Source organism: Kitasatospora sp. NPDC092039 (assembly GCF_044756065.1).
Taxonomy (GTDB): Bacteria; Actinomycetota; Actinomycetes; order Streptomycetales; family Streptomycetaceae; genus Kitasatospora.
Genome location: NZ_JBIVSD010000011.1, coordinates 171,910 through 227,975 on the forward strand (window position 1 = coordinate 171,910; position 56,066 = coordinate 227,975).

The following is a 56,066-nucleotide window of genomic DNA, read 5'->3' on the forward strand; positions in this document are numbered from 1 at the left end:
AGCCCGAACTCACCCGCGCGATCGAGCTCTACGCCGACCTCGACGACCGGCGCGGCGCCGGCCTCGCCGAGGTCCTTCTCGGCTCCGCCGCCGCCCGCCAGGGCAACACCGACCTCGGCATCCCCCTGCTCCGGCAGGCCCTCGCCGACCTCGAATCGCTCACCCCTCCCGACCCGCTGAACGTGGCCCGGGCGAAGGTCTTCCTGGGCGAGGCACAGTCGCTGGCCGGCGAGCACGAACTCGCGGCCACCACCATCAACATCGCCGTACAGGAATTCGTGCACCTCGGTCACCGCCACTGGGCTGCCTACGGCATCGAGTTCCTCGGAGAAGCTGCCGAGCGCGGCAACCTGCTCGCGGTCGCCGCCAGCTGGTACGCCACCAGCCAGGAGCAGTACCGGAACCTGGGCAGCAGCCGCGATGTGGAACGCCTGCAGAGCCGACTGCTCGCGCTGCTGACCGAGTGACCTCCGCTAACCGAGCGGCAGCCCCACCCCGCCGTGCCAGATGGTTCAGTCCAGAGCTCAGGGATGTGAATCCGCCGTGTTCACCCTCGCGTCACCGACAAGCCGGAGATCAGGCCGCTATCTCTGCCCGCAGCCGTGCCAAGGCTTCGCCCGCACGCTCCCGGACCTCGGGCAGGCTGCGGCCGGCCCGCACGACGCGCTGGAGCTGGTGCGGCAGGTGGTGGATGGTTGCTCCGTCGACCGCCGCGCCGAGCTGCCGCGCCGCTCCGGCCGGGTCCCCCTTCCTGAGCAGCACCTCGCCGGCGGTGATCGCCGCGATGATCCGCCACTGGGAGGTCGCTGCGAGTCCGGCGATGGGCGCGTGGTCGAGGTGTCGGACGGCTTCCGTGACCCGGCCGGTGCTCATGAGACCGCGGAGGCGGACCTCGTGGAGGGTGAACTCGGAGAAGAGAGCGGTGGGCGGTGCCTCGTCCAGGAGCCGGTGGCCTTCCTCGACGGCGGTGTCGAAGACGGCGGCGTTTCCCGCGGCGCCGGCAGCGCGGGCGAGCAGGACGACCGCCTCGGTGCGTTCGGTGGCGGTGCGGGCGGTGTCGCGGGCCTGCCCGAGCCGGTCCAGCGCACGCAGGTGCAACCCGGCTTTGCGAAGCTCGTTGCCGTGGTGGCGCAGGGCGTTGGCGTGCAGGCCGGGGTCTGCCAGGCGCCGGGCGACGTTCAGGCCCTTGCCGGTCCAGCGGGCGGCGGTGACCAGGCGCTCCTCCGGCAGGACGTGGCCGAGGGCGACGCCGAGGCCGACGCGGGCTCGGGCGAGCAGACGCAGGGTGTCGAGGTCGGCGTGGCCGTCGGCGGTGCGGGCCTCCAGGCGGGCGACCAGCGGCCACAGCTCGGCGACGGCGGTGGTGGCCTGGCCGGCCTGGCGGGCGATCTCGGCCAGGCGCAGCACGGATTCGGCGAGCTGGATCACGAGTTGGTGGTCTGCGTCGGTGTCGTCGGTGATGCCGAGGCAGTGCGGCGGGAGGCCGAGTCGTTCGGCGATGTGGCGCAGGGCGCCGAGGTCGGTGATGGTGCGCGAGCCGGTTTCGATGCGGGAGACGTAGCTGGTGGAGTAGCCGAGGAGGTCGGCGAGTTCTTGTTGTGGCAGGCCGTGGAGTTCGCGGTAGAGCTGGAGGATCTCGGGCAGGGCTCGGCGGTGCAGGATGTCCTGGGCTCTTGGGGTGGTCCAGTGCCAGCGGATGCCGCCGTGGGGGTCGATCCGGGCCATTGGTCAGGCCTGGGGGTGCAGTTCGTACCAGCGGGCGATGGAGTCCTTGTAGCCCTGCGGCATGGCCAGGCCGGGTACCTCGTCGCGGTGGAAGAGTCCGGCTTCCTTGTGCTCGTGGCTGACGACCGGAGCCCGGTGCGCGTCGGTGGCGGTGCAGCCGTAGGTGACGATGAAGACCTGGCGGCCGGGGATGGGTTCGTACATCCACACGTCCAGAAGGGGACCGGCGGTCGCCGTCCAGCCGCTCTCCTCGTGGATCTCGGTGACGACCCGGTCTTCGGGGGTCTCGGTACCCTCCAGCTTCCCGCCGGGCAGCTCCCACTCCTGGCGCTCGTTCTTCAGCAGCAGCACCCGCTGCTGGGGGTCGAGCACGACGCCCTTGATGGAGATCGGGAAGGCCTTTGGCACATAGGGCTGTTCTGTCTCGGTCATCGCTTCTTCCGGGGCACGCGAACGGGCACGGGCTTGTCGAAGGTAGCAGTCGCGGGCCGGCGCGAGGTCCCGCATCCCGGCGATCGCGCTTTGACAATCTGTCACTTTCCATTGGGCGGATGGGGCGTGGAGAGTGTGTCGTCTCCCACCCACTCGGTCCCACGAGGGAGCTTCACCATGCCGTTATTCGACACCCATGGCCTCAGCGGCGAGGAGTTCACCACGGACGGACTGGACGGAGCGGTGCGCGAGCGGGCCGGTGAGGTGCTGCGCGAGCACGGGCTGCTGAGGCTCGCCAGGCTGGGCGGGCGCGACGATGTACTTCTCGCGGCCGGCCGGTTGATGTCCTCGCTTTGGCAGCACCGGGATGCCGACCCCGACGGGCTGACCGTCATCCGCGACACCGGCCACCACAGCGGACGGCCGGGCTTCGAGGGCCTGGGGCACGGCGCGCTGGCTCTGCACACCGAGTGCGCGCAGCATCCGGATCCGCCCCGCCTGCTTCTGCTGGCGTGCGCTCGGGCGGGCGACAGCGGCGGTGAGAGCCTGTTGGTCGACGGCCTGGCCGTCCTCGCCGAGCTGGCCGCGCACCACCCCGCGGCCATCGAGGCATTCTCCGCGGACCGGGCCGCCTACTTCGGCGGGTCGAGCGGCCACTTCGCCCCGGTGCTCCAACAGCTGCCCGCCGGGCGGTGGCGGCTGCGGCTGCGCCAGGACGGCCTGGCCCGGTTCTCCCCCGACGCCCAGGCGCGTCTGCCCGCCCTGCGCCAGGCGATCGACCGGAACACCCACCGACTACGGCTGGCCCCCGGCCAGGGCGTCGTGCTGGACAACCACCGTCTGCTGCACGGCCGCACCGCCTTCTCGGGCGAGCGGCTGATACTGCGCGCGCTGGGCGAGGCGCACCACGCGCTCGGTCTCGGACCCGGCTTCCCCCAGCCGTGGTCCCTGCCCAGCCTCTCGACCCCGCACGCGGACTCCGAACCCGCGGGGGCCTCCGTCGGACCGCCCTCCCTCGCATGGCAGCCGGCCTTCCACACGCGGCGCTGCCGCCCCACCGACTCCTGGTGACGCGGGGCGCACCCGCGCCCCGGCTCCAGGTCCCGCAAGGGAATCCCTCAAGGAGGAGCCACCATGGCTCAGATCATCCCGGCCGAGACCAAGGCCACCACGGCCGTCGCCACCGGCGACGAGTTCGACCTCGATGTGCGCACCGTCGAGACCACCGACGCGGCCAGCCTGCAGGTCCTCACCGACGACGGCTGCGGCTCCACCTGCGGTGCCTGCACCACCGGCGTGCACTGACCGTCTCGGGTGGTTCCTCGGGACCAACTCCCGGGGAACCACCCGCCCCGCCCGACTCCCAAGCCCGAGGTTCGCAGCTATGCGCCCACCCGCTTCCACGGCCGCCTACCGCGCTGCCGACGCGGCGCTTGTACGTGCCGTCGCCCGCCCCGACGTACCCGTTCCGGCTTGGCCCGACCTCTCGGCCACCGGTCCTGCCGGGACCCTTCAGCAGGCACAGTGGCTGCGAGCCCTGTGGGCCGACGAGCGCCTCGCCCAGGCGCTCGAACTGGCCAGTCCAACCCTCGCCGATCGCGTCGCCCGGTTGCTCGGCAACCTGCAGCCCTCCCCGCGCGAAGTGCGGCGTGCCGCGATCTCCACCGCCCGCTATCTCCTGCGCGCGGCCGGCCGCGCCACCCCATTCGGGCGCTTCGCGGGTGTGCAGGCGGCATCGTTCGGACCGTCCTGCGACGTGCGCTGGGGCGACGGGCACCATGTTGTCACCAGCATCTCGGAGTCCTTGCTCGCGCAGACTGTCGGCCTGCTGGAACGCTGCCCCGCCGTGTTGGCGCTCCTGGACGTGCGGGCGAACAACGCCGTCCAGGTGCGGGGCGAGCGCCTCGTCGTCCCCCACCGACCGGTCCCCCGGGCCGACGGCAGCACGGCCGCGGCCGAAACAACCCTGCGTCACACCCGCCCCGTCTCCTTCGCCCTCGCCGCCGCGCGCGTCCCACTCCGCTTCCGGGACCTGGCCGAGCACGTCCACACCGAGTTCCCCGCCGCATCGGCCGAACAGGTCACCGGCATCCTGTCCGAGCTTGTCGCCCAGCGTGTACTCATCACGAACCTGCACGCTCCGGCGACCGACCCCGCCCCGCTCGGACACCTCCTCACGGTCTTGTCGAAGATCAGCGCCGACCACCTCCCCGAGGCAGCCGAGATCCTGACGGACCTTCGGACCGCCGCCAGCCGTCCGCCGGTGGCCGCCGTTGACCTTCGACTGGACGCCGACCTGGTTGTCCCCCACTCGGTGGCTGACGAGGCTGCCCGAGCCGCCCACCTGCTGGCCCGGCTCAGTTCCTCGCCCAACGGCACAGCAGCATGGCGGGCCTACCACCAGCGCTTCTACGAGCGCTACGGCCGCGGCACCCTGGTCCCGCTGCTCGACATAGTGGCCGACAGCGGAATCGGCTGGCCCGACGGCTACCCCGGCGCCCGGCCCGCAGAGAAGCCGCGCTTCGACGAGCGCGACGAGTTGCTCGCTGCCCTCGCTCAGCGAGCTGCGCTCGACGGCGAGCGCGAGATCGTCCTCGACGAGGCGCTGCTCGCCGCGCTCGACCTGGGCCCGACCGAGCCCCGGCTGCCGCCGCACGTGGAAATCGTCGCCCACGTCCACGCCCGCTCCCCACAGGCACTCGACCGCGGGGACTTCCAGCTGGAGGTGGTGTCGGCGTCCCGAGCGGCCGGCGTCTGCATCGGTCGCTTCCTCCACCTCCTCGAACCCGAGCACCGAGCGGCGTTCACCGAACTGCTCACGAACCTGCCGACGATGGACGAGCACACCGTGACCGCTCAGCTGTCGTTCCCCCCGCTGGACGCGTCCACCGGGCACGTCGCCCGCAGCGTGCCCACCGGCCAGCTGGTGATCAGCCTCGCCGAGCACCGCCCCACCACCGAAGGCGTCCTCGGCCCCGAGGACCTGGTGGTCGGCTGCGACGGGCAGCGAATGTACCTGGCGGCACCGGTACTCGGTGTGAGGATCGAGGCCGCCGCCACCCACGCCCTGAACCTGCGCCACCACACCCCGCCGCTTGCCAGGCTGATCACCGAACTGTCCCACGCCCAGGCCGCGCAGGTCACCCGCTTCGACTGGGGCTCGCTCCACGCACTGCCCTTTCGGCCTCGGCTGCGGCACCGGCGGGTCATCCTCTCCCCCGCCATCTGGCGCCTCACCGCCGCCGAACTTCCTTCCGGGGACGCCTCGCAGCGACGGTGGGATGAGGCCCTCACGTCGTGGGCGGAGCGGCGCCGAGCCCCGCGACACGTGATGCTGGCCGCCGACAGCCAGGGCCTGCCGCTCGACCTCGACCACCCCGGCCACCGGGCCCTGCTACGCGACCACCTCCGCTCCGCCCCGCACGCGGTCCTGGTCGAGGAGCCTGAGCCCGCCAATCTCGGCTGGGCAGGCGGCCGAGCCCACGAGATCGTCATCCCGGTCACCGCCACCCGCGCACCGGCATGGCCGCGCCTGCCGAAGCCCACCCCGGCCCGGATCTTGAAACGGAGCCACGGCGAAGCACCAGGCACCTCCCGTATGCTCCTCGCCTCGCTCTACGGCGACCTGGAACGCCAGAACACCGTTCTCGCCCGCCACCTGCCCGACCTCCTCACCCGCCTCGGGCACCCGAAGTGGTGGTTCGTCCGCTTCCGCAACCCACGCCACCACCTGCGGCTGCGCATCGCCCTGCCCGACCCGGGTGCCTACGGCCCCACAGCCGCCGTGGTCAGCGCCTGGACCGCCGAGCTCCACCAGGCCGGGCTGCTCGCGGAGGTCGTGTACCCCACCTCGTACACGGAGATTGGCCGGTGGGGCGAAGGACCCGCTTGGGCCGCAGCGGAGGAGGTCTTCCGCGCGGACTCCGCCGCCGTCCTCGCCCAGTTCTCCCAACCCGCGCTGCCCCACCGACAGGCCATACTCGCCGCCCATGCGGTCGCCATCACGGCAGGGTTCATCGGGTCGACCACAGCCGGGCTGCACTGGCTCGTCGACAACGTCCCCGCCCAGGCACCAGCCACCGTGCCCAGGCCGGTGTTCCGCGAGGCCGTACGGCTGGCCGACCCGGCTCACGACTGGGCAGCCCTGCGTGCCGAACCCAGCGGGGCCGCGATCGTGGAGGCCTGGCACGCGCGTCACCGAGCGCTCGACGCCTACCGCCACTTCTTCCCCGGACCGCACACCGAAGGCATGCAGGCGGACGACGTCCTCGGCTCCCTCCTGCACTGCGGCTTCGTCCGCGCTCACCGCATCGACTTCGACGACGAGGCCCAGGCCCTCTACCTGGCGCGCGCCGCCGCCCTGGGCCGCCTCTCCCGGGACGGTGACCGGTGACCACCCCGCACCCCGCCCTGCTGCTGTCCGACCGGATCGCCGAACTGCTCACCGACCCCGAGGCCGTGCCGTCCTCCTGGTCCTCACGCCCACAGTGGCGCCAGTCACTCGCCCACGGCGCCCCGGGCATCGCCCTGCTCCACATCGAACGCGCCGCCACCGGACGAGGCCCATGGGAGCCGGTCCGCGCCTGGCTGTCCGTCGCCGCCAGGACCCCGGTGACGAGCGGCGCCGACAGCTACCTGTACTACGGCGCGCCGGCGCTCGCGCACGCCCTCGCCTGCGCCGCGCAGGCCCGGGTCGGTTCGTACCGGCAAGCCCTCGCCCATCTCGACCGGACCGTTGCGGCCGACGCGGTGCGACGCTGCGACGACGCTCTCGCCCGGATCGACCGTGGCGACCTGCCGATGCTCGCCGAGTTCGACGCCATCCGCGGCCTGACCGGCATCGGCGTGGTACTGCTCCGCCGTGACCCGGGGGGTGAGGCGATCCACCGAGTTCTGCGCTGCCTGGCCCGCCTGGCCGACGATGTCGAGCACAACGGCGAGGCCCTGCCCGGCTGGTGGACTCCCACCGGCCCGTCCGGCAAGCCGGACGCCGATCGATTCCCCAGCGGGCATGCCAACACCGGACTCGCACACGGCATCGCCGGACCCCTCGCCCTGCTCGCCCTCGCACTGCGCCGCGGCGTCGAGGTGGACGGCCAGCACGAGGCGATCCGCACCATCCTGGCCTGGCTGGAGCGCTGGCGCGACGGCCACGCCTGGCCCTACTGGATCACACGCGCGCACCTGACAGACCCCGACCGCAGGCCGCTGGCGCCACAGCGCCCGAGCTGGTGCTACGGCACCGCAGGCCTCGCACGCGCCCAACAGCTCGCCGCCCTCGCCATCGGCGACCCCCGCCTGCGCCACAACGCCGAGCACGCCCTCGCCGCAGCACTGGTCGACCCAAAGGCACTCGCGGCGACCACCGATCTGTCGGCCTGCCACGGCTACGCCGGGCTCGCTCACATCGCCCACCGCACCGCCGCCGACGCCCTCCCGAGCAGCGCGGCCCTCCTACGCCCTGCCACCGCTCTGCTCCTCGACACCGTCCACCCTCCCCACACCGACCCCGACGAGCAAGCCCACCGCCTCCTCGCCACGACGGGGCCCGCCCTCCTGGAGGGCGCCGCCGGCACCGCCCTCACCCTGCTCGCTCCCGCGACCGGCAGCACACCGGCGACCCGCTGGGACGCCTGTCTCCTGACTGCCTGACCCGAGGACCCCTTCGATGACCACCGCCTGGATCCAGCACGACCTGACCTTCCCCGACCCCGCCGCCGTCGAACAGACCGCCGCGCATTACCTGGCCCCCGCGCTCGCCTTCGCCCAGCGCAACAGCGAACTGGACGGCTGGTGGTACATGCGCAAGAAGGGGCTGCGGCTGCGCTACCGCGCCGCCACCCCCGTCCCCGTCGTCACCGCGCTCCTGGACAGCCTCGTCGAGGAGGAACTCCTCACGGGCTGGGCCACCGTGATCTACGAGCCCGAGACCGAGGCGTTCGGCGGCGCCGAGGCCCTGGAGATCTCCCACCGGCTCTTCCATACCGACAGCCGGCACCTGCTGGCCCGGGCCGCCGAGCCCAACCCGCCCGCACTCGGCCGGACCGAGACCGTCGTCGTCCTCGTCTCCGCCATGCTCCGCGCCGCCGGACTCGACTGGTACGAACAGGGCGACGTCTGGGCCCAGTTCGCGATACTCCGCGACGCCCCGAAGCCCGTGATCCCCAACCGGCGGGCCACCCTGACCGGAGCGATGCGACATCTGATGCGCCTCGACACCCGGGCGCTCACCCGCGACGCCACCCCGCTCGCCCACCACGGCGGCTGGGTCCACGCCTTCGAGCAGGCCGGGCAGGACCTCGCCCGCCTCTCTCGCGGCGGCCGCCTCGCCCGCGGGCTGCGAGCGGTCCTCGCGCACAACCTCCTCTTCCACGCCAACCGCGCCGGCCTGCCGCTCGACCACCAAACCGCCATGGCCGCACGGGCGTTGGACGCCGTCTTCTACTCCGACGAGGGCCCCGCGCCCTCGATGCCCACCATCCGCACCACTACTAAGGTCACCTACATGACTACGCTCAGCAGCGACAACGCTTCCTCCGCCCCAACCGCTGAGGAGCTGCGCGCCGCCCTCACCGACCGGCTGGGCGCCCAGGGCGCCATCCGCACCCCTGCGGTCGAGGACGCCTTCCGCACCGTGCCCCGCGAGCACTTCCTGCCCGGCTTCCCGCTGGAGACCGCGTACGCGGACAACCCCACCTACACCAAGGCCGACGGCTCCGGCACGCAGATCAGCGCCGCCTCCCAACCCGCGATCGTCGCCCTCATGCTCGAACAGCTCGGCGCCCAGCCCGGCGAGCGGATTTTCGAGGCCGGCGCGGGCACCGGCGTCAACGCCGCCTACATGGCCACCATCGTCGGTCTGGACGGGCACGTGACGGCCGTGGATGTGGACGCGGACCTCGTCGACGGCACCCGAAAGCACCTCGCCGACGCCGGGATCACCAACGTCGAAGCGGTCCTTGGCGACGGCGCGCTCGGCCACCCCGACGGTTCGCCGTTCGACCGGGTCATCGCCACCGTGAGCACCAGCGAGATGCCCACCGCCTGGCTGGAGCAGGTCAAGCCCACCGGGCGAATCGTCCTGCCGCTGCGCCTGCGCGGCACCGCCTCGCGCACCATCGCCTTCGAACGCGGCGAGAGCGGCTGGGTGTCGGTCGACGATCAGCTCGCCGTCTTCATGCCGCTGCGCGGCAGCATGGACGACGCCCGCCGCAACGTCACCCTCACCCACCAGGGCGACGTCACCCTCCAGGTCCACAAGGACCAGCACGACGCGGTCGATGCCGGCCTGCTGCTCGGCGTTCTCGACACGGAGCGCCACGACGTCTGGACCGGCGTCACCATCCCCGCCGGCACCACCTACGAGTACCAGGACCTGTGGCTGGCCCTGCGCTGCCCCAACTCCCTGATGCGGATGAGCGTGACCGGCGACGCCCGTGCACGCGGCATCGCCCCCATGTTCGGCTGGGGCTCCATGGCCACCGTCCACTCCGACTCCCTCGCCTACCTCACCCTGCGCCCCGGCAAGCCCGACGCCGACGGCCGCAAGGCCTACGAGACCGGCGTCATCGGCCACGGCCCCTCCGGCGAACTGCTCGCCGACCTCGTGGCCGAGGAGATCCGTACCTGGAACGCCGGCTTCCGAGACCGGAAGCCGAGCTTCGAACTCCCGGACGGCCCCACCACCGCGGACCCGAGCGCCGGCCGCTTCGTCCTGAACCGCCCCCACCACCCGATCACCGTCACCTGGGAGTAGCGGCCGTGCACCCGACCGGACCGATCGCGCAGCGCTTCCCGCTGGTCGCCCGCCACCGGCCCGCGTGCCTGCCGCTGACCGCCCGTGTCGGCCGGCTCTGCGAGCTGGCCGACACGGCCTTCCGGCAGAACGACCCGGGCCTCGCATCCACCGTCTTCAACCAGGCAGCCCTCCTCGCCTCCGACCTCGACCTGCCCGACTACGCCCGCGCCCTGTGTCACCGGCACGCCGCCCTCTACCTCACTCGCGGCCCACTCCCCGCGATGAGCGCCATCCGCGGCCTGGAACCGATCGTCAACCTCGCCCGCCTCCACATCCGCGCCGGCCACCACCAACGCGGCCACCAACTCCTCCTCGACGTCTACCACGCCGTCACCACCGCCACCGAGACCATCCTCGACGGCATCACCGTTCCCGCCCATCTCACCGAAACCGATGAACAACGCCACGAAGTCCGCCAGTGGCTGTGGCGCGTCGTCATCGCCGACGGCGCCCGTGCCCTCGCCTCCGCCGGCCGCTGGACGGACGCCCTGCACCACATCGAGGAGCACCGTGGCATCGGCCGCCGCATCCTCGACGGCCGCCAGGTCGCCGTCCTCGCCTCAGCGACCAGCGACAATCTTCCCGACGCCCTCGCCCTGCTGACCGCCACCGAGCCGGGCGAGCCGTGGGAGGACGCCGTCACCGCTGCCCTCACCGCCCTGTGCCGCCCCGGCAACCGGCACGCCGCCGAGACCGCGATCGGCCATTGCCTCGCCTTCGAACCGGACGAAGGCCTAGCCGCCTTCACCACCCGCCTCGCCCTGACCGCCATCGACGCCACCGACCCGGACACCCCCGCCGCCCGAAACCTGATCAAGCAGCTGTCCAGTCGAGCCGGTAGAACGGGCGACGGCTACGCACTGCGCGAGCTTCTCACCCACCCCGGTGTCCGCGATCGCCTGGAACCGAGCCGGACGGTCGAACTCGAAAAGGCGCTCGCCATCTGCGCGCTGGGCTCCTCCGCCTTGCCCAAGCCCGTCCGCGACCGACTGGAGGACGCCCTCGCCACTGGTCGAGAGGTGCTCGAAAACTCCCCAGTGGACCCGGGCTCCTCCGAAGTCTCCCCCTCGGACGCGAAACCTCGCGCCTAGCCGCCGACCAGGAAGGCAACTCCCGGACATACATGGAAGGTCAGGGGACAGAACTCAGCAGGCGAAGCCTCGGACGCTGGCCCACGACTTCGATACCGGCCGGCGTAATGAACGACCGCCGATCGATGCTCAGGCCTGCGGTCACCGGCCCGTTCGTTCCGTCCAGGCGCCCAAGCACTGTGTCGATGTCCTCCGTCAGCACCCAGGAGGACGAGAGCATGCCGAATGGTCCGGCCTCTGGTGCCTCGACCAGGCGGAACCGCAAGGTGATCTCCGGTTTCGGCCCGCGGCCGGCCCTGGATGCCGCACGACGCTGACTCCAGGTGGGCGGGCAGCCACAAGCTTCTCCCGCGATCGTGGCCGGCCGCAGGTGTCGGACTCCGTCACAGACGTGCTCCCCTTGCCGCCCCCGCGTGACCATCCTGAAGTCCAGGGACTGCGGCCCGTCGAGTGTGATCTCGAAACGGTCCCGGCGGGTGATCCACTCACTCCCGGACCGCCCCGTCCTCACATCGCCGCCGAGCAACCCTGCCAACGCCGCCGCCTCTTCCCGTGACGACATGGAGACTCGCCAACCGTGGTCCAGCGCTGCCGGTTCACCGGCAGGCCCACTCGCGTGGAATCGCCCAACGACACGGCCCGAACTTCGGTTTCCACAAGCACCCCTGCCACGGACAGAAGAAGCGCCGGCCGACACCGCGAAGAACAACGAGACCTCCGAGAGTCCGTGGAGCAGGAGCCCCGGATGATCCACGGAAACAGCAGCTTGGTGAGGCCGCGCTTCTCTGGTAGGTCGGTTCTGCGTTCATAACGGCTGTGAGGTCCGACAACGAGAATGTCGCCAATCTTCCTGACCCGAGCCAGTTTCGTCGCCCCTTGATTACTTGACCCGTCGGGCTCCGGCTAGAAACAGGACTTCAGCCTGGGACGCTCAGGAGACTGGCTCGTCCAGCCAGTGGAGTACAGGCGAAAGGCAGCACGCCCAGCGGACCTTGATCCGTTGAACGTGCGCCTTGTTCACGCTATGGGGTGCTCTATCAGGCTGCGGACGACGAAGGCTCCGCGGGTGCCCACGGGTCCGGCTGATCAAGCCAGTGGATTTCCACGCGGGTCGGGTCGAACCGATTGTCTCCCCGCGTGCCCCTGGCGACGACCAGGCGCCGGATGACCAATCGGAGCAGGTCCCGCCGTAGTGCGTGGTCCGCGTTCTCCCACGCCTCGCTGATCTGTTCATGTTCCAGTAGCCACCCGATGTCGAGCTTCTTCGGGGCGAGCGCGGCCACGCGGTCCAGGGCCGTCTGGAGGGCTACGCGCGCCTCGGCCTGGATGCGAGGCAGGTGGACATCGAACGGCGGGTCGTACATGCCCGCCGCCTGCTGCTCCGCGATGCGCTGCACACGCTGCTCGGCCGTCTTCTGAGCAGCCAGGGCGTCGGCCAGCTCCTCTGCCGTCTCCGGGTTCTGCAGGCCCGCGTAACGCTCCGCGGCGATCCACAGAAGAGGATCGGTCTCGTCTCCGGCGTTCATGCGGTCGAACCACGCCAGCGTCACGTGTTTTTCCAGCGTCGTCCGCGTGACGCTCACCGGGTCCGGGCAGAACTTCCCCGCCCCATGCCTCGCGCACACGTGACTCCGCCCACCACTGGCGGCACCCTTACAACCCCGGCACCGTGCGAGGTCGGTCAGAAGGTGGTACTTCTTGCTACTCGGCTGCTCCTCGTACCTCAGGTGCCCTCGCAGAGCCGCGCGCGCCTTCCGGACGATCTCCGGTGCTATCGGCGTGGCGCCCTCAGCCAGCACGCTGATGCGCTCGCCGGTGACAGGATGCCGGTAGACCGCGTCCTCGCCAGTGACGGCCCCCTGCGCCACGCTCACCTGCCATCCCTCGTACACCGGGTGCCAGATCATCTTCGAGATGGTGGACGCTTGCCACTCCCCGCCGCCAGGCGACGGGATCGGAGACCGCCCGGAGTTGAGTGCGCGCCCCAGCATGCGGGCGGGCACGCCCAAGGCGACGGACTCGAAGACGTGCTCCACGTAGCGCCATGTGTCCGCACTGTTCTTGAGCTTCCGAGTGTCCGGCCCGTCCAGCTCAAAGCCGTAGGGCAGCCTGCCGAGCCACTTCCCCGCATTGCGTTGCGTGGCCTTGGTGGCGGTCAGGTTGAAGCTCAGACGCTGCGAGAACTCGCGCGCCTGCTCGGCCCTGTCGATGATCCACCGCCGATCGCGCTCGATCGAGCTGTCCAGACCCTCGTAGTCGAAGATCACCCTGGCCTTGCCGAGGATGGGCACGATCTCGTCCGCCCCCTTGCGGGTGAAGCGGTCCAGGAACGCGCACCACAAGATCGGCACCTCTCCGGCCAGCACCGCGGACACAGCCTTGTCGAACTCGGGCCGCGTCACGTCCGACCACGCCGACAGGTTGTCCACCCAGACTTCCCGGACCCTCTTCCCGTTCTTGGCCGCCCACGCGCGGCCCAGTTCCTCCTGGGTCTGCACGGACAGAAGATCGCGCGGGTCCTCCGTGCGGATCTTCTTGGACTTGCGCAGGTAGAGGTCGACCTCTTCCATGTCGGGCATCGGGGCTGTGCGGTGCATTGGTCGAGTCTCCCATATCGAACAAACGGGCAGGTCAGGCAGCATGCCTGGCTGTCTACTCGACTGACCAGTACGACCTCGGGATGGAGTACGTCGGCTACGTCGAGCCGGACGGCTACGACCGGGTGGTGTTCCGCGGCGACCCGGCCACCCGCGAGTTCATCGCGTTCTGGCTGTCCGGCGGCCGGGTGCTCGCGGGGATGAACGTCAACGTCTGGGACGTCACCGACCCGATCCGCGAACTGGTCCGCTCGGGGCGGGTGGTGGACGCCGGGGCGCTGGCCGACCCGGACGTGCCGCTCGACGCGCTGTAGCCGGCGGGCCGCGGTCGGCGGTCGGCGGGAGGTGCTCGGCGCGCCGTCGCGGGCTCAGCCCACCGGGACGCCGGGGTTCACCAGGCCCCGGCCCCCGGTGACGGTGTTGCCCGCGCCGATGGTGACCTTGCACCTCGCCGCGTCGTAGCCGGTCACGTCGATCGCGTACCGGTCCGGGCCGGTGGCGCCGGTGAGGTCGGAGCGGTTGCCCCGGAAGACGGTGCCGCAGCCCCAGCCGGGCTGCACGCTGTGGGTCTGGTAGCCGTCGTCGGTGGTGCGGCGGCCGGTGTTGTTCTCGATGACGTAGTCGTTGCCCTTCACGTCGACCCAGGAGTCGTCGTAGTTGCGCCCGGTGAGGCCGTCGCCGTCGAAGGTGTTGCCGGAGACCAGGCCGCCGGTGGTGCCCTCCTTGAGGTCGACGTTCTCGCCGCCGATGTTCGGGCCGAAGGTGTTTCCGGTGATCCGCACGTGGTCGCTGTGGTCGGAGAGGGTGTTGGCGGTGCCGACGTAGACGCCCTCGCCCTTGCCGTCCCGGCTCAGGCCGGTGTCGTGGACGCGCGAGTCGCGCAGCGTGCCGTACGCACTGGAGTTGCGGAAGTGCACGCCCTCCATGGTGGTGTGGTGGACCGTCACGCCGTCCAGCACCACGTGGTTCGCGGCGTCGGCCATGATGCCCTTCTGGGCGCCGGTGACGGTCAGCCCCTGGACGGTCCAGTAGCTCGCTCCGTCGAGGTGCAGGCCGTAGCCGCCGCCGGTGGGGGTGGTGAGGACGGCCTTCGCGGAGCCGACGAGGGTGATCCGGGCGGTGGCGGTACCGGCGACGGTGGCCTTGAAGTTGCCGGAGTAGGTGCCGTCGGCGAGTTGGATGGTCCGGCCGGGCACGGCGGCCGCGAGGGCGCTCCGGAGCTGTTCGGCGGTGCTGACCCTGACCACCGCCGTCGGCGTGGCGGCGTCGGCGGCCACGGCCGCGGGGGCGGCGCCGCCGAGGGCGAGGACGGCGAGCGCGGCGAGGACGGCGGGGACGGCGGGGCGCTTGGTCACGGACGGTGCTCCTTGCGGTGGTCGGGGCCGGCCGGGGCGACGGGGGCCGGTGGTGACAGGAACATGCCGTCGCCCAGGGTGGACTGGACCATTCCGGGGCGTCAAGAGCGCCTCGTCCGCGTGATACTGGAGCCCGGGGCGGGTTCGCGGACAGGGAGGCGGCGATGGGCGGTACGGCCGGGTTCGCCGTGGTGGTGTTCGGCGCGCTGGGCGGCGTGGTCGCCTACCTCGCCGGGGCGGTCGGCCTGCGCGACCTGCGGCGGCTGCGCCGGGTCGGCGTCCCGGTGCGGGCGCTGGTGCGCGAGCGCGCCCTGGCCCCGGAGGACCGCACCCTGCCGCCGCGGCCGCTGCTCCAGTTCGAGACCGCGGACGGCCGGGTGGTCGAGGTCTTCTCCCCCGTCCCCTCCACCGCCCGCCATCCGCTGCCGGACGGCGGCTTCGTCCCGGTCCGCTACGACCCGGCGGACCCTCGGCAGGTGCTGGTGGACGGGCGGGAGCGCGCGGGGCTGGAGTACGGGTTCCTCGCGCTCGGCGTGCTGGCGGTGCTCGGAGCGATCGCGCTCGGCGCCGCAGTGCTCTGAGCGGCCGCGCCGGTCACCACGGCGAGCGGGCCGTCGGGGACGGTGACGTGGATCGCCCCGGCGGTCCGCCCCCTCGGCGGCGCCTCAGCCCCGCAGGGCTTCGACCAGGCGCCGGGCCCGGGTGTCCTCCTCCAGCAGCGCCCGCACCAACCGGTCACCGCCCTCGCCCTCGGCCTCGGCCAGGTAGGCCTCGACCGCGCGCGGGTCGGCGGGCAGCGTCACCTCGCCGGAGCCGAGCGCGGCGTGCGCCCGGGCGTAGTCGAGGCCGAGCCCGGCGAGCAGCTCGCCGGCGCCGAACCCCTCCGCCGCTCCCGGTTCGTGGCGGGCCACTTCGCGCACCGCCAGCAGGGCCAGCAGGACGTGCTCGGTGCCGGGCGTACGGCGCCCGAGGCGCTCCGCCTGGGCGTCTGCCTCCAGCCGGATCCAGGCCGCCGGACCGGACGGGCCCGACCGCAGCAGGCGCTTCCAGCGCGGGGCCCCCCGGGTGCGGCGGGCCAGCAGCGCCTCCCGGGTGGGTCGCAGCAGCGGGTCCAGCCCGCCACCCGGCTGCCCGGCGGCGTCCAGCCGGTCCAGGACGGCCTGCGGGGCGACACCGGCCGCGCGCAGCAGTTCGGCGGCGCGGGTCGGCCGGTCGTCCTCGTCGGCGAGCAGGGCGCGCAGCAGCTGGGCGGCGGTACAGGCCGGACCGCCGTCCCGGCGGGCGTGCCCGGTCGCGGCGGTGAGCGCCCGGGCGGCGGCCTCGCTCAGCAGCCGCCCGTCCTCGTCGGCGGTGCCGAGCACCTCGCGGGCGGGGACGGCGGCGGGACCGTCGTCGGCCGTCCAGCGCCCCTCGCGCTCCCGGAGCAGGGCGCGCAGGGTGTCCGCACCCGCCCCGGCGGCGGCGAGGGCGTGGCCGGCGGGGCCGGTCTCCCCGGCCACGGCGAGCAGGAGGTGTTCCGTCCCGAGCCGCCCGGCCCCCGGCCCGCCGAGCGCGTGCCAGTCCGGCTCCAGCATGGTCGTCTCCATCGGCCCCTCCCACGGCTGCGGCTTTACTGGAACCATACGCCCGCTTTTCCTTCTCTTTAGAGTTTCCCGCACATCGGGACCGCGTCCGGGCGGCTCGGACGCGGAACCCGACCGGACCCGGCGGACGGACGCGGAAGACCGGACACCGCACCGTCGTTACCACCTGGTGCCACCGTGAGGACCACACCGCGAGAAGGGGTGAGCACCGTGGCCGACACCCGCCCCGGGCCGGGCCGGGGCCCGGGGGCGCAGGCGCCGCTGGACGCCTGCTCCCGGATCGTCACCTCCGTCGCCGCCGCGCCGACCCCCTCGGTCGCCGCGCCGGATGACCCCGGCGCGGGCGGGGCGGCTGGTTCAGCACCTCACTCGGCTCGGTGGTGGTCTTCACCGAGGACGGGTCGCCCGGCTCCGCCGACCGCGCCGGGCGGCACGAGGGCGAACCTGCTGCTCACCGCCGCCGGCGGGCCGGTGGGCAGCGCCCAGGCCTCCATCGGCTGATGCGGGGCCGAGCTGCCCGCCGAGGACTGACCCCGGAGCCGGCGCCGGGGTGCGCCCTACCCGCGGGCCCCGCGCCGCATCACCCAGAGCGCCGGCCCGTCCTCCGGCAGCCTGACCTCCTCCAACACCTCGAACCCGAAGTGCCGGTAGACCGCGAGGTTCGCCTCCTTGGAGGACTCCAGGTAGACCGGCAGCCCCTGCGCGTCGGCCTTGGCCAGCCCGGAGCGCAGCAGTGCGGCGCCCTGCCCCCGGCCCTGGGCCGCCGGGTCGGTGCCGATGACCGCCAGGTACCAGTGCGGCTCCTGCGGCACGTTCGCGGCGGCCGCTTCGACGGAGCGCTGGAACGGCTCGGCCCGGTCACCGAGGAGCGCCGCCAGTTCCCCGAGTGTCTGCGCGTCCGGAACGGCCTTGTCCTGCGCCTGCGGCGGCATCCATAAGGCGGCGGCGTCCGCGGTCCGCTCGCACACCCCGTGCCGGACGTACTGCCGGGTGAACAGTGTGGTGAAGTAACCGTCCAGCCCCGCCGGCCGGGTGGCCGGGTCGGGGAAGAGCCAGCACATCGCCGGGTCGTCGGCGAAGGCGAGGGCCAGGGATCGGCTGACTGACGACGCGTCATCGAGCGTGGCGGCCTGCGGCACGTTGGTCATCTGCATACGGACATCCTGCGTGCCCTTTATCTCCGGCACGGCGGCGAGGGCCGGTTGACGAGCGGGGCGGACGAGCGGACGGACGAACCGGCGGACGAACGGGGTGACGGATAAATCGTTGGCACCCGCGCGACCGCCGTGGTTACGCTGACCCCGTTCCGTACCGGTCGACGACCCGGGCCGCGTGCCCGATCGAGAGGGTGTCTTGATGTCCCGCCTTGCGCCGAGTGCGCCTCGCCACGCCGCCTGACGGCCACTGCCTGACGAACCGTCGAGGCCACTCGGCCTGCTCTTGCTGCCATCGCACGAACCCCCCAGCAAGGAGCACCCCGGGTGTCCAGCACCTCCAGCACTCCCCCCGTCCTGAAGACCTCCACCTTCGCCTGCGCCTGGTGCGGTCTGACCGTCTCCACCTACGCCGCCGACGGCACGCGGCGCAACCACTGCCCGTCCTGCCTGCACTCCCGGCACGTCGTCGACCAGGTCGAGGGCGGTCCGAGCGACTGCCACGGCCGGATGTCGCCGATCGCCATCGCCGTGCTGCGCACCGGCGACTGGACGGTCGTCCACCGGTGCGTACGGTGCGACGAGCTGACGTCCACTCCGGTCTGCGCGGACGACAACCAGCTCGTCCTGATGCGGATGGCCGTCCGGCCGCTCGCCCAACCGCCGTTCCCGCTCGAAGCGTTCGGCACCCTCTGAACCGCGCACGGAGAGGAGGGAGCGGCGAACCATGCCACGACGCAAGAACACCGACGGCGGGGGCCGGCGGGAACGCCGCCCGCAGCGGCACAAGGACGTCCTGCACGGGCAGGGCGGCCATCGGGCGAACGCCTTCCGCTGCGTGGACTGCCGGCTGGACGTCCCGCTGGACGCCCCCGGCACGGCCCATCGCAACCACTGCCCGAACTGCCTGGCCAGTCGTCATGTCGACGGCCGGATACCGGGCGACCGGGCGGCCGGCTGCGGCGGCCGGATGGCGGTGCTGAGCCTGTCGGTCCGTGCCGACGGCGAGTGGATGATCATCCACCAGTGCCTGTCCTGCGGCGAGTTGAGCGCCAACCGGATCGCCGGGGACGACAACGCCCTGGCCCTGGTCCGCCTGGCCCTCAAACCGCTGCGGGACACCACCCTGGCCCACCGCACTTTGCTCACGCTGTAACCGCTCGATCCGCACGACCCGACCGGAGCGCGCGGGGTGGTCGCGGCGGGCCCGTCCGTAGAGGCAGGCCCGCCGTCCGAACCGGCGACCACCCCGCGCGCCCGGCCACCTGTCCCCACCGGTTCGCCCGGGGCTCCGGCTACCGGCCGGAGCCCCGGACTCTCGGCCCGGTCCGTCCGTACCGGCGGACCGTCCACCGGCGGACCGTTCACGGGGCGTCGCCTCAGCGCGGAGCGCGGCTCAGCGCGGGCTGCCGAAGCGCAGCGGCGACACCCCGGGGCCGGCCGAGTGCGTCCGCACCGCGAACTACCGCTCTACCGCTCCGCCACGAGGAGCCCTGGCAGCGGCCCGGCCGACAGGTGCCGGCGGGCGCGCCGCCGCGCCGACTCCAGCCGGTGCAGGTCGTGCAGCAGCTCGGGCGCCGGGACGGTCAGCACCGGGCAGCCCGCCCGTCGGGAGCAGTAGCCGGGCACCGAGCGCCGCAGCCGGCGGTGCAGCGGGCCGCCGCTCCGGCCGAGGACCAGCAGGTCGTCCGGCCGGTCGGCGACGTGCAGCAGGGCCGGGCCGGCCTCGCCGCGGATCACCACCGGGCGCAACGGGACGCCGGGGTCGGCTCCGCCGAAGGCCGCGTCGAGGGCGTCCCGCAGACGCTGTTCGGCGGCCTCCCGAACGGCGGCCAGCAGCGGCGGGCAGGGCGAGCGCCGGTAGCCGTGTTCGCCGCCGGGCGGCTCCCAGGCGAGCACCGGCACCAGGTCGGCGCCGCGGCTGCGGGCCTCGGCGAGGCCGCGGTGCAGCGCCGCCAGGCTTCCCAGCGATCCGCTGACCCCGACCACCACCCGGGGCGCCGCGCCGTCCGCGCGCCGCTCGTTGCCGTGCCGCCCGTCCGCGTGCCGCCCGTCCCCGCGCCGCCCGTCCGCGTGCCGCCCGTCCCCGCGCCGCCCGTCCGCGTGCCGCCCGTTGCCGTGCATGATCCGTCCTCGTGTGGTCGTGTCCTCCGTCGCTCCCCAGCCAACCGCCGTACCCGGGCTGACCTGCGTTCCTTGACGCCTTCCTGACGTTCCGGGCGGTGTTCCCAACGCCCTCCATACGCGGCCCGCCGGGTGTCCGGCCCGTCCGCGTGTCCCCCGTTCGGCCTACTCAGCAGGCGAAGATCACCGACGGATGGGTGGATGGAGACGGCCCGCCGGGATGCGGCATGCCCGACGGGCGGTTCGATGCCGAACTTTCTAGGGAGCACGGGCTTGTACTACAGCAGCGGCAACTACGAGGCGTTCGCCCGGCCGAGGAAGCCGGAGGGGGCCGACCGCAAGCGGGCGTGGTTCGTCGGGTCGGGGATCGCGGCCCTGGCCGGGGCGGCCTTCCTGGTCCGGGACGGCCAGGTGCCCGGCGAGCGGATCACCGTCCTGGAGCGGCTCAAGCTGGCCGGCGGCGCGCTGGACGGGATCGAGGTGCCCGAGAAGGGCTTCGTGGTCCGCGGCGGGCGCGAGCTGGAGGACCACATGGAGTGCCTGTGGGACCTCTTCCGTTCGGTGCCCTCGCTGGAGGTCGACGGCGCGTCCGTGCTGGACGAGTTCTACTGGCTGAACAAGGACGACCCCAACTTCTCGCTCCAGCGGGTCACCGAGCGCCGCGGCCAGGACGCCCGCACCGACGGCCGGTTCGCGCTCGACGACAAGGCGCAGAAGGACCTGGTCCGGGTCTTCCTCGCCACCCGGGAGGAGTTGGAGGGCAAGCGGATCGACGAGGTCTTCTCGCGGAATTTCCTGGACAGCGGCTTCTGGTTGTACTGGCGCACCATGTTCGCCTTCGAGGAATGGCACGGCGCGCTGGAGATGAAGCTCTACCTGCACCGCTTCGTCCACCACATCGGCGGCCTGCCGGACCTGTCCGCGCTGAAGTTCACCAAGTACAACCAGTACGAGTCCCTGGTCCTGCCGCTCACCCACTGGCTGATGGACCAGGGCGTGCGGTTCCGCTACGAGGTCGAGGTCACCGACATCGACTTCGACCTCGCCCCGGCCACCGCCGACTCCCCCGCCCGCAAGCAGGCCACCCGGATCCACTGGCGGGAGGTCGGCCGGGAGGGCGGGGTGGACCTCGGCCCGGACGACCTGGTGTTCACCACCATCGGCTCGCTCACCGAGAACTCCGACGACGGCGACCAGCACACCCCGGCCCGGCTGGACGAGGGCCCGGCCCCGGCCTGGGACCTGTGGCGCCGGATCGCCGCCAAGGACCCGGCGTTCGGCCGCCCCGAGGTGTTCTGCGGCAACATCGCCGAGAGCAAGTGGGAGTCGGCGACCGTCACCACCCTGGACGCGCGCATCCCGCACTACATCCGGAAGGTCGCCGGGCGCGACCCGTTCGGCGGCGGCGTGGTCACCGGCGGCATCGTCACCGCCCGGGACTCCTCCTGGTTGCTGAGCTGGACGGTCAACCGCCAGCCGCACTTCAAGAAGCAGCCCGCCGACCAGGTCGTGGCCTGGGTCTACTCGCTGTTCGTCGACCGCCCTGGCGACTTCGTGAAGAAGCCGATGCAGGAGTGCACCGGCGAGGAGATCACCCAGGAGTGGCTGTACCACCTGGGCGTGCCGGTCGAGGAGATCCCGGAGCTGGCCGCGCGGGCCGCCCGCTGCGTGCCGGTGATGATGCCGTACGTGACGTCCTTCTTCCTGCCCCGGCGCGCTGGCGACCGGCCGGACGTGGTGCCCGAGGGCGCCGTCAACTTCGCCTTCATCGGCCAGTTCGCGGAGACCACCCGGGACTGCGTCTTCACCACCGAGTACTCGGTGCGCACCGGCATGGAGGCCGCCTACCGGCTGCTCGACGTCGAGCGCGGCGTGCCGGAGGTGTTCAACTCCACCTACGACGTGCGCAAGCTGCTCGCCGCCACCACCCGGCTCCGGGACGGCGCCGAACTCGACCTGCCCGGGCCGGAGTTCCTGCGCAAGCGGCTGCTGCACCGGTTGGAGGCCACCGAGATCGGCGAGCTGATGCAGGAGTTCGGGCTGATCGGGGACGAGCGGGGGTAGCCGCCGCGCGCGGTGGAACGGGCGGGCGGGCGCCGGGGAGGGTGGCTTCAACGATGAATGGTGCTATCGTCAATAGCACCATGTTGCTGAAGCTGGACATCGGGGACACCCGACCACTGCACGAACAGGTCGCCGGAGCGATCAGACGCGCCGTCGCCGAGGGCGAGTGCGCCCCCGGCGACAAACTGCCCCCGGCCCGGGAGCTCTCCCGGGCCCTGGGGGTGAACGCCAACACCGTCCTGCGCGGGCTGCGCACGCTGCGCGACGAGGGGGTGCTGGAGTTCCGCCGGGGCCGCGGCATCACGATCGCGACCGGCGCCGACACCCGCTCCGAACTGGTGGAGCGGGTACGGCGGTTGGTCGAGGACGCGGCCCGGGACGGCTACAGCAGGAACGATCTCGTGGACATGATCAGGGGGATGTCGTGACGGACGAGGGAACGACGGAGCCGACGGCGGCGCAGCGGCGGGCACCACGCGGTGCCGTCTGGGCCGCGGCGGCCTGGTCGGTCGGCGTGCTGGCACTGCTGATCGCCCTGCCGCTGGTGGCGCGCCACCGGCTGCCGGACGAGCTGGCCACCCACTGGGACGGACGGAAGCCGAACGACTCGATGTCGCTGACGGCGGCCACACTCGTCCCGGCGGTGTTCTGGGCGGTCCTGGTGCTGACCGCGGTGGCCCTGCAGCGCTACCGGGCCGGTCGGCTGCCGGGGGCGGCGGCGGCCACGCTGGCGACCGGCGGGGTGCTGCTGACGGGGGCACAGGCCTCCATCGTGCACGCGAACCTGGACCGCACCCGCTGGCAGGACGCCGCACCGATGGGCGTCGAGGTGGTCCTCGTCCTGCTGGCCACCGGCCTCGCCGGGCTGTTGGTCTGGCTGGCGAGCCGCCGCTACGGCGGCCGGCCCGAGCCGCGCCCGGCGGCCGGGGCACCGGCGCTGGAGGTGCCGGCGGGCGAGCGGTTCGTCTGGCTGTCCCGGGCGGCCAACCCGTGGCTGCAACTGGCCGCGGCGGTGTTCGGACTGGCCGCGGCGGCGGGGCTGCTGGCCGTCGTGAGCGGGGTCTCCGACCTGGACTGGGCGCTGGTGCTGCCGTTCACCGTCGCCTCCCTCGCGTGCCTGGCCTGCTGCTCGGTGCGGGTACGGGTGACCGCCCGCGGCCTGACCGTCGGCTTCGGCCCGTTCGGCTGGCCGGCCCGCCACTGGTCCCCGGCCGACCTCGACTCCGCCCGCGCCGAGGAGCGCACCGCCGCGCAGACGGGCGGCTGGGGCTACCGGATCAACGGGCTCGGCACCACCGTGATGCTGCGCCGGGGCGTCTGCCTGGTGGTCCGCACCCGCCGGGGCACGGACTTCGCGGTCAGCGTCGACGACGCCGAGCGCGGGGCGGCCCTGCTCAACGCGCTGATCGCGCACACCCGGCAGCCCACCGGCTGAACCGTTTCGGCGGCAGGCGGCGGAGGCGGTCCGGCCGTGGTGGCCGCACCGCCTCCGCCGTCGTCAGGGCTCCCCCTCCGCGCCGCCGGTCCGCCGGTCCGGCCCCGTTCCGGGAGCGCCGGCCCGACCTGCCCGGGGCCGTCGGACCGGTACGGCCCGGGCAGCCGTGGTCGATGGTGGCCCTGGTTCTCCGGACGGTCACCGAGAACGTAAACCGCCCGGATCGGTGGTGCTTCGAACGCCGATCCGGGTACACAAGTCGACGGTCGCTCAGGTGTGTGGTGGCGCCCGTCCGCCCCGCCCCGCGCCGTCCCCTCGCGACCGGAGGACCAGCGGGCCCCGCGCCCGTGCGAAAGGCAAGGAGGCGTCCGTGCCCAACGACTCGCGCACGCAGCACTCCCCCGACGTCCGGCACAGCGCCCAGGACGTTCGGACCATCGCGATCCTGCGCCTCGGCGTCGGCCTGATCGGCATCCTGCTGCCGCCGGCCCTGCCGTTCGGCAACTGGCTGGCCGCCCAGGTGACGGGGCGCAGCACCGACGGCTTCTGGCCGGACTCGATGAGCGGCTCGTACTACACCGACACCCGGGACCTCTTCGTCGGCGGGCTGTGCGCCCTCGGGGTGTTCCTGATCTGCTACCGCTTCGACCGCCGGGACGACCGCTGGAGCACGGCCGCCGGGTTCTTCGCGCTCGGGGTCGCGCTGTGCCCGACGACCCCGGACGGCGCGTCCGGCGTCCAGCGGACCGTCGGGGTGCTCCACCTGGTCTTCGCCGGCCTGCTGTTCGTCATGCTGGCGCTGTTCTGCCTCTACTCCTTCCGCAATCCCCGCTCCGCCCAGTCGGCCCGGGTGGGCAGGGCCTACCTGGTGGCCGGGGTGGTGATCCTGGCCGCCCTGGCGCTCTCCCTCCTGGCCGGGGCGGCGGGCGTCGGCTCCGACTGGTCGGTGCGGCCGCTGTACCTGTCCGAATGGCTGGCGACCTGGGCCTTCGGCATCGCCTGGATCGGCGCCGCGCTCGAACTCGCGGCGCACGGCCGGGGCGACACCGACACCGCCGCCGTCCCCCGCCAGCCGGGCGCCGTCGTGCTCGAACCGAGCTCCCCGGAGGCACCGGCCTGAGACCCCGTCATCCCGCTGTTCCCGGCGACCGTTACCATGCGCACCGTGGACCGCCACCACGGCGGCCGGTGACGGATCGTCCGGGAACGGATGTCCAGGAGCGGGAGAACGAGCATGGCGAACGAGATCCGGACGGAGCACGGTCCGCGCGAGGACTACCCGTCGGTGGACCTGCGGATGGACGTTCCGCACTCCGCCCGGGTCTACGACTACCTCATCGGCGGCAAGACGAACTTCGAGGCGGACCGCACCGCCGCGCACGCCTCGGTGCAGGCCTGGCCGTCGCTGCCGATCTCGATGCGCACCACCCGCGAGTTCATGCAGCGCTCGGTGCGCCGGCTCGCCGAGGACTACGGCGTGCGGCAGTTCCTCGACATCGGCACCGGCATCCCGACCTCGCCGAACGTCCACGAGATCGCCCAGGCGGTCGCCCCCGGGGCCCGGGTCGCGTACGTGGACAACGACCCGATCGTGCTGACCCACGCGCGGGCCCTGATGGACAGCTCTCCCGAGGGCCGCACCTGTTACGTGGACGCCGACTTCCGCGACCCGGAGTCGATCATCGCCGACCCCCGGCTGCGCGAGGTGCTCGACCTCTCGCAGCCGGTGGCGCTGTCGCTGATCGCGATCGTCCACTTCGTGCTGGACGAGGACGACCCGCAGGGCATCGTGCGCCGCTTCATGGACGCACTGGCGCCCGGCAGCTTCCTCGCCCTGACGGTCTTCACCGGTGACACCGACCCGGTGGGCGTGGGCGGCGTCGGCCGCGAGTACAACGCGCGCGGCATCCCGCTCCAGATCCGGAACAAGGCCGAGACGGAGGCGTTCTTCGACGGCTACGAGCTGCTCGACCCGGGCGTCACGCTGGTGCACCACTGGCGCCCGGACGCCGGCGCCGCGCCCGTCCGCGACCAGGACATCGCGATGTACGCGGGCGTGGCGATCAAGCGCTGAGCGCCGACGCTTGGCGACCGACCGCCGAATCGTTTCTTCGACGGAATCGTTTCCGCTGCAGGTCGTTTCCGCGGCGGGCCCGGTCAGCCCGACGCCGAGACCGAGACCAGGCCCGCCTCGTACGCCAGGATGACCAGCTGCACCCGGTCCCGGGCGTCGAGCTTGGCCAGCAGCCGGGTCATGTAGGTCTTGACGGTCGCGACGCTGAGCACCAGCTCGGCGGCGATCTCGGCGTTGGACAGCCCCCGCCCGACCAAGGTGAGGATCTCCCGCTCGCGCCCGGTGATCGCCGCCAGCCGCCGCTCGACGGCGGCGGCCGGGCCCGGGGCGTTCGTCGGCGGGCGCCCCGCGACGAACGCCCCGATCAGCCGACGGGTGACGCCCGGGGCGATCAGCGCGTCCCCCGCGGCGACCACCCGCACCGCGCCGAGGATGTCGTCCAGCGCCATGTCCTTGACCAGGAAGCCGGACGCCCCCGCGTGCAGCGCCGCGTACACGTGCTCGTCCTCGTCGAAGGTGGTGAGCACCACCACCCTGGTCGGCCCGCCCTCGGCGGTCACCAGCCTGGTCGCCTCGATGCCGTCCATGCCGGGCATCCGGATGTCCATCACCACGACGTCCGGCCGCAGTTCGGCGGCCAGCCGGACGGCCTCCACCCCGGTGCCCGCCTCGCCGACCACCTCGACGTCCGGCGTCTCCGCGATCACCATCTCCAGCGCGGCGCGCACCAGCGGCTGGTCGTCGGCCAGCACCACCCGGATCACGCCGCCACCTCCCCGCCCGACGCGGACGGGCCCGGCACCGGCAGCCGGGCGGCCACCCGGAAGCCGCCCCCGGGCAGCGGCCCGGCCTCGAACTCGCCGCGCAGCAGGGCGACCCGCTCCCGCAGCCCCGCCAGCCCGAACCCGGCGCCGGGCCCGTGGCCCCGGCCCCGCCCCCGGTCGGTGACCTCGACGGACAGCTCCCCCGCCGTACGGTGGTCCACCGCGACCACGCAGGTGCCGACGTCCGCGTGCCGCACCACGTTGGTGACCGACTCCTGGACGATCCGGAAGGCCGCGAGGTCCACCTCCGGCGGCAGCGGCCCCGGTTCGCCGTGCCGCCGCACCTCCACCCGCACCCCCGCGGCCGTGGTCGCCCCGGCCAGCCGGTCGAGGTCGGCCAGGCCCTGCGGAACCGTGGCCGAGGCCTCGCCGTCGGCCCGGCGCAGCACGACCAGCATCCGGCGCAGCGCGGCCAGGGTGTCCCGTCCGGCGGCCTCGATCTCGCCCAGCGCCTGCTCGGCCCGCTCCGGCCGACGGCCGATCACCCGGCGGGCCGCGCCGGCCTGGAGGGCGACGACGCCCAGGCCGTGCGCGACGGTGTCGTGCATCTCGCGGGCGATCCGCAGCCGTTCGGCGGTGACCGCCTCCTCGGCCGCGCGGGCGCTGAGCGCCGTGGCGTGCTCCCGGTTCTGCCGTGCCGAGCGGCCGACCAGCCAGGCGACCAGCGCGAGCAGTGCGGCGCCGTCGGCCGAGCCGATGTGGGTGCCGGTGAAGACGCCCACCGTGCTGCCGCGCACCAGGCCGATGTGCAGCACCAGGAAGAGCATGACCAGCGCGAACGCGGCCCGGGAGCTGCGCCGCGGCCGGGTCGCGGTGATCAGGCAGAGCGCGGCGTCCACCGCGAGCAGCGCGCCGGGCGGCACCTGGGCGCCGGCGGCCCAGCCGTCCGTCTCGGTGAACGCGGCGACCAGCAGCAGGGCGACGGAGAGCACCGGCAGCCGTCGCACCAGCGCCGCGCCCGCGAAGGCCACCACCGTGTCGGCCAGGGTGAACGCCCAGCCGCCGTGCGCGGCGGCGCCGGGGTGCTGCGCGGCGGCTCCGCCGAGCAGGACGGCCGGGTAGCCGGCGGCCACGCACCAGGCGAGGCCGACCCAGGCCTCGGGCGGGACGCGCCGGAGCAGTGGCGGGGAGGGGGTCGAGGGCATGGTTCGAGATCGTAACGGCGCTCCTCGGCGCCGTCATCCGACCGTGGTTGTACGGCCGTGGGTGACCTGCGGTGTCGACACCGGTCCGATGCGGCCGCCCGGCTCCTCCGGGCACCGTGGGGTCCATGATCGAAGTCACCGAGCTGACGAAGCGCTACGGCCGGGGCCACCGCGTCCGCACCGCCGTTGACCGCCTCTCCTTCACCGTCCGGCCCGGCCGGGTCACCGGCTTCCTCGGCCCCAACGGCGCCGGCAAGTCCACCACCCTGCGGCTGGTCCTGGGCCTCGACTCCCCCACCGGGGGCACCGTCACCGTCGACGGGCGCCCCTTCCGCGACCGCCCCCGCGGACTGCGGCACGCCGGCGCGCTGCTCGACGCGGGCGACGCGCACGGCGGGCGCACCGGGCGGGCCCAGTTGCGGGCGCTGGCCCGCGCCAACGCGATCCCGTTCGCCCGGGTCGAGCAGGTGCTGCGGGAGGTCGGGCTGGCCGAGGCGGCCGGGCGCCGGATCCGCGGGTACTCGCTGGGCATGAGGCAGCGGCTGGGCATCGCCGGCGCGCTGCTCGGCGACCCGCCGGTGCTGCTGTTCGACGAGCCGCTGAACGGGCTGGACCCGGAGGGCGTGCTCTGGGTGCGCGGGCTGTTCCGGCGGCTCGCGGACGAGGGCCGCACGGTGTTCGTCTCCAGCCACATGATGGCGGAGATGGAGCACACCGCCGACCACCTGGTGGTGATCGGACGCGGCCGGCTGCTCGCCGACGAGAGCCTGACCGGGTTCGCCGCCCGGGCCGGCCGGGCCACCGTCACCGTCCGTGCCGCCGAACCCGACCGGCTGGCGGCCGTGTTGACGGCAGCGGGCGCGGCCGTCCGGCCCGGCCCGGACGGCGCCCTGGCGGTGAGCGGCCTGGACGCCGTCCGGATTAGCGAACTCGCCCTGGAAGAACGCCTGTTGCTGCACGCCCTGACCGACCGGGGCGCCTCCCTGGAGGAGGCGTTCATGAACCTGACCGCCGACAGCGTCGAGTACCCCGCCGGAGAGGCCCGATGAGCACCGTGACCCCGGCGTCCGCCGAACCCGCGCCCCGGTTCCGCGACCTGCTCGCCGCCGAGTGGCTCAAGTTCTGGTCGCTGCGCTCGATCCCGTGGGTGCTCGGGCTCAGCGCCCTGGCGATCGTCACCGCCAACCTCAAGTCCGCCCTGTACACCCGCGACCACTGGACGCCGGGTGACGGCGACCCGGCGGTCATGGCGCAGGTGGCGCTGAACGACGCGTTCAACCTCGCCTCCGCCGACATCCTGCTGCTGGTCGCGGGCGGCCTCGGCGCGATCGTCATCACGGGCGAGTACGCGAGCGGGCTGATCCGCACCACCCTGGCCGCCGTACCCGACCGCCGGGCGGTCCTCACCGCCAAGGCCTGCGTCCTGGCCGCCGTGCTGTTCGGCTACGGGTTGCTCACCGTCGGCGTCTCCTTCGGCGCGAGCCAGGCGATCCTGTCCGGGACCGGCATCGGACAGTCCCTCACCGATCCGACCGCGCTGCGGTACGTCGCGGCCGCGGTGCTGTTCGGCCCGGTCTGCGCGCTGGTCGGCCTCGGCCTCGGCACGCTGATCCGGCACGGCGCCGGCGCCGTGGCGGGCACCGTCGCGGTGCTGTTCTTCGTCCCGTCGCTGATCACCGAGCGCTACCGCTGGAGCGCCGACCTGCTGCACGCCCTGCCGCTGCCCGCCTGGCAGCGGCTGGCCCGGACCACCCTGGCCGGCCTGCGTCCGTCCGAGTACCCGGCCACCGTCACCGGCGCCTGGATCACCTTCGCGGTGTGGTCGCTGGCCTCGGTGGCCGTCGCGGCGGTCGCCGTCCACCGTCGGGACCACTGACCCGACCGCGGGCTCAGAACGCCGCGATGCTCCCCGGCGCCCGCTCGGCCCGGCTGAGCGCCCGCAGCACCGCCGCCCGGCCGTGCCGCCGGGCGGCCAGCCGGGTCAGCAGGCCGAACACCGACTCGGCGGCGCCCCAGGGGAGTTCGGGGCTCGGCACCCCGACACTGACCGCCAGGTCGTCGCCGTGGACGGCCAGCTCCATCGTCCGGGTGGCCAGCAGGTCGTCGAGGGTGAGCGACCACGGGCCCCAGAACGGCAGCCGCACCGGGCGGGTGCCGTCCGCCGCCGCCAGGTCGGCCGCGAGCTCCGGCAGCACGGCGGCGAGCCGGCGGTGCAGGGCGGCCGGCCCGTCCGCCGCGAGGGCGTCGCCGCCCTGCCGGATCCGCACGTTGAGGTCAGCGTCGGGCGGCGCGCCGACCCAGGCCGACCGGGCGTAGTGGTCCAGCAGACCGACCACCGGCTCCGTCGGCACGGCGGCGGCCAGCAGCTCCGGCACGCAGAAGACCTGGTAGGCCAGGTGCCCGGCCAGGCCGCCTACGCTCCACCGCTCCAGCGCGCTCGGCCGCTGCCAGGCCTGCGCCACCTCGGGGCGGCGCAGCAGGTCCTCGGCCGCGCCGGCGGCGGCCAGGAAGTCCGTTCGGGGGTCCGTCACGGCCCGTCCCCTACCCTCGGCCCGGCGGCCCGGAAACTCCCCCGGCCCGACGCCATGTCGGCGACCGCCACCAGCAGCGCCATCAGCACCAGGCCGGCCGCCACCGTCACCCCCAGCTGGAAGGCCAGCGCCCAGTCCGGGCGAGGGCCTGCGGCGTGGGCGAAGAACACCGAGCCGACGACGGCGATGCCCGCCGCCGAGCCGACCCGCTGCGCGGTCTGCAGCACCCCGCCCGCGCTGCCCGCCCGGGCCACCGGCACCTGCTGGAGGGTCAGCGTCTGGTTCGGGGCGATCACCAGTCCGCTGCCCGCCCCGGCGACCAGCAGCGGCAGCGCCGTCGTCCAGCCGACCCGGGGCCCCGACCACAGCTGCACCGCGAGCGCCGACGCCAGCAGTCCGGTCAGCACCATCACCAGCCCGGTCACCACCAGCCGCCGCCCCAGCCGGCTGACCAGGCGACCGCCCACCGCCGCGGACACCCCCGATCCCACCGCGAACGGCGTGATCGCCAGGCCCGCCGTCAGCGCCGAGTAGTGCAGGCCCGCCTGGAGGTAGAGCGTGAAGATGAAGAAGATCGCGGTGAACCCGGCGAAGTACACCAGCGACAGCAGCACCCCCGCCGCGTACGGGCGCACCGTGAACAGCGCCATGCTCACCAGCGGTTCGCGCCGCTGCCCGTAGTGCAGCTCCCAGCCGACGAAGGCGGCGAGCAGCACCGCCGCCAGCGGCAGCAGCAGCCAGCGCGTCGCGCCGTGCCACTGCTGCGCCTGGACGAACGGCAGCAGCAGCGCGACCGTCCCGGCGCCGAGCAGCAGCACGCCGACCGGGTCGAAGTCCCGGTGCCCGGCCCGCTGGGCGGCGGGCGGCGGCGCCGGGAGCAGCCGGTAGGCGATCGGCAGGGCGGCGACGCCGATCGGCAGGTTGACCAGGAACACCCAGCGCCAGCCGTCCTGCGGGCCCACCAGGTGGATCAGCAGCCCGCCGAGCAGCGGCCCGACGGCGGTGGACAGCCCGATGGTCGCGCCCAGGGCGCCGAAGGCCCGGCCGCGGTCGGGGCCCTGGAACAGCACCTGGATGAAGCCGGACACCTGCGGCACCAGCACCCCGCCGGCCGCGCCCTGGAACAACCGGGCCAGCACCAGCCACTCCTGGCTGCGGGCCGCCCCGGCGAGCGCGCTGGCCGCGGTGAACAGGGCGAGCCCGGCGAGGAAGACGGCCCGCCGGCTGCGCGCGTCGCCGAGCCGCCCGGCGGGCACCAGCACCAGGCCGAAGGCCAGCGAGTACCCGGTGATCACCCACTGCAGGCCGCTGTCGGACATGTGCAGTCCGTCCCGTACGGTCGGCAGGGCGACGTTGACGATGCTGACGTCCAGCAGGGTCATGAAGCCGGCGACCAGGCAGACCGCGAGCGCCCGCCAGCGCCGGGCGGCGGCCCGGCCGCCCACGGCGGTGGCGCCGGGGTGCGTCGGGTGCGCGGTGCCGCGCGGGGGGTCGGCGTTCATGGGGGCCTCTTCCCGGGGGCCGGGGCGTCCTGGCCCAGGGGGACCGTAGGCCGGCGTCGTCCGGCCATCGTCGCCCGGCCCACCCGGGGCCGCCACCCGGGCCGCCGACCGGGCCGCGACCGCCCGCTTCACCCGAACGGCCGAACCGGATCGCGACCGCCGTCCGCACCCCGGAGGCTGACGGCATGACCGTCGCCACCGAGACCGCGCCCTCCGCCCCGCCGGTGCTGGACGTCCGGCAGCGGAACGTCGTCTTCGCCACCATCGTGCTCGGCATGCTGCTGGCCGCCCTCGACCAGACCATCGTCGGCACCGCCCTGCCCACCATCGTCTCCGACCTCGGCGGGGCCGCCCACATGTCCTGGGTGGTGACCTCCTACCTGCTGGCCGAGACGGTGGCCACCGTGCTGGCCGGCAAGTTCGGCGACCTGTACGGGCGCAAGCTGCTGTTCCAGGTCTCGGCGATCGTCTTCGTCGGCGGCTCGTTCCTGTGCGGCCTGGCCACCGACATGACCCTGCTGATCGCCTGGCGGGCCGTGCAGGGCCTCGGCGCGGGCGGCCTGATGGTCACCTCCATGGCGCTGATCGCGGACGTCATCCCGCTGCGCGAGCGCGGCAAGTACCAGGGCGCGATCGGCGCGGTGTTCGGCGTGGCCACGGTGGTCGGGCCGCTGCTCGGCGGGCTGTTCACCGACCACCTGTCCTGGCGCTGGGCGTTCTACGTCAACGTGCCGATCGCGGTCGTGGTGGTCGCCGCGGCCGCCCGGACCATCCCCGCGGTCCGCTCGGCGACCCGCCCGGTCGTCGACTACCCGGGCATCGTGCTGGTCGCGGCCGGCGCGGGCGCGCTGATCCTGGCGACCAGTTGGGGCGGCAACCAGTACGCCTGGGGCTCCGGGGTGATCATCGGCCTGTTCGTCGGCGGCGCGCTGGCGCTCGGCCTGTTCTGCCGGGTGGAGACCCGGGCGGCCGAACCGATGCTGCCGATGCGGCTGTTCCGCAACCCGGTGTTCACGGTCTGCTCGGTGCTCAGCTTCATCGTCGGCTTCGCCATGCTCGGCGCGCTGACCTTCCTGCCGACCTTCCTCCAGTACGTGGACGGCGACTCCGCGACCGTCTCCGGCGTCCGGACGCTGCCCATGGTGATCGGGCTGCTGATCGCCTCGATCGGCAGCGGGAACGCCGTCAGCAAGACCGGACGGTACCGGCTGTTCCCGATCGTCGGCACCGCCGTGATGGCCCTCGGCCTCTACCTGCTCTCCCGGCTCGAACCCGGCACCGGCACCGCACTGGCCTCGCTCTACATGTTCGTGCTCGGCGCCGGCATCGGGCTGAGCATGCAGGTGCTCACCATCGCCGTGCAGAACACCGTCGACTACGCCGACCTCGGCACCGCCACCTCCGGCGTGACCTTCTTCCGCACCATCGGCAGCTCCTTCGGCACCGCGGTGTTCGGCACCATCTACGCCAACAGCCTGAAGACCGAGCTCACCGACGGAGTCGGCACCGCCGCCCGGCTCACCGGCGCCGACCCGGCCGTGCTCAGCCGCGCCGCCGAGAGCCCCCAGGGCCTGCACCGGCTGCCCGCCGACCAGGCCGCGCCGATCGTCCAGGCCTACTCCGACGCGCTGCACACCGTGTACCTGTGGACCATCCCGGTCGCCGTGGTCGGCTTCGTGGTGGCGCTCTTCCTCAAACAGGTGCAACTGCGCGACACCGCCCGGGCGGGCTCCACCGACATGGGCGAGGGCTTCGCCCAGCCGACCACCGCCGACTCCGACCCGCACCTGGAGTACGCGGTCTGCACGATCGTGCGCGGCGTCGACCTCGACACCGTCCGGTCGATCGTCTCCACCGCCGACACCCGGGTGGACCTCGCCGGGGCCTGGGCGCTGATGGAGGTGGCCGGCCACACCAAGGCCGTCGGCCACGCCTCGCTCGACCTCATCGCCGCCCGCAAACGGGTGCCGCCCGAGGTCCTGGAGCCGGTCTTCACCCGGCTGACCACCGAGGGCTACCTGCTCCGCGACGGCGACCGCCTCTCCCCCACCGAGGCCGGCACCCACGAGGTCCGCGCCCTCGCCCAGGCCTGGTCCGACTGGCTCAACGTCCGCCTCGACGCCGACGCCGGCCGCCCCCGCAGCCCCCGCCTCCGCGCCGCCGCCGACGCCATCGCCTGGCGCCTCCTCGTCGAGGACCTCACCAACGGCCTCCCCGCCCACGCCCGCCCGACGGAGGTGGCGAAGGTCTAGCCGGCTAGAGCCGGGTGGTGTCGAGGTCGAGGCCGAAGGGCGCCGGGAGGTGGACGGGGGTGCCGAAGGGATGCGGGCCGCTCTCGGCGGCGTAGCCGAGGCGGGTCGGCTCGCTGTACAGGGTGCAACTACGGTTCTGCCGGTCGACGAGGAGGTAGAGCGGAGCGCCGTACTGGCCGTACCGGCGGCGCTTGACGACGCGGTCGGTCTCCGCGTTGGAGGGTGAACTGACCTCGACGATCAGGAGGGTCTGATCGGGGAGCAGCGCGCCTTCGGTCTTCTCGGCGAGTTCGGCCGGCACGACGGCCAGATCCGGGATGTACCAGTTCTCGCTGCCGGGGAGGTCGAGGTCGCCGGACCCGGACACCAGGTCCAGCTGCTCCAGACGGGGAGTGATCTGGCGACGGACGATCTCGGCGGCGGACTCGTGCGCCCATGGCGAGGACATGGGGGTGATGACTCCCTCGATGATCTCGGTGCGGTCGCCCGCCGTATGCCGGCTCGCGTACTTCAGAGCCCTTTCGGGATCGCTGACGATGCTGTAGTCGCCAGGGACCCGGGGTGCTGTACTCACAACGCGTCTCCTTCCCTTCCCGATTGTCTCCCAGACCGTACGGCCGGCCGGCCGATTGACCGGGATTGGACGTGTCACGACCGTCTGTCCTCCGGGCCTGCCCCGATCGTGCCGGAGTCCGTCGTCAATGGCCGGCTTCGGCCGGGGCGGGGTGGCGGGAGGAGACGGTTATCACGGTGAGGCTGGCGAGGGCGAGGGCCGTCAGCACGCCGAGCATCACGGTGTAGGAGGCCAGCGGGGAGAGCGCCGCGAGCACGGCGGGCAGCAGGAAGCCCGAGTAGCAGAGCGCGTAGTAGACGCCGGTGATGCCGGCCAGGTCGTCGGGAGTGACGATGCGCTGGATCTCCAGCAGCCCGGAGACCACCCCGATGCCGTAGGCGGCGCCGAGGAGGACGGCGCCGGCCAGTCCGAGCAGCGGGGAGCGGACCGCCGCGTCGGCGGCGCAGACGGCCATACCGCAGGCCATCAGCGCCATGGAGACGATCACGCCGCGCGCCGAGGAGAGCGAGTCCAGGCGTTTGGCGAAGGGCTGGACGAGGGCGCCGGTACCGAGGGTGAGGACGGTCAGCAGGGTCGCGTAGGCGAGCGACCAGTCGCCGAGCCGGTCGCCGACCAGCTGCGGGGTCACCGCGTACGCGACGCCGGCCGAGCCGAACACCCACGGGGCCATCGGCAGGACCACCCGTACGAAGCGCCGGTGCCCGGCCGTCGGGACCTTGAGATCGGCCACGAGGCTGCGGACGGCGGCGGAGCGGGCCCGGGTCTCGACGGCCCTCGGGAGCAGGAACAGCGCGGGCAGGGTGACCAGCAGGTGGGCGAGGTACGGGCTGACCATCGGCCAGGGGCCCCACTGGGCGAGTACCCCGGCCACCCCCGCGCCGAGGCCGAAGCCGACGGTCAGGGCGAGGGAGGCTCGGCGGGCGCCGGCGCCGGCGTCGGCGCCCGGGTCGTGCGGGGCCTGGGAGAGCTCCTTGACCCAGCTGGTGCCGACCGCCATCGCGATGCCGACGGCTGTGCCGGTGAGGAACCGCCCGGCGTAGATGGGGAGTTGACCGGCCGTGCCGGCGCACAGCACCCCGCTGGCGGCGAGCGAGGCGGCCACCGCGCCGATCATCAGCGGGCGGCGCCCGTAGCGGTCCGAGGCGGCGCCGCCGACCAGCAGTCCGGGGACCAGCCCGAGGACGTACGCCCCCAGGAAGGCGTCCACGGTGACCTCCGAGTAGCCGCCGAGGTGGCGGTACATCAGCAGCAGCGGGGTGAACTGGTTGCCGCCCCACCCGCAGCAGAGCATGGCCAGGGCCGCGACCAGCCACGGCCGTCCCCGGCCGGACGGTGCGACGGGACCGGCAGTCGGTGGCCGGGTGGCACTCATGGCGGTGCTGCTCCTTGTCGGATGGTCGGATGGTCGGTGCCGGCGGTCCGCCCGGGGTGTGCGCCCGCGCCTCGGGTGCGCGACGGGGCGGACTCAGCGGTCGGTGACGGCGCGGTGGGCGTCCAGATGGGTGCGCAGGGCGGCGGTGAATCCCTCGGCGTCGCGGGCCGCGATCCGCTCGACGAGCACGGTGTGCTCCTCGACCAGCGAGGCCAGCCGCTGCGGCTGCCGCTCCGGCCGCACCTGGAGCAGCTGGACGGCCATCCGGCGCTGGCGGTCGCGCAGCGTCCCGTAGAACCGCTCGGCGAGCTGGTTGCCGGAGGCCGTCACGATGCCTCGGTGGAAGGCCTCGTCGGCGTCGGCGAAGGCGCCGAGGTCGGCCCGGCGGGCGGGTTCGCGCTGCTGGTCGATCAGTTCGGACAGCTGCCGGACCAGCGCGTCGAGGTCGTCGGGACGGCGGGTGATCCGGCGGACGGCGGTGCTCTCCAGCGCCTCGCGCAGCTCCAGCACGTCCTCGGCCTCGCCGGGGCCGACCGGCACCACGACGGCTCCGCGCTTGGGGAACAGCTGGAGCAGCCCCTCGGCCTGCAGCCGCAGGAAGGCCTCCCGGACCGGCGTGCGGCTGATCGCGGCGCGCTCGGCGATCTCGCCCTCGCTGATCAGCGTGCCGCCGGGGAGGCCGCCGCCGAGGATGAGGTCCTTGGTCAGTTCGTACGCGCGGTCCGCGGCCGGGACGCGGGCGGGGGGCGGGGTGTCGGCCATGGGGCACACCGTAGCACCATAGATGCAAGCTTAGATGCAACACTCGGCCCGGACCGCCCAGCCGGATGCCGGGCCGGGGCCGGGACGGGCCGGAGCAACGGTTTCGGTACTGCTCAGCGCCGGAAGAATGCGCTTTCTCAGCCCCTCCGGCAGGACCGAGGATGGGCCGGGCCACCAGCTCTGTCGGGAGGAAGCCTTGTCCCCTGTGTCGCCGTACCCCGGCCCGCCGTACCCCGGGCCGCTGCACCCCGGCCCGCCGTACCCCGGGTCGCTGCACCCCGGGTCACCGGGCCCCGAGTCGCCGCAGCCCGAGTCACCGGCCCTGCCGCCCGTCGATCCGGGCCTGCTGCCGCTCACCGCCGAGTCCCGCCCCGAGGGCCTGTCCGTCGGCGGCGTGCTGCTGGACGAGCTGGCCCGCCGGTACGGCACGCCGCTGTTCGTCTACGACGAGGAGCACCTGCGCCGGCGCTGCCGCGAGGCGGTGGCCGCCTTCGGCCGGGGCAACGTCGCCTACGCCTCCAAGGCCTTCCTGTGCACCGCGATGGCCCGCCTCGCCGCCGAGGAGGGCCTGCTGCTGGACGTCGCCTCCGGCGGCGAGCTGCGCACCGCGCTGTACGCCGGGGTCGAGCCGGACCGGATCGTGCTGCACGGCAACAACAAGGACGAGGCCGAACTGCGCACCGCGCTGACCGTCGGTCTGCGCCACATCGTGGTGGACAGCTTCGACGAGCTGGACCGGATCGAGCGGCTGCACCGCGAGGAGGGCCTGCCCCCGGCCCGGGTCCAGCTGCGGGTGGCGCCGGGCGTCGCGGCCGGCGCCCACCAGGCCATCCGGACCGGCGGCCACGACTCCAAGTTCGGCTTCGGCCTGGCCGACGGCGCCGCCGCGGCCGCGGTGCGCCGGGCCGGGGCCTCCGCCGCCGTACGGCTGGAGGGCGTCCACGCCCACGTCGGCTCCCAGGTACTGGACCCGGCCGAGCTGGCCGACGGCGCCGCCGCGGTGGCCCGGTTCGCCGTCGAGCACGGACTGCGCCGGCTGACCGTCGGCGGCGGCCTGGGCGTCGCCTACCTGGGCGGCCAGAGCGCCCCCTCCTTCGCCGTCTGGGCCGAGCGGGTCGGCGCGGCGGTGCGCGGCGCCGGCTGGAGCGGCGCGGTGGGCGTCGAGCCCGGCCGCTCGATCGCCGCCCGGGCCGGGCTGACCCTCTACCGGGTCGGCACCGTCAAGCGGATCGAGGGCGTGCGCACCTACGTCAGCGTCGACGGCGGGATGAGCGACAACCTGCGCCCCGCGCTGTACGGCGCCCGCTACGAGGCCTTCCTGCCGCGCTGCCCCGGGGCTCCCCGGCCACGGCGCGCCCGGCTGGTCGGCAAGCACTGCGAGAGCGGCGACGTGATCATCGACGACGCCGCGCTCCCCGCCGACCTGCGGGTGGGCGACCTGCTGGCCACCCCGGTGACCGGCGCCTACGGCTACGCCATGGCGTCCAACTACAACAAGCTGCCGCGGCCCGCCGTGGTCTTCGTCCGGGACGGCGAGGCCCGCCCGGTCGTGCGCCGGGAGACCGAGCACGACCTGCTCCGGCTGGACGTGGCCGCCGCCGGCGCCGGGGAGCCGGCGGCCGCGCAGCGGGCTTACGCGTCCTGAGGCCCCTGCGGTGGAGCGGCGTCGCGAACCCCGCCGGGGCCACGACACAGGCCGTAACCTGGGCCGATGCTGAACAGCGCCCGACTGCTCGTCCTCCTGGAGATCGCCCGCCGGGGCACCATCGTGGCCGCGGCGCAGGCGCTGCACCTGAGCCCGTCCGCCATCTCGCACCAACTCGCCCGTCTGGAGCAGGAGCTGGGTGTCGCGCTGGTGGAACGGGCGCCGCAGTCCCTGCGCCTGACGCCCGCGGGGATCCGGCTGGCCGAGCACGCCCAGGCGATCGCCGACCTGATGGCCGTCGCCCAGGACGACCTGCGGGCGCACGCCCAGGGTGCGGCCGGCGTGCTGCGGATCGGCTTCTTCGCCTCCGCGGGGCTGGACCTGCTGCCCCGGGCGCTGGCCTCGTTCGCCGCCGGGAACCCGCAGGTGGAGCTGGAGCTCATCATGGGCCAGCCGCACGAACTCGTCCCGGACCTGGAGGCGGGCCGGCTGGACGCGGCCGTGGTCTTCGAGCACCCGCTGGACCCGTGGTGCCGCCGGGCGGCGGTGGACGTGCGGATGTACTTCGAGGAGCCGCAGCTGGTCGTGGTGCCGCTTCGGCACCGGCTCGGGCGGCGCTCGGTGGTGCGGCTGGCCGAGCTGGAGGGCGAGAGCTGGATCGGCACCCACGGCGGCAGCACCGGTGAGCCGGTGCTCGAACGCGCCTGCGCGGCCGAGGGGTTCCGCCCCCGGGTGCGCTGCCGCAGCGACCACTACCAGGTGACCATCAACCTCGCGCGGGCCGGCATGGGCGTCGCGCTGATCCCGGCGCTCGGCCTGGCCGACAGCGCCGGGGTGCACGTGTGCCGACTGGACCACCCGCAGCTGCACCGCCGGATCGGGGTGGCCACCCGGGCCACCAACCGCAACCCGGTGCTGCGCGCCTTCCTCGCCGAACTCGGCGCCGCGGCCGGGGAGATCAGGTCGCTGCTCGACATGCGGTGGGCCTGATCCCCCCGGCTCGGCTCCTTCCCCGCTCGCGCCCCGCCCGGCCCGAGGGACCCGCCCGGCCCGTGGCCGGCCGGTCCGAGGGCCCGGTCCGGACCGGCTCCCGGCGGCGACCGGTCAGTCCCGGGCGGGCCGCTGCGCCCAGGCCGCGAGGGCCAGGCCGACGTCCCGGATGGCGTGCACGGCGGCCCGTTCGGTGCTCGGCCCGAGCGCCACGTCCCAGTGCGCGACGACCGCGTAGGCCACCCGCCGGGCGCCCACGACGACGCCCGCGTCGGCCCGCACCCCGGTGTCCGTCCCGGTCTTGTTGGCCACCAGCAGGCGGCCGGGCAGCGGCTCGGGGAAGCCGGGCGCGTACGGGTCGTGGTCGATCAGGGCGGGTACCAGGCCGTGGTCGGTGTTGGCGCGCATCCAGCCGAGCAGCCGGGCCGAGGCCGCCGGGGAGGCCATGGTGCCCCGGACCGCGAGGGCCACCAGGCGGGCCAGGCCGCGGGCGGTGCCGGTGGCGAAGACCGGCGGGACGTCGGGCCCGCGCTCGTCGCGCACCCGGTCGTGCAGGGTGAGCCGGTCCAGGCCGAGCCCGGCCGCCAGCCGCGCGGTGGCCGGCAGGCCGACCAGCCGCAGCAGCGCGTTGGTGGCGGTGTTGTCGCTGACCGCGGCGGTCAGCCAGGCCAGGTCCTCCACCGTCCAGCCGGGGCGGCTCAGCCGGCCGAGCAGGCCGGTGCCGCCGGTGACGTCCTCGGGGAGGATCTCCACCGGCTGCCCGGCCGTCAGTTCTCCGGTGTCCAGCCGGCGGGCGACCTCGGCCAGCAGCAGCAGCTTGGAGGCGCTGGCGACGGGCAGCACGACGGTGTCGTCCACCCCGACCGCGCCGCCGACCGCTTCGCCTCCGTCAGGGGCGTCCACGTCGACGGCGGCCACCGCGAGGGTCAGCGGGAGCGCCGCCGAGCTGCGCGCGGCGGCGGCGACCTGGGCGAGGCTCATCGGACCCGCACCACCTCTCCGGCCCGGTCGGCGGTCGGCCGGCCGTCGCGCACCGCGACCCGCCCGGCCACCACCACGGTCTCCACGCCCACCGGCGGCAGCAGCGGCTGCTCGAAGGTCGCGCCGTCCAGGACCGCCGCCGGGTCCAGCACCACCAGGTCCGCGACGGCGCCGTCCCGGACCACGCCGCGCCCGGCCAGCCGGAAGCGCTCGGCGGGCAGACCGGTCATCTTGCGCACCGCCGACTCCAGCGACAGCAGCCCGTGCCCACGCCCGTAGTGGCCGAGCACCCGGGCGAAGCTGCCCGCCCAACGGGGGTGCGGGCGGCCGGGTTTGGGCACCCCGTCCGAGCCGATCATCGACAGCGGACTGGCCAGCACCCGGCGGACGTCGTCCTCGCGCATCGAGTGGCTGATGATGGTGACCTCCCCCCGCGCCTCCAGCAGCAGGTCGCAGACGTAGTCCACCGGGTCGGTACCGGCCTCGGCGGCCAGGTCGGCGATCCGGCGGCCCTCGACCGCGCGGCGGGCCGGGGCGGCGGCCACCGAGATCAGGTCCCAGCCGCCGTTGCCGACGGTGTTCTCCCAGCCCTCGACGCCGTGGGCGATGTCCGCCCGGATCCGGTCCCGCACCTCCCGGCCGCGCAGCCGCTCCAGCAGGGCGGCCGGCCCGCCCTCGCTGGTCCACGGCGGCAGCATCGCGTGCAGCACCGTGCTGCCGGCGGTGTACGGGTAGACGTCGCAGAGCACGTCCACGCCCTCGGCCCGGGCCCGTTCCAGGCGCGGCAGGGTGCGCAGGGTGGCACCCCAGGCGTGCCGCCCGGCGGTCTTGTGGTGGGAGACCTGGAGCGCGGCGCCGGAGCGCGCCGCGATCTCCAGCGCCTCCTCCAGGGCCTTCTCCACCTGGGACATCTCGTCGCGCAGGTGCGTCACGTACGGCTTGCCGTGCCGCGCGGCGACCTTCGCCAGGGCCACGATCTCCTCGGTGCCGGCGTAGACCCCGGGCGGGTAGATCAGGCCGGTGGAGAGTCCGGCCGCGCCCTGGGCCAGCGCCCGGTCGAGCAGCCCGCACATGGCGGCCAGCTCCTCGGCGGTGGGCGGGCGGTCCTCGAAGCCCATCACCCCGGCGCGCAGCGTGCCGTGGCCGACCAGCGAGGCGATGTGGTTGCGGCGCAGTTCGGGCCGCTGGCCGGCGGCGAAGGCGTCGAAGTCCTCGGCGGGCAGCACCGGCCCGAGGCCGAAGGAGACCCGCAGGTGCCCGGCCAGTTCGGGCAGCCGCCCGGGCAGCGCGGGGAACAGGCTGATCCCGCAGTTGCCGCTGATCTCGGTGGTGACGCCCTGGAGCAGCGGGGCGAGCCGCAATTCGTCCAGGGCGTCGTCGTCGGGATGGCCGCCGCCGAAGCGGGCGGCGAGCGCGTCCGAGTGGGTGTGGACGTCGATGAAGCCGGGGGTGACGACCCGTCCGGTGACGTCCAGGGTCTCGGTCGCGGCCACCGCGGTGCCCGGTGGCAGGACGGTGACCCGGCCGGCGGTGACGGCGAGGTCGGCCGGGCGGGCGGGCGCCCCGGTGCCGTCCACCAGGGCGGCGCCGCGCAGCAGCAGGTCGGCCGGGGTCGTGGTCACGTCCGCTCCCATCAGTCCCATGGTTCCCATCAGAGCACCGTCGAGAGGAAGGCCCGGGTGCGGTCGTGCCGCGGGGCGGTGAAGAACTCGGCCGGGCGGCCCGCCTCCACGACGGCGCCCCGGTCCATGAACACGACCCGGTCGGCGACCTCGCGGGCGAACCCCATCTCGTGGGTGACGACGATCATCGTCATGCCGCTGCGGGCGAGGTCGCGCATCACCCCGAGCACCTCGCCGACCAGCTCCGGGTCGAGCGCGGAGGTGGGCTCGTCGAAGAGCATCAGGGTCGGTTCCATGGCCAGCGCCCGGGCGATCGCCACCCGCTGCTGCTGACCGCCGGAGAGCTGGCCCGGGTAGTGGTCGGCGCGGTCGGCCAGGCCGACCCGGGCGAGCAGTTCGCGGGCCTGCCGCTCGGCCTCCGCACGCGGGCGGCCCTTGACCGCGACCGGGCCCTCCATCACGTTCTGCAGCGCGGTGCGGTGCGGGAAGAGGTGGAAGCGCTGGAAGACCATGCCGATCCGCTCGCGCTGGTGGCGGATGTCGCGCGGCCGGCGCTCGCGCAGCCCGCTGCCGGAAGCGCCGTGCGGCTCGTAGCCGACGAGTTCGCCGTCCACCTCGATCCGCCCGGCGTCGATCTTCTCCAGGTGGTTGAAGCAGCGCAGCAGGGTGGACTTTCCGGAGCCGGAGGGGCCGATCACGCAGAGCACCTCCCCCGCCCGGACCTCCAGGTCGATGCCGCGCAGCACCTCCAGGTCCCCGAAGTGCTTGCGCACCCTCCGGGCCGACAGGACCACCTCGGCGGCCGGCTTCTCCAGGTCCGCGCTCTTCACTCGCCCTCCCCCTTCCGTACGCGCTTGCGCGCTCCGCCGCGCCCCGGGCGCAGGTTGGCCAGTACCCGGCGGTGCAGCGCCGGCGGGGCGCCGGCCGGGTTGAACTTCCGTTCCACCGCGTGCTGGGCGACGCTCGCGATCGTGGTGAGCACCAGGTACCAGACGGACGCGACGATCAGCAGCGCGATCACCTCGAAGTTGGCGAGGTAGAGGTGCTGCGAGACGGTCATCAGGTCGGCGCCGGCGATGACCGAGACCAGCGAGGTGGTCTTCAGCATCGAGATGAACTGGTTGCCGAACGGCGGGATGATCACCCGCATCGCCTGCGGCAGCACCACCCGGGTGAGGATCTGCCGGTTGGACATGCCCAGCGAGGCGCCCGCCTCGCGCTGCCCGGGGTCGACGCTCTGGATGCCGGCCCGGACGATCTCGGACATGTAGGCGCCCTCGTTGATCGACAGGCCGAGCAGTGCCGCCACGAAGCCGGTGATCAGGGTGTTGGACTGCCAGCTGACCAGCTTGGGCCCGTCGAACGGGATGCCGATGCTGATCTCCGGGAAGAGCAGCGCCAGGTTGAACCAGAAGATCAGCTGGACCAGCAGCGGGGTACCGCGGAAGAACCAGGTGTACGCCCCGGCGGTGGTCCGCAGCACCGGGCTGTCGGACAGCTGCATCACCGCGGCCACCACGCCGATGACGATGCCCACCACCTGGGAGATCAGGGTAAGTTGGACCGTCACCCAGAGCCCTTCCAGGATCACGCCGTCGAACTGGTACCTGGCGACGATGTCCCAGTGCAGGTTGGGGTTGACGATGACGGTCCAGGCCAGCCAGACGGCGGTGAAGGCGGCCGCCAGCACGGCGAACCAGCGCGCCGGGCGGGGCCGGCCGGTCACCTCGAAGGCCAGGTCGTCCTCGGCGGCCGCCGCCACGGCGGCCTCCGGGCCGGCGGGCTTCAGGAGGTCGGCGGGCTTCAGGGGGTCGGCGGGCTTCAGGAGGTCGGCGGGCTTCAGGGGGTCGGCGGGCTTCGCGGGGTCTCTCATGTCGGTGCTCATCTCGTCGGTGCCGCCGTTCTCACTGCGCCGCGTTGACGGTGGCGCGCTCCACCGCGCTGCCGCCGACCTGGTAGGTGTCCAGGACCTTGCGGTACTCGCCGCTCTCGATCAGCTCCTGGAGCGCCTTCCGCACCGCGTCGCGCAGCCCGGAGTCCTTCTTCGCCACCGCGATGCCCCACGGCGCCGTCCCGTACTGCTCCGGCAGCACCTCGTAGGAGCCGCTGTTCCGCACGAACATCTGCGCCACCGGGTAGTCCACGATCGTGGCCACCGCCCGCTCGCTGTCCAGCTGGAGCAGTCCGGTCGGGGCGTCCTCGCTCTGCGAGATCACCATCTTGGTGGCGCACTGGGCGTTCTGCTGCTCGCCGATCTCCAGGTTGGAGCTGCCCTTGGCGAGGACGACCCTCCTGCCGCAGAGGTCGTCGAGGGACTTGATGCCCTCCGGGTTGCCCTTCTTCGTCATGATCACCCCGCCGGTGCGGAAGTAGTCGACGAAGTCGACGGCCTGGCGGCGCTGCGCGCTGTCCGTCATGGAGGACATCACCAGGTCGTAGCGGCCGGCCTGGAGGCCGGGGATCAGGCCGTCGAAGGAGGAGTTGGAGAGCTCCAGCCTCAGCCCGAGCCTCCCGGCGAGGGCGGCGGCGAGGTCCGGGTCGACCCCGGTCAGCTCGGTGGTCCCGGTCTTGTACATCTCCATCGGCGGGTAGCCGACGGAGGTGGCCACCCTGAGCACGCCGCTCTGCCTGTTCTTCGCCGGGAGCAGCTCGGCGGCGCTCTTCCCGGAGTCCTGCCCGGCGTGCGCCGCGCCGGCGGCCGTGGCGCCGCCCTGGTCGGAGCGCCCGCAGGCGGTGGCGGCCAGGACGACCAGGGACAGTGCGGCCAGACAGCGCAGGGAACGGGGGCGGTTCATCGGCTACTCCCTCGGGCGGTGACGGTGCGCCGATGCTGGCAGCCGAGTCCGGGTGAACGGAAGATGATGAAGCTATTGCTGCCTCACCAACGATTTTCGTACGGCTGACCGCGCTGTCCTGCGGGCTTGCGGCAGGGCCGGGTCAGCAGGCTCAGCCGGTGAGCCACGGGGCCTCGGGCAGCTTGGCGTCCGGCTGCCGTCCGGTGAACTCGACGGTGGTCGGGGTGCCCAGTCCGGGCATCCGCATCGTCACCCGGCGCAGTCCGCCGTCGCCGTCGACCCAGTAGGTGAGCGGCGAGCGGGCCCCGTCGGGCGCGGCGCCCTGGGCGCGCGGCCCGGCGATGCGGTCGTAGCTCCGGCCGTCGATCCGGTCCCGGCCCAGCCAGCGGGCCCCGGACTGGCCGAGCAGCAGCGGGTTGTCGGGGCGGTCCGCGCCGAGTTGGACCAGCAGGTTCAACCCGGCGTCCAGCGGGTCCGCCGTGTAGCCGCGCGGTGACCAGCCCTGGCGCGGGATGTGCTCGGCCTGCTGCCAGGCCGGGGCGTCGGGGGCGGCACTGGAGGCGCTGCCGGTACCGGGGCCGCCGGTGCCGGAGGCGGCGGTGCCGGCGGACGGCTCGGGGGCCAGCCCGAGGCCGCCGGTGTCCCAGACGATCAGGCCGTGGTCCAGCGGTCCGCTCGCGCCGGTGGTCCGGTAGCGGCCCACACCGCGGTGGTTGCGGTAGTCGACGACTCCCTCGACCCGGATGCTCACGCCGCCGCCCTCGTCGGCCGTGACCGCCACCGCCACCGGGCTGGCCTGGTAGAGGTTCAGGCGGGACAGGGCGAGCCGCCCCGCCTCGTCGGTGGTCACCGGGCGTTCGGCGGCCTCGTCGGAGACCGTCCGGTAGACGGCCAGGCCGCCCGCCGCGGTGCCGCACACCACGACCGCGACCAGCGCCTTGAGCCAGCCGGACCGCCGGGGCCAGCGCCCGCCGGTCTCCGCCTTGCGGGACCCACCGCCGGCCTGCGCCTTGAGCGGCACGTCCGAGGCCTTCGCCTTGCGCGGGACGTCCGCGGCCTTCGCCGTACGGGGCGCACCGTCGGCCTTCGTCTTGCGGGGCATACGGCCCGCTCCCTCTCCTCGGTCGGACACGACAGTCGGGCGGGCCCGGGGACCAGAGGTCCCACGAACCCGCCCGATCGGGCCCGGTACGGGTCTCCCCGCACCGGGCCCCACGACGGGCGCCCCGATTCCGGGCGCCCGTCAGGGTCAGCCGCGCTGGGCGGCCTTGCGCCTACGGACCACCAGCACCATGGCGGTGCCGAGGACGATCAGCGCCGCCGCGCTGGTCAGCGCGATCGGCATCCCCTCGCCCGCACCGGTGTTGGGCAGGTGCCCGGGTGCGGGGGGCTGCGGTGCGGGCGGCACCGGAGCCGCCGACGTCGGCGCCGGGGTCGGCGTCACGGTCGGGGTCGGGGTGGGTGTCGGCGTCGGCGTCGGCGTCGGGATCAGCTTGTTGACGGCCGTCACCTCCACACCGGCGTCGAGGTTCGCCGAGGTCAGCTTCAGCGGGCCGAAGACGGTGACCTCCGGCGCCGCGTAGCCGTCCGGCGGGCTCAGCTCCTGCCAGTAGTACGAGCCGGGTACACCCGTGCCCTGGCAGATGCCGTCGGCCCCGGTCGTGCAGGGGGCGCCGACCTTGGCGTCCGGCTTGTCGCCGGTCGACTGGAGCCCGTCGGTCCCGTTGGTCTCGTGCCACAACTGGAACTTGGCGCCGGCCAGCGGCTTGCCGTCCTGGTCGTGCTTGACCAGGCGCAGCGCGCCCTCCTGCTGGCGGAAGCCGAAGTCGTAGGTGTGGTCGTTCTCGCCGGGGCCGCCGGTGGTCAGCGCCCGCTCCGGGTACCTGCCGTCCTTCGGGACGACGCCCTTGGAGTCGACGAAGTGGTTGTCACCGACGTCGTGGGCGGTCGGCACCCACTGGAAGAGCGGGCCGTCCTTGGCGTAGTCCGCCGGGTTGTCCAGCTTGATCGTGTACTTGGTCCGCGGCTTGAGGCCGCCCTCGACGTTGCTGTCGTCGAAGTAGTACTCGCCGCGCTTTGTCGTCCTGGTCGTCCCGACGAGCTTCCCCGCCGCGTCGTACAGGTGGACGGTGGCACCCGGCACCGGGCGCTGGCCCGGCAGTTGGAGGCCGCTGCGCTCGGGGTCGTACCAGACCCGGTTGCCGATCTGGAGCGGCGCCTGGTCGCAGAGGACCTCCAGGTCGCCCATCGCGGCGCCCTTGCCGAACGGCGGGGCGCCCGGGGCCGTGTTGAGCCGCACGCCGCCGTCCGCCTTGCCGTTGCGCTTCTGGAAGGCGCTGCCGTAGCCGTAGGCCCGGCTGTCGCTGTCGTAGCCCGAGGCCACGATGGAGTCCTCGACCTTCGAGAACGCCATCCCGGCGTTGGCGGGGTTGTTGTGGCCGATCCGGGCGTTGTCGAAGAACCGCTGGCCCCGGGCCGTGGAACCGCAGCCCAGGTTGGTGTCCAGCACGTAGGTGCCGTTCGCCAGGCAGGCCTTGAGGAGGTCACCGCCGGGCAGGACCTTGGCCATCACGTTGCCCGTCGGGCTGGCCGCCGACTGGTCTCCGAAGCGGTCCCGGAAGGCGAGCAGCATCGAGCCGTCCGTCTCGAACGCGATCTCGGCCACCGCCGGCTCGGGGTTGGCCAGGTAGCTGTCCGCGCAGGCCTGGCCGTTCTGGGTGGTCGGGAAGGTGTCCTGCCACGGGAACCAGCCGGTGCCCGGGCACGGCCCGCCGACCGTGGTGCCGCGCGGGTAGTCGAGCGGCTGGTTCAGCACCGCCGGCTTGAAGGCGCCGGTGGCCAGGTCGAACGGCAGCACCACGGCCCGCAGGTCGGCGGCCTTGCCGGTGGACTCGCCCGAGCAGACGCCGCCGAGGAAGCCGGTGCCGTCCTGGATGCCGAGGCCGTACGGACGCCAGTCCCGCGGGGCCGGGCAGCCCGGGTCCGGGATGGCGTAGGCGGCCTTGGGCTCGGCCGCCGTCGCCGCGGTGGCGTCGTACCGGTAGAGCTTGCGGTCGTGGAGGTTGACGACGAACAGGTCCTTGCCGTCGTCGGTGATCTTGATGCCGCCGAGGCTCTCCTTTCCGACCGCGGCCAGGAAGCCGTCGTCGTTGCCCGGGCCGTGCGGGGTGGTGCCCGCGTCCGGGACGGTGGTGAACAGCGTGGTCTTCTTCGTGTCCCAGTCGGTGACGTAGACGCCGCCGGGGCCGCCGGGGCCGTAGGCGGTCGTCCGCTTGGCCTGGGCCGAGGAGAACACCCGCCGGTCGGCCTTGTTCCAGGCGATGCCGTAGAGGTTCCCGGTCTGCCCGGCCGTGGCCACGTCGGTCAGGGTGAAGCCCGTGCCGGCCGTCCCCCGGGACTGGTACGGGAAGGACACCAGCGTGTGCTGGGCGTCGCCGTCCCCGGGCGGGTTCTGACAGGTCGACACCAGCGGCGCGTTCTTCTGGCAGTAGTCACCCGGGCTCCACAGCCCCGTGGTGAGTTCGACCTTCTTGCCGCCGGAGAGGTCGACGAACTCCTCGTTGGAGCTCAGCTGGTTGGGCGCGCCGTCCAGGCCCTGGCGCGAGGCGAAGGCCGGGTGGAGCACGCCCGGCTTCGGGTTCACCACCTGCACCCGGTACTTGCCGCCGGTCAGCTTGCTCGTGGCCGGCGACAGCGTCAGCGTGCCGTCGGCCGCCGTGGTGCCCTCGACGGCCACCCCGGCGTCGTCGGTGAGCGTCACCCGCACGCCCGCCATGGTCGATTCCAGCCCGGGCGACCACACCCCGTCGGTGTCCACGGCCCGGATCACCCGGACCGTCACCGTCCCGTCGCCGGCCGCCGGGAAGGCCGCGGGGGCCGCCGCCAACGCGCCGGCGCCGATCACCACGGCCAGGGCCGCCGCACCGGCCACGGTGCGACCGGCCCCGCCGTGTCGCCGACGGTCCGGGCCGCGCGCGCCACCGGCCGTTCGTTCAGTCGTCGTCGTCATCCCTGCTCTCATTGTTCAGTTGGGCCTTCCGCCCGACCTCGTGAGGGAGTTCGTGAGCGGCGAAAAACCGCCATTGTTAACGGGAGCTTAAAGGGCCTTCACACAAGTTCGCCGGGAAACAAGGAACTTTGACGGCACATCAGGCGTTGCGAGGCCGTCACGGTTCCGCTTCCCGCCCCGCCGCCGGGCGGCCGACCAGCGGCGATCGGGCCCACCGCGCTCCACCAGGGCCGACGGCCGCCGTTCGACGTCGTCCGCCGTCGAACACGGTTCCCCCCGGAACCGTACACACCGCACACGGACTCACGCACCCCACCCACAACTCGGGCAACAATCCGGCGCCGGTTGGCACCGGCACCGGGCGGGCTGGCACGATGTTCTGATGCGCATTCTGGTCATGGGCGGCACCCGCTTCATCGGTCTCCACTTCGCCGAGGCGGCGCTGGCCGCCGGGCACGACGTCACGGTGCTGCACCGGGGCCGGTCCGGCGCCGGGCTGCTCCCGGACGCCACCCACCTGATCGCCGACCGCGACGCCGACCTGTCCGTGCTGCGCGGCCGCAGCTGGGACGCCACCGTCGACGTCTGCGCCTACTTCCCGCGCCAGGTCAGGGAGTTGGCGGCCGCCCTCGACCCCGGCAGCGCCGGGCGCTACCTGCTGGTCTCGTCACTCGCGGTGTACGACGTCCCGGCCGCCCCCGGCTACGCCGAGGACTCCCCGTTGCTGCCCGCCGACGGACCGGAGGCCGAGGAGGTCACCGCCGGGAGCTACGGCGTCCTCAAGGTCCAGTGCGAGCGCGCCGCCCGGGAGGCCTTCGGCCCGGGGGCGCTGCTGATCCGCCCGACGTACGTGATCGGCCCCCACGACTACACCCACCGCTTCGACTACTGGGTGGAACGCCTCGCCCGGGGCGGCGAGGTGCTCGCCCCCGGCCGGCCGGACGCGCCGGTGCAGGTGGTCGACGCCCGCGACCTCGCCGCCTGGATGCTCGCCCTGCTGGAGCGCGGCGCCTCCGGCGCGTACCACGCCGCCACTCCCCCGCCGTTCGGCCTGGGCGACCTGCTCGACGCCGTCGCCTCGGCGGTCGCCCCGCCCGGCACCGCTCTCACCTGGGTGGACGAGGAGTTCCTCCGCGCGGCCGGGGTCACGGAACAGGCGCTCCCGCTCTGGCCGGCCGCCCCGGAGACCCGCGCCACCAGCACCGCCGATCCGGCCGCCGCCCTCGCCACCGGCCTGGCCCTGCGCCCGGTGGCCGACACCGCCCGGGACGTCCAGCCGTTCCCGCCCGTACCGGGCACCCTCGACCCCGCCCGGGAGGCCGCGCTCCTCGCCGCCTGGCACCGCCGCTAGGGGCCGTCCTCGAACTCGCGTCCGCGGGGCGGTGGCAGCCGGTCCGCCCCCGGCCCGGACCTCTCCCGGGCCGGGGCCCCCGCCGACGCGCCCGCCCGCCCGCGGCGCCGTCGCCCGGTCGGAGTCCCGGCCGCGACGGCCGGGCCGCGGGCGGCTGCCATGGCAGAGGGCCTGCTCAGCCTTGCGACCCTTGCCCACCCCGGCGAGACGCGCCGATCCGGTCTCACCGCGCGCGGCCGGGAGCGCTGCGAGGTGACGGTGCGCAGTGTCCCCCGAGCGGGACCTCAGCCGGCCAGCGGCGGGTTCAGCCGGGCGAAGGCCTCCTGTCGGCGGTAGGGGAAGTACGGGTACGGCGCGGTGCGGGCGCTGGCCGCGTCCAGCCGGGCCACCTGCTCCTCCGTCAGGGACCAGCCGACCGCGCCGAGGTTCTGGCGCAGCTGCTCCTCGTTGCGGGCGCCGATGATGACCGAGGAGACGGTCGGGCGGCGCAGCAGCCAGTTGATCGCCACCTGGGGGACGGTGCGGCCGGTCTCGGCGGCGATCCCGTCCAGCGCCTCGACCACCCGGTACAGCAGTTCGTCCTCCACCGGCGGGCCGTAGTCCGCGGTGTCGTGCAGCCGGCTGCCGGCCGGGAGCGGCTGCCCCCGGCGGATCCTCCCGGTCAGCCGGCCCCAGCCGAGCGGGCTCCAGACCAGGGCGCCGACGCCCTCCTCCCGGGCGAGCGGCATCAGCTCCCACTCGTAGTCGCGGCCGACGAGGGAGTAGTAGACCTGGTGCGCGGCGTACCGGGGGCGGCCGTGCCGGTCGGCGAGGGCGAGGGACTTCATCAGCTGCCAGCCGGAGAAGTTGGAGACGCCGGTGTAGCGGATCTTGCCGGCCCGGACCAGGTCCTCCAGGGTGGCGAGCACCTCCTCGATCGGGGTGCCGGCGTCGTAGGCGTGCAGCTGGAAGAGGTCCAGGTAGTCGGTGCCGAGGCGGCGCAGCGCGTCGTCCACGCTCCGGACGAGCCGGGCGCGGGAGGTGCCGGCGTCCTGCGGGCCGTCGCCGGTGGGCAGTCCGGCCTTGGTGGAGATCAGCACCTGGTCGCGGCGGCCGCGGACGGCCTGGCCGAGCACCTCCTCGGAGGCGCCGTCGGAGTAGACGTCGGCGGTGTCGAAGAGGGTGACCCCGGCGTCGATGGCGATGTCGAGCAGTCGGCGGGCCTCCTGGACGTCGGTGGTGCCCCAGGCACCGAACAACGGGCCGCGGCCGCCGAAGGTGCCGGTGCCGAGGCTGAGTGCGGGCACCTTGAGGCCGGACGCGCCGAGGCGGCGGTACTCCATGTCGTGGGTGCCGGTGGTGTCGGTCATGACGGTTCTCCCCTCGAAGCCCCTAATGGGACTCCCGTTCCGTTAGGATGCCTCGAACCTAGCAGACTCCAGCCTCCTAATGGAACAGGAATCCCGTTAATGGTCGAGCCGTCCCCTCCGACGCCGTCGTCCGAGCCGACGACCCCCGGGCCTTCGACGCCCGATCCGACGACGCCCGGCACGGTCCGCCCCGGCGGCCGGACCGCCCGGGTGCGCGCCGCCGTCCTGCGCGCCGCCGAGGACGCCCTGGTCGAGCACGGCTTCAGCGGCCTCGACCTCGGCGACATCGCCCAGCGCGCCGAGGTCGGCCGCACCACCGTCTACCGCCGCTGGGGCAGCACCACCGCGCTGGTCGCGGAGTTGCTCGCGGACATGGCCGAACAGTCGCTGCCGCGCACCGACAGCGGCTCACTCGCCGGGGACCTGCGGGCCAACGCCCGGCTCGTCCAGCAGACCCTGGCCGACCCCCGGCAGGGCGCGCTGTTCCGCGCCGTCATCGTGGCGGCGACCTGCGACCCGGACGCGGCCGAGGCGCTGCGGCACTTCTACCGGCGCCGGGTCGAGGAGTGGGCGCCGTGCGTCACCGCGGCCGTCGAACGCGGCGAACTCCCCTCGGACACCGACGGGTTCGAGGTCGTCCGGGCGGTCTCGGCGCCGCTCTACTACCGGATGCTCACCACCGCGGAACCGCTGGACGAGGCGGCCGCCGACCGCGCGGCGGAGGCCGCCGTCGCGGCGGCCCGGGCCGGGGCGTACCGGCGCCGGGGAGCCTGACCGCACGGCCGGCGAGAACGCCGACGGCCGCACAGCGCAGAAGCGTTGTGCGGCCGCCTGGTACGGGACGGTCAGTCCTCGTCCAGCTCCTCGTACTCCTCGCGCAGGTCCTCCAGCAGCCGCACCCAGAGGTCCGAGTCGTCCGGCCCCTGCCCCAGCTCGGCCACCAGCGCGGCGAACCCGTCCAGCGCGGCCTTGGCGTCGCCCTCGCGGATCCGCTCCTCCAGGCGGGCCAGCACCGCCAGCGCGCCGATCAGCGCGGGCAGCGAGTCGGCCGCCCAACCGCCGTAGCCGCGCCCGTGGTCCCAGCCGTCCGCGTTGTAGATCCGTACGGCGCCGGTGTCGCCGGCCACCATCAGGTGCCACGCGTCGAAGGTGCCGACGCAGTAACCCCAGTTGCTCGGCGGAGTGTCGTCGTCCGGCGTGCGCTCGCCGAACAGGTCGTCCAGATCGGCCTCCCACATCCCGCGCTCGGGCAGGTCGGTGGCGTCGAAGCCGAGGAAGCCGAGCTCGACGGCCGGCAGGCCGACCTCGGTCAGGAACGCCCGGGCGCCCTGCGACGTCAGCCGCTCGGGCAGTTCCCCCGGCTCGGGCCGCCACAGCGTGCCCGGCCCGAAGCAGGACTCCAGCCAGGCCGCGGTGGGGTCCGCGGCAGCGGCGGCCAGTTCGGCGTCGGACGTGGTCATCGGTACATCTCCCCCGGTCGGAACGGTGCTCCCGGGCATTCAAGCGCACCGCACCGACGGCTCGGGCCGTCGGGGGCGCCCCGACGGCCCCTCCGGGGCCACGGCCTGACGGCCTGGAGGAAGCCTCCTAGAAGAAGCCGTCGTCCTCGTAGTAGTTGTTGACGACCACCTGCGGGTCGTCGTCGAAGGCCTCGTTCAGCAGCGCGCCACCGACCAGGCCGGCCGCGCCCGCCCCGATCAGCGCGCCGGCCCCGAAGCGCCGCCCGCCCTGGGCCTGCTGGCCGGGGGCCTGCGGCTGGCTCTGCGGGACCGGCTGCGGGTAGCCGGCCTGCGCCGGGGTGTAGAACGGCGGGGCGGTGGTCTGCACCCGCTGGGCGCAGGCCGCGCAGGCCTCGATCTGGCGCGGCGCGCCCCACTGCGGGGACCAGAGCACCGCCGTGGTGCCGGCGCCGTGCGAGGGGTCGAAGAAACACGTCACGGGGGAACTCCCTGGTCCGGGCCAGGCCGTCGGAACGGCGGGTGCGGCGGCGGCCGCCACGGCGGGCACCGGCGCCGCCACCGGCGCGACCGGGACGACGGGCGGCGCGACCGGCGGCTTCGCCGGAGCGAGCGGTGCGGGCGGGGCGGGCGGCACCGCCGGGGCGGCGGCGGGCGCCGGCTGCAGGACGTCCACCCCGAAGTCGGCGGCGATGCCCGCGAGCCCCGCGGCGTACCCCTGCCCGACCGCCCGGAACTTCCAGTCCGCGCCGTGCCGGTACAGCTCGCCGAACACCATCGCCGTCTCGCTGCCGGCCTCCGGCGCCACGTCGTACCGGGCCACCTCGGCGCCGCCGTCCGGGTCGACGACCCGGATGTGGGCGCCGCGGACCTGCCCGAAGGACTGCCGCCGCTGCGCCGCGTCGTAGATCGCCACCGCGAAGACGATCCTCTCCACCCCGGCGGAGACCTCCGCGAGCCGGACCTCGATCTGCTCCCGGTCCGCGCCGCCGCCGGTCGCGCCCTGGTGGCGGACCGAGCCGTCCGGGCTCCGCAGGTTGTTGAAGAAGACGAAGTGCTGGTCCGAGGCGACCTTCCCGTCCGCCCCGCAGAGCAGCGCGCTGGCGTCCAGGTCGTACCCGGCCCCGGCCGTCCAGCCGAGGCCCACCCGCACCACCTGCAGCCCGGGGGCCTGCCTGCCCAGGGAGACGTTGCCGCCCTTCGTCAGGGCCACGCTCATGGAAACTTCCTCCACCACCGTACGAGTACCGCTGTTTCAACCTCGACAACGCTGTAGAACTCGCATCGGTTCCCGGGCGAACCGTCGGTTTTCCGTCAAGGCCGGAACACCGCCCCACCAGCGGCGGAACCCCGCCCGACCGGCGCCGGAAGACCCTGCGGGGCGCCCCCGGGCGACGCCCCGGGCGCCCCGCGGCGGCCCCTCCCGGCACCGGTCTCGGCACCGGCTTCCGTACCGGTCTCAGTACCGGACGGGCAGCTCCAGCAGCCCCCGGGCGCGCAGCGTGGGCCGGTGGCGCAGCCGCTCGACCGGCACGTCCAGGGCGAGGCCGGGGAAGCGGCGCAGCAGCGCGGTGAGCGCGAGGGCGGTCTCCATCCGGGCGAGCGGCGCGCCCAGGCAGTAGTGGATGCCGTGCCCGAGGGCGAGGTGGCCGGTCTCCCGGCGGTGCAGGTCGAGCCGGTCGGGCTCGGTGAACTGCTCCGGGTCGCGGTTGGCGGAGCCGAGCGCGAGCAGCACGGTCTCCCCCGCCGGGACTGTGACGCCGCCGATGGCGAGGTCCTCGCGCGGGAAGCGCCGGATGGCCAGCGGGGCGGGGCCGTCGAAGCGGGCGAACTCCTCGACCGCTCCGCCGATCAGCTCCGGTTCGGCGCGCAGGGCGGCCAGCTGCCCGGGGTGGGTGAGCAGGGCCAGGACGGCGTTGGCGATCAGGTGGACGGTGTTCTCGTAGCCGGCGAAGAGGATCAGGAAGGCGAGCGAGGTCAGCTCGTCCTCGCTGAGTCGTCCGCCGCCCTCCTGGTCGTCCCGGGCGGCGATCAGGTCGGAGAGCAGGTCGTCGCCGGGCTCGGTGCGCTTGCGCTCGACCAGGCCGGTGAAGAAGCCGAGCATCGCCTTGACGGCGGCCCTGGCCGCCTCGGGGCGGTCGGGGTCGGGGGTGATCAGGGAGTCGGTCCACGCGCGGAAGTCGTGCCGGTCGTCCTCGGGGACGCCGAGCAGGTCGCAGATGACGGTGATCGGCAGCGGCGCGGCGTAGGTCGCGAGCAGGTCGGCGCGGCCGAGCGGCTCGATGGCGTCGAGCAGTTGCTCGGCGATCTTCTCGATCGGCGCGCGCAGGGCGGCGACCCGGCGCGGGGTGAAGGCCTGGGAGACCAGCCGCCGGATCCGGGTGTGGTCCGGCGGGTCCATGTTGAGCAGGTTGGCGTCCAGCGCGGGCGGCAGCGCGAAGCCCCGGTAGTTGCCGGGCGCGGCGTGCGCCTTGTCGAGGGCGAGCCGGGGGTCTGCGAGCGCCTGGCGGACGTCGGCGTAGCGGGTCACCAGCCAGAACGGCAGGCCGTCCGGGCCGACGACCCGGTGGACCGGGGCGTCGGCGCGCAGCCGGGTGTAGCCGCCGTACGGGTCGGCGATCAGGGTCTTCAGGGAGAGGTCGGGCGAGGTCACCGGCCCAGCCTACGGGCAGCGCGGCGGCACCCTGGCGGACCGTCAGGCCCCGACCTATTGTCAGCGGACATGACATGTCTACGCCGCGCCGCCGGACTGGCCGCCGCTCTCACCGGAACGCTCGCCGCCCTGCTGGCCCCGGCCGCCGCCCAGGCCGCCCCGGCCGACTGCCGCACCTCCGCCACCGTGCCGCTGGACGCCGAGCAGACCCGCCTCCAGGACGCCCGTACCGCCGGCTTCACCGAGCGCTCCGGCCTGGGCGAGCTGCCCGGGGCCTTCCCCTCCGCCCTGTGCGCCGCCCGAAACGCCCGGCAGGCCGAGCGGGTGGTGGCCGCCTGGGGCCGGACGCTCTGGCAGGCCGGCCTGGACCGCGCCCAGGGCCGCCGCCCGAGCGGCGACCTGCCCGCCCGGGACGACCGCCCGCTGTACTGGACCAGGCTCGCCATGACCGTCCTACTGGCGCGCTGGCAGCCCGGGTTCGACGTCGACCACGCCGCGCTGCGGGCCCGCTTCGAGGACGCCTCGCGCGGCCTGGACGACGGCTTCAGCGCCGCCCCCGACGTCCGGAGGATCTTCGTCAGCGGCTTCGACCCGTTCGGTCTGGACGCCGAGCCGCGCCGCGCCAACCCCTCCGGCTCGGCCGTCCTGCAGCTGCACGGGCAGCGGATCACGCTCGCCGACGGCAGCACCGCGGAGGTCCGGGCGGTCGTGCTGCCGGTGCGCTACGGGGACTTCGACGACGGCATCGTGGAACGCGCCTTCACCCCGCACCTGCGGCCGGGCCGGCAGTCCGCCGACCTGATCACCAGCATCAGCCAGG

Annotated in this window: 49 protein-coding genes and 1 pseudogene (2 of these 50 only partly in view); 24 read left to right on the plus strand and 26 right to left on the minus strand. The window is 74.0% G+C overall.

Going from position 1 to position 56,066, the window contains the following annotated elements:
• On the plus strand, positions 1–467 hold the end of the coding sequence (locus ACIQI7_RS22485) for an NB-ARC domain-containing protein (protein ID WP_401112736.1). The gene continues 1,615 nt to the left of window position 1, outside the view; only the last 467 of its 2,082 coding nucleotides appear in the window; its start codon lies beyond the left edge, outside the window; the stop codon is at positions 465–467.
• A gap of 109 nt (positions 468–576) precedes the next feature.
• Here the strand turns inward: ACIQI7_RS22485 and ACIQI7_RS22490 are convergent, their stop codons facing one another.
• Both ACIQI7_RS22490 and ACIQI7_RS22495 read right to left on the minus strand, forming a co-directional pair.
• Positions 577–1,725: a helix-turn-helix domain-containing protein gene (locus tag ACIQI7_RS22490; RefSeq protein ID WP_401112738.1), complete on the minus strand. Its 1,149-nt coding sequence runs from the start codon at positions 1,723–1,725 to the stop codon at positions 577–579.
• Between the two features lie 3 nt (positions 1,726–1,728).
• Positions 1,729–2,157 carry an NUDIX domain-containing protein gene (locus ACIQI7_RS22495; RefSeq protein ID WP_401112740.1) on the minus strand — a complete coding sequence of 143 codons (429 nt, stop codon included), beginning with the start codon at positions 2,155–2,157 and terminating at the stop codon, positions 1,729–1,731.
• Between the two features lie 177 nt (positions 2,158–2,334).
• On the opposite strand from ACIQI7_RS22495, the gene ACIQI7_RS22500 reads away from it, so the two are divergent.
• From ACIQI7_RS22500 to ACIQI7_RS22525, 6 genes are all read left to right on the plus strand, one after another.
• Entirely contained in the window at positions 2,335–3,228 is an 894-nt protein-coding gene (locus ACIQI7_RS22500; protein WP_401112742.1) for a TauD/TfdA family dioxygenase, read from the plus strand.
• A gap of 63 nt (positions 3,229–3,291) precedes the next feature.
• Positions 3,292–3,462 carry an FxLD family lanthipeptide gene (locus tag ACIQI7_RS22505; protein WP_401112744.1) on the plus strand — a complete coding sequence of 57 codons (171 nt, stop codon included), beginning with the start codon at positions 3,292–3,294 and terminating at the stop codon, positions 3,460–3,462.
• 79 nt (positions 3,463–3,541) lie between these two features.
• Entirely contained in the window at positions 3,542–6,550 is a 3,009-nt protein-coding gene (locus ACIQI7_RS22510) for a lantibiotic dehydratase (protein ID WP_401112746.1), read from the plus strand.
• The gene (locus tag ACIQI7_RS22515) at positions 6,547–7,809 is read left to right on the plus strand and encodes a lanthionine synthetase C family protein (protein WP_401112748.1); all 1,263 of its coding nucleotides are present in this window, start codon (positions 6,547–6,549) and stop codon (positions 7,807–7,809) included. The genes ACIQI7_RS22510 and ACIQI7_RS22515 overlap by 4 nt, the downstream gene beginning before the upstream one ends.
• A gap of 16 nt (positions 7,810–7,825) precedes the next feature.
• Entirely contained in the window at positions 7,826–9,913 is a 2,088-nt protein-coding gene (gene fxlM / locus ACIQI7_RS22520; RefSeq protein WP_401112750.1) for a methyltransferase, FxLD system, read from the plus strand.
• Between the two features lie 5 nt (positions 9,914–9,918).
• Entirely contained in the window at positions 9,919–11,046 is a 1,128-nt protein-coding gene (locus ACIQI7_RS22525) for a hypothetical protein (RefSeq protein WP_401112751.1), read from the plus strand.
• 40 nt (positions 11,047–11,086) lie between these two features.
• Here the strand turns inward: ACIQI7_RS22525 and ACIQI7_RS22530 are convergent, their stop codons facing one another.
• Positions 11,087–11,800: a hypothetical protein gene (locus ACIQI7_RS22530; protein ID WP_401112752.1), complete on the minus strand. Its 714-nt coding sequence runs from the start codon at positions 11,798–11,800 to the stop codon at positions 11,087–11,089.
• A 283-nt stretch (positions 11,801–12,083) separates the two neighbouring features.
• Positions 12,084–13,643, minus strand: a complete 1,560-nt coding sequence (locus tag ACIQI7_RS22535) for a recombinase family protein (protein WP_401112754.1) — start codon at positions 13,641–13,643, stop codon at positions 12,084–12,086.
• A 56-nt stretch (positions 13,644–13,699) separates the two neighbouring features.
• On the opposite strand from ACIQI7_RS22535, the pseudogene ACIQI7_RS22540 reads away from it, so the two are divergent.
• A pseudogene (locus tag ACIQI7_RS22540) lies at positions 13,700–13,957 on the plus strand (oxidoreductase C-terminal domain-containing protein); the annotation flags it as partial.
• 54 nt (positions 13,958–14,011) lie between these two features.
• Here the strand turns inward: ACIQI7_RS22540 and ACIQI7_RS22545 are convergent.
• Positions 14,012–14,998: a right-handed parallel beta-helix repeat-containing protein gene (locus tag ACIQI7_RS22545; RefSeq protein ID WP_401112755.1), complete on the minus strand. Its 987-nt coding sequence runs from the start codon at positions 14,996–14,998 to the stop codon at positions 14,012–14,014.
• A gap of 164 nt (positions 14,999–15,162) precedes the next feature.
• Here ACIQI7_RS22545 and ACIQI7_RS22550 point away from each other — a divergent pair, with 164 nt between their 5' ends.
• A complete protein-coding gene (locus ACIQI7_RS22550; RefSeq protein WP_401112757.1) occupies positions 15,163–15,579 on the plus strand; it encodes a DUF3592 domain-containing protein in 417 nt (138 codons plus the stop codon).
• A gap of 84 nt (positions 15,580–15,663) precedes the next feature.
• On the opposite strand, the gene ACIQI7_RS22555 is transcribed toward ACIQI7_RS22550, so the two are convergent.
• Both ACIQI7_RS22555 and ACIQI7_RS22560 read right to left on the minus strand, forming a co-directional pair.
• Entirely contained in the window at positions 15,664–16,584 is a 921-nt protein-coding gene (locus ACIQI7_RS22555; protein ID WP_401112759.1) for a Clp protease N-terminal domain-containing protein, read from the minus strand.
• Positions 16,585–17,138: 554 nt separating this feature from the next.
• Complete coding sequence (locus ACIQI7_RS22560) at positions 17,139–17,735, minus strand: GNAT family N-acetyltransferase (protein WP_401112760.1); 597 nt, start codon at positions 17,733–17,735, stop codon at positions 17,139–17,141.
• Between the two features lie 327 nt (positions 17,736–18,062).
• Between ACIQI7_RS22560 and ACIQI7_RS22565 the strand changes: the two genes are divergently transcribed.
• Positions 18,063–18,431 (plus strand): RNHCP domain-containing protein, encoded by a 369-nt coding sequence (locus tag ACIQI7_RS22565; RefSeq protein WP_401112762.1) that lies wholly within the window; start codon positions 18,063–18,065, stop codon positions 18,429–18,431.
• Positions 18,432–18,462: 31 nt separating this feature from the next.
• Entirely contained in the window at positions 18,463–18,891 is a 429-nt protein-coding gene (locus ACIQI7_RS22570) for an RNHCP domain-containing protein (RefSeq protein WP_401112763.1), read from the plus strand.
• Between the two features lie 314 nt (positions 18,892–19,205).
• Here ACIQI7_RS22570 and ACIQI7_RS22575 read toward each other — a convergent pair whose 3' ends face one another.
• On the minus strand, positions 19,206–19,859 hold the full coding sequence (locus ACIQI7_RS22575) for a universal stress protein (RefSeq protein ID WP_401112765.1): 654 nt from the start codon (positions 19,857–19,859) through the stop codon (positions 19,206–19,208).
• 273 nt (positions 19,860–20,132) lie between these two features.
• Between ACIQI7_RS22575 and ACIQI7_RS22580 the strand changes: the two genes are divergently transcribed.
• The 5 genes from ACIQI7_RS22580 to ACIQI7_RS22600 all read left to right on the plus strand — a co-directional run bounded on the left by ACIQI7_RS22580 (position 20,133) and on the right by ACIQI7_RS22600 (position 25,432).
• Positions 20,133–21,923: an oleate hydratase gene (locus ACIQI7_RS22580; RefSeq protein ID WP_401112767.1), complete on the plus strand. Its 1,791-nt coding sequence runs from the start codon at positions 20,133–20,135 to the stop codon at positions 21,921–21,923.
• An 80-nt stretch (positions 21,924–22,003) separates the two neighbouring features.
• Entirely contained in the window at positions 22,004–22,351 is a 348-nt protein-coding gene (locus tag ACIQI7_RS22585) for a GntR family transcriptional regulator (protein ID WP_401112768.1), read from the plus strand.
• Positions 22,348–23,358 carry a DUF1648 domain-containing protein gene (locus ACIQI7_RS22590; protein WP_401112770.1) on the plus strand — a complete coding sequence of 337 codons (1,011 nt, stop codon included), beginning with the start codon at positions 22,348–22,350 and terminating at the stop codon, positions 23,356–23,358. The genes ACIQI7_RS22585 and ACIQI7_RS22590 overlap by 4 nt, the downstream gene beginning before the upstream one ends.
• Before the next feature lie 370 nt (positions 23,359–23,728).
• On the plus strand, positions 23,729–24,478 hold the full coding sequence (locus tag ACIQI7_RS22595; RefSeq protein WP_401112772.1) for a hypothetical protein: 750 nt from the start codon (positions 23,729–23,731) through the stop codon (positions 24,476–24,478).
• Positions 24,479–24,592: 114 nt separating this feature from the next.
• The gene (locus tag ACIQI7_RS22600) at positions 24,593–25,432 is read left to right on the plus strand and encodes an SAM-dependent methyltransferase (protein ID WP_401112774.1); all 840 of its coding nucleotides are present in this window, start codon (positions 24,593–24,595) and stop codon (positions 25,430–25,432) included.
• Positions 25,433–25,515: 83 nt separating this feature from the next.
• On the opposite strand, the gene ACIQI7_RS22605 is transcribed toward ACIQI7_RS22600, so the two are convergent.
• Complete coding sequence (locus tag ACIQI7_RS22605) at positions 25,516–26,196, minus strand: response regulator (protein ID WP_401112776.1); 681 nt, start codon at positions 26,194–26,196, stop codon at positions 25,516–25,518.
• A complete protein-coding gene (locus ACIQI7_RS22610) occupies positions 26,193–27,401 on the minus strand; it encodes a sensor histidine kinase (RefSeq protein ID WP_401112778.1) in 1,209 nt (402 codons plus the stop codon). The genes ACIQI7_RS22605 and ACIQI7_RS22610 overlap by 4 nt, the downstream gene beginning before the upstream one ends.
• Before the next feature lie 125 nt (positions 27,402–27,526).
• Between ACIQI7_RS22610 and ACIQI7_RS22615 the strand changes: the two genes are divergently transcribed.
• Together ACIQI7_RS22615 and ACIQI7_RS22620 are read left to right on the plus strand one after the other, a co-directional pair.
• Positions 27,527–28,450 carry an ATP-binding cassette domain-containing protein gene (locus ACIQI7_RS22615; RefSeq protein WP_401112780.1) on the plus strand — a complete coding sequence of 308 codons (924 nt, stop codon included), beginning with the start codon at positions 27,527–27,529 and terminating at the stop codon, positions 28,448–28,450.
• Positions 28,447–29,277 (plus strand): ABC transporter permease subunit, encoded by an 831-nt coding sequence (locus tag ACIQI7_RS22620; protein ID WP_401112781.1) that lies wholly within the window; start codon positions 28,447–28,449, stop codon positions 29,275–29,277. The genes ACIQI7_RS22615 and ACIQI7_RS22620 overlap by 4 nt, the downstream gene beginning before the upstream one ends.
• 13 nt (positions 29,278–29,290) lie before the next feature.
• On the opposite strand, the gene ACIQI7_RS22625 is transcribed toward ACIQI7_RS22620, so the two are convergent.
• Positions 29,291–29,932 (minus strand): maleylpyruvate isomerase N-terminal domain-containing protein, encoded by a 642-nt coding sequence (locus tag ACIQI7_RS22625; RefSeq protein ID WP_401112783.1) that lies wholly within the window; start codon positions 29,930–29,932, stop codon positions 29,291–29,293.
• Positions 29,929–31,434: an MFS transporter gene (locus tag ACIQI7_RS22630; protein WP_401112785.1), complete on the minus strand. Its 1,506-nt coding sequence runs from the start codon at positions 31,432–31,434 to the stop codon at positions 29,929–29,931. The genes ACIQI7_RS22625 and ACIQI7_RS22630 overlap by 4 nt, the downstream gene beginning before the upstream one ends.
• A 185-nt stretch (positions 31,435–31,619) precedes the next feature.
• Here ACIQI7_RS22630 and ACIQI7_RS22635 point away from each other — a divergent pair, with 185 nt between their 5' ends.
• On the plus strand, positions 31,620–33,686 hold the full coding sequence (locus ACIQI7_RS22635) for an MDR family MFS transporter (RefSeq protein WP_401112787.1): 2,067 nt from the start codon (positions 31,620–31,622) through the stop codon (positions 33,684–33,686).
• A gap of 4 nt (positions 33,687–33,690) precedes the next feature.
• Here the strand turns inward: ACIQI7_RS22635 and ACIQI7_RS22640 are convergent, their stop codons facing one another.
• The 3 genes from ACIQI7_RS22640 to ACIQI7_RS22650 form a co-directional block, all read right to left on the minus strand.
• Positions 33,691–34,260: a Uma2 family endonuclease gene (locus tag ACIQI7_RS22640; RefSeq protein ID WP_401112789.1), complete on the minus strand. Its 570-nt coding sequence runs from the start codon at positions 34,258–34,260 to the stop codon at positions 33,691–33,693.
• A gap of 124 nt (positions 34,261–34,384) precedes the next feature.
• A complete protein-coding gene (locus ACIQI7_RS22645) occupies positions 34,385–35,632 on the minus strand; it encodes an MFS transporter (RefSeq protein ID WP_401112791.1) in 1,248 nt (415 codons plus the stop codon).
• A gap of 93 nt (positions 35,633–35,725) precedes the next feature.
• Positions 35,726–36,394 carry a GntR family transcriptional regulator gene (locus ACIQI7_RS22650; protein ID WP_401112792.1) on the minus strand — a complete coding sequence of 223 codons (669 nt, stop codon included), beginning with the start codon at positions 36,392–36,394 and terminating at the stop codon, positions 35,726–35,728.
• Between the two features lie 205 nt (positions 36,395–36,599).
• Between ACIQI7_RS22650 and lysA the strand changes: the two genes are divergently transcribed.
• Both lysA and ACIQI7_RS22660 read left to right on the plus strand, forming a co-directional pair.
• Entirely contained in the window at positions 36,600–38,039 is a 1,440-nt protein-coding gene (lysA, locus tag ACIQI7_RS22655) for a diaminopimelate decarboxylase (protein ID WP_401112909.1), read from the plus strand.
• A gap of 66 nt (positions 38,040–38,105) precedes the next feature.
• Positions 38,106–39,029 carry a LysR family transcriptional regulator gene (locus tag ACIQI7_RS22660; protein WP_401112794.1) on the plus strand — a complete coding sequence of 308 codons (924 nt, stop codon included), beginning with the start codon at positions 38,106–38,108 and terminating at the stop codon, positions 39,027–39,029.
• A 114-nt stretch (positions 39,030–39,143) separates the two neighbouring features.
• Here ACIQI7_RS22660 and ACIQI7_RS22665 read toward each other — a convergent pair whose 3' ends face one another.
• From ACIQI7_RS22665 to ACIQI7_RS22695, 7 genes are all read right to left on the minus strand, one after another.
• Entirely contained in the window at positions 39,144–40,010 is an 867-nt protein-coding gene (locus ACIQI7_RS22665; protein ID WP_401112796.1) for a serine hydrolase, read from the minus strand.
• Complete coding sequence (locus ACIQI7_RS22670) at positions 40,007–41,662, minus strand: amidohydrolase family protein (RefSeq protein WP_401112798.1); 1,656 nt, start codon at positions 41,660–41,662, stop codon at positions 40,007–40,009. Before ACIQI7_RS22670 ends, ACIQI7_RS22665 begins: the two co-directional genes overlap by 4 nt.
• The gene (locus ACIQI7_RS22675; protein ID WP_401112800.1) at positions 41,662–42,462 is read right to left on the minus strand and encodes an amino acid ABC transporter ATP-binding protein; all 801 of its coding nucleotides are present in this window, start codon (positions 42,460–42,462) and stop codon (positions 41,662–41,664) included. The genes ACIQI7_RS22670 and ACIQI7_RS22675 overlap by 1 nt, the downstream gene beginning before the upstream one ends.
• Positions 42,459–43,505: an amino acid ABC transporter permease gene (locus tag ACIQI7_RS22680; protein WP_401112804.1), complete on the minus strand. Its 1,047-nt coding sequence runs from the start codon at positions 43,503–43,505 to the stop codon at positions 42,459–42,461. The genes ACIQI7_RS22675 and ACIQI7_RS22680 overlap by 4 nt, the downstream gene beginning before the upstream one ends.
• A 31-nt stretch (positions 43,506–43,536) precedes the next feature.
• On the minus strand, positions 43,537–44,427 hold the full coding sequence (locus tag ACIQI7_RS22685; RefSeq protein WP_401112806.1) for an ABC transporter substrate-binding protein: 891 nt from the start codon (positions 44,425–44,427) through the stop codon (positions 43,537–43,539).
• A gap of 151 nt (positions 44,428–44,578) precedes the next feature.
• Complete coding sequence (locus ACIQI7_RS22690) at positions 44,579–45,529, minus strand: hypothetical protein (RefSeq protein WP_401112807.1); 951 nt, start codon at positions 45,527–45,529, stop codon at positions 44,579–44,581.
• Positions 45,530–45,676: 147 nt separating this feature from the next.
• The gene (locus ACIQI7_RS22695; protein WP_401112809.1) at positions 45,677–48,436 is read right to left on the minus strand and encodes an SdrD B-like domain-containing protein; all 2,760 of its coding nucleotides are present in this window, start codon (positions 48,434–48,436) and stop codon (positions 45,677–45,679) included.
• A gap of 382 nt (positions 48,437–48,818) precedes the next feature.
• Between ACIQI7_RS22695 and ACIQI7_RS22700 the strand changes: the two genes are divergently transcribed.
• A complete protein-coding gene (locus ACIQI7_RS22700; protein WP_401112811.1) occupies positions 48,819–49,787 on the plus strand; it encodes an NAD-dependent epimerase/dehydratase family protein in 969 nt (322 codons plus the stop codon).
• 284 nt (positions 49,788–50,071) lie between these two features.
• Here ACIQI7_RS22700 and ACIQI7_RS22705 read toward each other — a convergent pair whose 3' ends face one another.
• Complete coding sequence (locus tag ACIQI7_RS22705) at positions 50,072–51,109, minus strand: aldo/keto reductase (RefSeq protein ID WP_401112911.1); 1,038 nt, start codon at positions 51,107–51,109, stop codon at positions 50,072–50,074.
• Positions 51,110–51,235: 126 nt separating this feature from the next.
• On the opposite strand from ACIQI7_RS22705, the gene ACIQI7_RS22710 reads away from it, so the two are divergent.
• Complete coding sequence (locus tag ACIQI7_RS22710; RefSeq protein ID WP_401112813.1) at positions 51,236–51,910, plus strand: TetR/AcrR family transcriptional regulator; 675 nt, start codon at positions 51,236–51,238, stop codon at positions 51,908–51,910.
• A gap of 71 nt (positions 51,911–51,981) precedes the next feature.
• Here the strand turns inward: ACIQI7_RS22710 and ACIQI7_RS22715 are convergent, their stop codons facing one another.
• From ACIQI7_RS22715 to ACIQI7_RS22725, 3 genes are all read right to left on the minus strand, one after another.
• The gene (locus tag ACIQI7_RS22715; RefSeq protein ID WP_401112815.1) at positions 51,982–52,596 is read right to left on the minus strand and encodes an SUKH-4 family immunity protein; all 615 of its coding nucleotides are present in this window, start codon (positions 52,594–52,596) and stop codon (positions 51,982–51,984) included.
• A gap of 127 nt (positions 52,597–52,723) precedes the next feature.
• Positions 52,724–53,812: a TerD family protein gene (locus ACIQI7_RS22720; RefSeq protein WP_401112817.1), complete on the minus strand. Its 1,089-nt coding sequence runs from the start codon at positions 53,810–53,812 to the stop codon at positions 52,724–52,726.
• A gap of 240 nt (positions 53,813–54,052) precedes the next feature.
• Positions 54,053–55,246: a cytochrome P450 gene (locus ACIQI7_RS22725; protein WP_401112819.1), complete on the minus strand. Its 1,194-nt coding sequence runs from the start codon at positions 55,244–55,246 to the stop codon at positions 54,053–54,055.
• Between the two features lie 69 nt (positions 55,247–55,315).
• Between ACIQI7_RS22725 and ACIQI7_RS22730 the strand changes: the two genes are divergently transcribed.
• A protein-coding gene (locus ACIQI7_RS22730) for a pyroglutamyl peptidase (RefSeq protein ID WP_401112821.1) crosses the window boundary here: on the plus strand, positions 55,316–56,066 show its 5' portion. It continues 509 nt past the right edge of the window; only the first 751 of its 1,260 coding nucleotides appear in the window; its start codon is at positions 55,316–55,318; its stop codon lies beyond the right edge, outside the window.

Excerpts from the sequence above, each read along its gene's own strand:
- ACIQI7_RS22690 (WP_401112807.1), bottom strand. The coding sequence starts at position 45,529 with ATGCCCCGCAAGACGAAGGCCGACGGTGCGCCCCGTACGGCGAAGGCC.
- ACIQI7_RS22620 (WP_401112781.1), top strand. The coding sequence starts at position 28,447 with ATGAGCACCGTGACCCCGGCGTCCGCCGAACCCGCGCCCCGGTTCCGC.
- ACIQI7_RS22715 (WP_401112815.1), bottom strand. The coding sequence starts at position 52,596 with ATGACCACGTCCGACGCCGAACTGGCCGCCGCTGCCGCGGACCCCACC.
- ACIQI7_RS22720 (WP_401112817.1), bottom strand. The coding sequence starts at position 53,812 with ATGAGCGTGGCCCTGACGAAGGGCGGCAACGTCTCCCTGGGCAGGCAG.
- ACIQI7_RS22555 (WP_401112759.1), bottom strand. The coding sequence starts at position 16,584 with ATGGAGACGACCATGCTGGAGCCGGACTGGCACGCGCTCGGCGGGCCG.
- ACIQI7_RS22670 (WP_401112798.1), bottom strand. The coding sequence starts at position 41,662 with ATGGGAACCATGGGACTGATGGGAGCGGACGTGACCACGACCCCGGCC.
- ACIQI7_RS22615 (WP_401112780.1), top strand. The coding sequence starts at position 27,527 with ATGATCGAAGTCACCGAGCTGACGAAGCGCTACGGCCGGGGCCACCGC.
- ACIQI7_RS22575 (WP_401112765.1), bottom strand. The coding sequence starts at position 19,859 with ATGCACGGCAACGGGCGGCACGCGGACGGGCGGCGCGGGGACGGGCGG.
- ACIQI7_RS22600 (WP_401112774.1), top strand. The coding sequence starts at position 24,593 with ATGGCGAACGAGATCCGGACGGAGCACGGTCCGCGCGAGGACTACCCG.
- ACIQI7_RS22585 (WP_401112768.1), top strand. The coding sequence starts at position 22,004 with ATGTTGCTGAAGCTGGACATCGGGGACACCCGACCACTGCACGAACAG.
- ACIQI7_RS22535 (WP_401112754.1), bottom strand. The coding sequence starts at position 13,643 with ATGCACCGCACAGCCCCGATGCCCGACATGGAAGAGGTCGACCTCTAC.
- ACIQI7_RS22660 (WP_401112794.1), top strand. The coding sequence starts at position 38,106 with ATGCTGAACAGCGCCCGACTGCTCGTCCTCCTGGAGATCGCCCGCCGG.
- ACIQI7_RS22680 (WP_401112804.1), bottom strand. The coding sequence starts at position 43,505 with ATGAGAGACCCCGCGAAGCCCGCCGACCCCCTGAAGCCCGCCGACCTC.
- ACIQI7_RS22705 (WP_401112911.1), bottom strand. The coding sequence starts at position 51,109 with ATGGAGTACCGCCGCCTCGGCGCGTCCGGCCTCAAGGTGCCCGCACTC.
- ACIQI7_RS22500 (WP_401112742.1), top strand. The coding sequence starts at position 2,335 with ATGCCGTTATTCGACACCCATGGCCTCAGCGGCGAGGAGTTCACCACG.
- ACIQI7_RS22510 (WP_401112746.1), top strand. The coding sequence starts at position 3,542 with ATGCGCCCACCCGCTTCCACGGCCGCCTACCGCGCTGCCGACGCGGCG.
- ACIQI7_RS22685 (WP_401112806.1), bottom strand. The coding sequence starts at position 44,427 with ATGAACCGCCCCCGTTCCCTGCGCTGTCTGGCCGCACTGTCCCTGGTC.
- ACIQI7_RS22490 (WP_401112738.1), bottom strand. The coding sequence starts at position 1,725 with ATGGCCCGGATCGACCCCCACGGCGGCATCCGCTGGCACTGGACCACC.
- ACIQI7_RS22550 (WP_401112757.1), top strand. The coding sequence starts at position 15,163 with ATGGGCGGTACGGCCGGGTTCGCCGTGGTGGTGTTCGGCGCGCTGGGC.
- fxlM (WP_401112750.1), top strand. The coding sequence starts at position 7,826 with ATGACCACCGCCTGGATCCAGCACGACCTGACCTTCCCCGACCCCGCC.
- ACIQI7_RS22610 (WP_401112778.1), bottom strand. The coding sequence starts at position 27,401 with ATGCCCTCGACCCCCTCCCCGCCACTGCTCCGGCGCGTCCCGCCCGAG.
- ACIQI7_RS22570 (WP_401112763.1), top strand. The coding sequence starts at position 18,463 with ATGCCACGACGCAAGAACACCGACGGCGGGGGCCGGCGGGAACGCCGC.
- ACIQI7_RS22635 (WP_401112787.1), top strand. The coding sequence starts at position 31,620 with ATGACCGTCGCCACCGAGACCGCGCCCTCCGCCCCGCCGGTGCTGGAC.
- ACIQI7_RS22505 (WP_401112744.1), top strand. The coding sequence starts at position 3,292 with ATGGCTCAGATCATCCCGGCCGAGACCAAGGCCACCACGGCCGTCGCC.
- ACIQI7_RS22650 (WP_401112792.1), bottom strand. The coding sequence starts at position 36,394 with ATGGCCGACACCCCGCCCCCCGCCCGCGTCCCGGCCGCGGACCGCGCG.
- ACIQI7_RS22665 (WP_401112796.1), bottom strand. The coding sequence starts at position 40,010 with ATGAGCCTCGCCCAGGTCGCCGCCGCCGCGCGCAGCTCGGCGGCGCTC.
- ACIQI7_RS22710 (WP_401112813.1), top strand. The coding sequence starts at position 51,236 with ATGGTCGAGCCGTCCCCTCCGACGCCGTCGTCCGAGCCGACGACCCCC.
- ACIQI7_RS22630 (WP_401112785.1), bottom strand. The coding sequence starts at position 31,434 with ATGAACGCCGACCCCCCGCGCGGCACCGCGCACCCGACGCACCCCGGC.
- ACIQI7_RS22700 (WP_401112811.1), top strand. The coding sequence starts at position 48,819 with ATGCGCATTCTGGTCATGGGCGGCACCCGCTTCATCGGTCTCCACTTC.
- ACIQI7_RS22495 (WP_401112740.1), bottom strand. The coding sequence starts at position 2,157 with ATGACCGAGACAGAACAGCCCTATGTGCCAAAGGCCTTCCCGATCTCC.
- ACIQI7_RS22645 (WP_401112791.1), bottom strand. The coding sequence starts at position 35,632 with ATGAGTGCCACCCGGCCACCGACTGCCGGTCCCGTCGCACCGTCCGGC.
- ACIQI7_RS22560 (WP_401112760.1), bottom strand. The coding sequence starts at position 17,735 with ATGCAGATGACCAACGTGCCGCAGGCCGCCACGCTCGATGACGCGTCG.
- ACIQI7_RS22695 (WP_401112809.1), bottom strand. The coding sequence starts at position 48,436 with ATGACGACGACGACTGAACGAACGGCCGGTGGCGCGCGCGGCCCGGAC.